Origin of the sequence: Mesorhizobium sp. M7A.F.Ca.MR.245.00.0.0 (assembly GCF_003997415.1) — a bacterium.
Lineage (GTDB): Bacteria > Pseudomonadota > Alphaproteobacteria > Rhizobiales > Rhizobiaceae > Mesorhizobium.
Genome location: NZ_RZTE01000014.1, coordinates 1 through 57,671, shown reverse-complemented (window position 1 = coordinate 57,671; position 57,671 = coordinate 1). Strand labels below are relative to the sequence as shown.

43 protein-coding genes, 8 pseudogenes and 1 riboswitch (1 of these 52 running past the window's edge) are annotated in these 57,671 nt (G+C 59.3%); of the genes and pseudogenes, 24 read left to right on the top strand and 27 right to left on the bottom strand.

Annotation, left to right across the window (positions count from 1 at the left end; translation table 11 throughout):
* A protein-coding gene (locus EOB80_RS16445; RefSeq protein ID WP_127328601.1) for an NADPH-dependent F420 reductase crosses the window boundary here: on the top strand, positions 1 to 440 show its 3' portion. 160 nt of this gene lie to the left of the window's left edge; the window shows 440 of its 600 coding nt (coding positions 161-600); its start codon lies off the left edge, out of view; the stop codon is at positions 438 to 440.
* A gap of 5 nt (positions 441 to 445) precedes the next feature.
* Here the strand turns inward: EOB80_RS16445 and EOB80_RS16440 are convergent, their stop codons facing one another.
* Both EOB80_RS16440 and EOB80_RS16435 read right to left on the bottom strand, forming a co-directional pair.
* Positions 446 to 823: a hypothetical protein gene (locus EOB80_RS16440; protein ID WP_164762630.1), complete on the bottom strand. Its 378-nt coding sequence runs from the start codon at positions 821 to 823 to the stop codon at positions 446 to 448.
* A gap of 337 nt (positions 824 to 1,160) precedes the next feature.
* Positions 1,161 to 3,242: a sensor histidine kinase gene (locus EOB80_RS16435; RefSeq protein WP_127328600.1), complete on the bottom strand. Its 2,082-nt coding sequence runs from the start codon at positions 3,240 to 3,242 to the stop codon at positions 1,161 to 1,163.
* 11 nt (positions 3,243 to 3,253) lie between these two features.
* On the opposite strand from EOB80_RS16435, the gene EOB80_RS16430 reads away from it, so the two are divergent.
* The 6 genes from EOB80_RS16430 (at position 3,254) to EOB80_RS16405 (ending at position 8,867) form a co-directional block, all read left to right on the top strand.
* A complete protein-coding gene (locus EOB80_RS16430) occupies positions 3,254 to 3,967 on the top strand; it encodes a response regulator transcription factor (RefSeq protein ID WP_127328599.1) in 714 nt (237 codons plus the stop codon).
* 282 nt (positions 3,968 to 4,249) lie between these two features.
* The gene (locus EOB80_RS34800; protein ID WP_127328598.1) at positions 4,250 to 5,749 is read left to right on the top strand and encodes a collagen-like protein; all 1,500 of its coding nucleotides are present in this window, start codon (positions 4,250 to 4,252) and stop codon (positions 5,747 to 5,749) included.
* A 41-nt stretch (positions 5,750 to 5,790) separates the two neighbouring features.
* Positions 5,791 to 6,636: a DUF6065 family protein gene (locus EOB80_RS16420; protein WP_348629524.1), complete on the top strand. Its 846-nt coding sequence runs from the start codon at positions 5,791 to 5,793 to the stop codon at positions 6,634 to 6,636.
* Positions 6,637 to 6,835: 199 nt separating this feature from the next.
* On the top strand, positions 6,836 to 7,351 hold the full coding sequence (locus EOB80_RS16415) for a L,D-transpeptidase (RefSeq protein ID WP_245466364.1): 516 nt from the start codon (positions 6,836 to 6,838) through the stop codon (positions 7,349 to 7,351).
* A gap of 407 nt (positions 7,352 to 7,758) precedes the next feature.
* Complete coding sequence (locus EOB80_RS16410; protein WP_127328596.1) at positions 7,759 to 8,193, top strand: hypothetical protein; 435 nt, start codon at positions 7,759 to 7,761, stop codon at positions 8,191 to 8,193.
* A 71-nt stretch (positions 8,194 to 8,264) separates the two neighbouring features.
* Positions 8,265 to 8,867, top strand: coding sequence for a DUF3011 domain-containing protein (locus EOB80_RS16405; protein WP_127328595.1), 603 nt, complete (start codon positions 8,265 to 8,267; stop codon positions 8,865 to 8,867).
* 751 nt (positions 8,868 to 9,618) lie between these two features.
* On the opposite strand, the gene EOB80_RS35325 is transcribed toward EOB80_RS16405, so the two are convergent.
* The 3 genes from EOB80_RS35325 to EOB80_RS16400 all read right to left on the bottom strand — a co-directional run bounded on the left by EOB80_RS35325 (position 9,619) and on the right by EOB80_RS16400 (position 13,413).
* Complete coding sequence (locus EOB80_RS35325; RefSeq protein WP_245463530.1) at positions 9,619 to 10,080, bottom strand: hypothetical protein; 462 nt, start codon at positions 10,078 to 10,080, stop codon at positions 9,619 to 9,621.
* Positions 10,049 to 10,429: a shikimate kinase gene (locus EOB80_RS35320; RefSeq protein ID WP_245463526.1), complete on the bottom strand. Its 381-nt coding sequence runs from the start codon at positions 10,427 to 10,429 to the stop codon at positions 10,049 to 10,051. The genes EOB80_RS35325 and EOB80_RS35320 overlap by 32 nt, the downstream gene beginning before the upstream one ends.
* A gap of 512 nt (positions 10,430 to 10,941) precedes the next feature.
* Positions 10,942 to 13,413, bottom strand: a complete 2,472-nt coding sequence (locus tag EOB80_RS16400; RefSeq protein WP_245463527.1) for a hypothetical protein — start codon at positions 13,411 to 13,413, stop codon at positions 10,942 to 10,944.
* 422 nt (positions 13,414 to 13,835) lie between these two features.
* Between EOB80_RS16400 and EOB80_RS16395 the strand changes: the two are divergent.
* Positions 13,836 to 15,503, top strand: a pseudogene (locus EOB80_RS16395) (diguanylate cyclase); the annotation flags it as partial.
* A complete protein-coding gene (locus EOB80_RS16390) occupies positions 15,480 to 16,418 on the top strand; it encodes an EAL domain-containing protein (RefSeq protein ID WP_164761586.1) in 939 nt (312 codons plus the stop codon). The pseudogene EOB80_RS16395 and the gene EOB80_RS16390, both read left to right, overlap by 24 nt.
* 314 nt (positions 16,419 to 16,732) lie before the next feature.
* On the opposite strand, the pseudogene EOB80_RS34535 reads toward EOB80_RS16390, so the two are convergent.
* A pseudogene (locus tag EOB80_RS34535) lies at positions 16,733 to 17,246 on the bottom strand (transposase); the annotation flags it as partial.
* A gap of 122 nt (positions 17,247 to 17,368) precedes the next feature.
* Here EOB80_RS34535 and EOB80_RS16380 point away from each other — a divergent pair.
* Both EOB80_RS16380 and EOB80_RS16375 read left to right on the top strand, forming a co-directional pair.
* Positions 17,369 to 17,581: a hypothetical protein gene (locus EOB80_RS16380; RefSeq protein ID WP_126057615.1), complete on the top strand. Its 213-nt coding sequence runs from the start codon at positions 17,369 to 17,371 to the stop codon at positions 17,579 to 17,581.
* Positions 17,481 to 17,763, top strand: a pseudogene (locus EOB80_RS16375) (transposase); the annotation flags it as partial. The gene EOB80_RS16380 and the pseudogene EOB80_RS16375, both read left to right, overlap by 101 nt.
* 298 nt (positions 17,764 to 18,061) lie before the next feature.
* Here the strand turns inward: EOB80_RS16375 and EOB80_RS16370 are convergent.
* A complete protein-coding gene (locus EOB80_RS16370; RefSeq protein WP_127318696.1) occupies positions 18,062 to 19,132 on the bottom strand; it encodes a PAS domain-containing sensor histidine kinase in 1,071 nt (356 codons plus the stop codon).
* A 391-nt stretch (positions 19,133 to 19,523) separates the two neighbouring features.
* On the opposite strand from EOB80_RS16370, the pseudogene EOB80_RS16365 reads away from it, so the two are divergent.
* From EOB80_RS16365 to EOB80_RS16355, 3 genes and pseudogenes are all read left to right on the top strand, one after another.
* Positions 19,524 to 19,961 (top strand): annotated as a pseudogene (locus EOB80_RS16365) (transposase); the annotation flags it as partial.
* A gap of 481 nt (positions 19,962 to 20,442) precedes the next feature.
* Entirely contained in the window at positions 20,443 to 20,676 is a 234-nt protein-coding gene (locus EOB80_RS16360; protein WP_127318694.1) for a hypothetical protein, read from the top strand.
* Between the two features lie 43 nt (positions 20,677 to 20,719).
* The gene (locus EOB80_RS16355) at positions 20,720 to 20,974 is read left to right on the top strand and encodes a hypothetical protein (RefSeq protein WP_127318692.1); all 255 of its coding nucleotides are present in this window, start codon (positions 20,720 to 20,722) and stop codon (positions 20,972 to 20,974) included.
* Positions 20,975 to 21,029: 55 nt separating this feature from the next.
* On the opposite strand, the gene EOB80_RS35315 is transcribed toward EOB80_RS16355, so the two are convergent.
* From EOB80_RS35315 to EOB80_RS16290, 12 genes are all read right to left on the bottom strand, one after another.
* On the bottom strand, positions 21,030 to 21,296 hold the full coding sequence (locus EOB80_RS35315) for an Hsp20/alpha crystallin family protein (protein ID WP_245463532.1): 267 nt from the start codon (positions 21,294 to 21,296) through the stop codon (positions 21,030 to 21,032).
* Positions 21,297 to 21,554: 258 nt separating this feature from the next.
* Positions 21,555 to 21,959, bottom strand: coding sequence for an Hsp20/alpha crystallin family protein (locus EOB80_RS16345; RefSeq protein WP_127318690.1), 405 nt, complete (start codon positions 21,957 to 21,959; stop codon positions 21,555 to 21,557).
* A 12-nt stretch (positions 21,960 to 21,971) separates the two neighbouring features.
* A complete protein-coding gene (locus EOB80_RS16340) occupies positions 21,972 to 22,604 on the bottom strand; it encodes an Hsp20/alpha crystallin family protein (protein WP_126057616.1) in 633 nt (210 codons plus the stop codon).
* Positions 22,605 to 23,168: 564 nt separating this feature from the next.
* A complete protein-coding gene (locus EOB80_RS16335; protein WP_245463528.1) occupies positions 23,169 to 23,363 on the bottom strand; it encodes a DUF982 domain-containing protein in 195 nt (64 codons plus the stop codon).
* Positions 23,364 to 23,990: 627 nt separating this feature from the next.
* A complete protein-coding gene (locus EOB80_RS16325; RefSeq protein WP_126057617.1) occupies positions 23,991 to 24,806 on the bottom strand; it encodes a hydroxymethylpyrimidine/phosphomethylpyrimidine kinase in 816 nt (271 codons plus the stop codon).
* Positions 24,797 to 25,402 carry a thiamine phosphate synthase gene (locus EOB80_RS16320; RefSeq protein WP_126057618.1) on the bottom strand — a complete coding sequence of 202 codons (606 nt, stop codon included), beginning with the start codon at positions 25,400 to 25,402 and terminating at the stop codon, positions 24,797 to 24,799. The genes EOB80_RS16325 and EOB80_RS16320 overlap by 10 nt, the downstream gene beginning before the upstream one ends.
* The gene (locus EOB80_RS16315; protein WP_127318688.1) at positions 25,399 to 26,172 is read right to left on the bottom strand and encodes a thiazole synthase; all 774 of its coding nucleotides are present in this window, start codon (positions 26,170 to 26,172) and stop codon (positions 25,399 to 25,401) included. Before EOB80_RS16315 ends, EOB80_RS16320 begins: the two co-directional genes overlap by 4 nt.
* Before the next feature lies 1 nt (position 26,173).
* A complete protein-coding gene (thiS, locus tag EOB80_RS16310) occupies positions 26,174 to 26,371 on the bottom strand; it encodes a sulfur carrier protein ThiS (protein ID WP_127318686.1) in 198 nt (65 codons plus the stop codon).
* Positions 26,340 to 27,341: a glycine oxidase ThiO gene (thiO, locus tag EOB80_RS16305; RefSeq protein WP_127318684.1), complete on the bottom strand. Its 1,002-nt coding sequence runs from the start codon at positions 27,339 to 27,341 to the stop codon at positions 26,340 to 26,342. Before thiO ends, thiS begins: the two co-directional genes overlap by 32 nt.
* Positions 27,338 to 29,173, bottom strand: a complete 1,836-nt coding sequence (thiC, locus tag EOB80_RS16300; RefSeq protein ID WP_127318682.1) for a phosphomethylpyrimidine synthase ThiC — start codon at positions 29,171 to 29,173, stop codon at positions 27,338 to 27,340. Before thiC ends, thiO begins: the two co-directional genes overlap by 4 nt.
* A 103-nt stretch (positions 29,174 to 29,276) precedes the next feature.
* A riboswitch (TPP riboswitch) is annotated at positions 29,277 to 29,393 on the bottom strand.
* Positions 29,394 to 29,514: 121 nt separating this feature from the next.
* Positions 29,515 to 29,742, bottom strand: a complete 228-nt coding sequence (locus EOB80_RS16295; RefSeq protein WP_245454713.1) for a hypothetical protein — start codon at positions 29,740 to 29,742, stop codon at positions 29,515 to 29,517.
* Between the two features lie 662 nt (positions 29,743 to 30,404).
* The gene (locus EOB80_RS16290) at positions 30,405 to 30,704 is read right to left on the bottom strand and encodes a hypothetical protein (RefSeq protein ID WP_245463529.1); all 300 of its coding nucleotides are present in this window, start codon (positions 30,702 to 30,704) and stop codon (positions 30,405 to 30,407) included.
* 1,059 nt (positions 30,705 to 31,763) lie between these two features.
* Between EOB80_RS16290 and EOB80_RS35310 the strand changes: the two are divergent.
* The 3 genes and pseudogenes from EOB80_RS35310 (at position 31,764) to EOB80_RS16275 (ending at position 33,852) form a co-directional block, all read left to right on the top strand.
* Positions 31,764 to 32,286: pseudogene (locus EOB80_RS35310) on the top strand (SMC-Scp complex subunit ScpB).
* Positions 32,287 to 32,819: 533 nt separating this feature from the next.
* Complete coding sequence (locus EOB80_RS16280; protein WP_126057624.1) at positions 32,820 to 33,470, top strand: DUF433 domain-containing protein; 651 nt, start codon at positions 32,820 to 32,822, stop codon at positions 33,468 to 33,470.
* 4 nt (positions 33,471 to 33,474) lie between these two features.
* Positions 33,475 to 33,852 (top strand): DUF5615 family PIN-like protein, encoded by a 378-nt coding sequence (locus EOB80_RS16275; protein WP_126057625.1) that lies wholly within the window; start codon positions 33,475 to 33,477, stop codon positions 33,850 to 33,852.
* A gap of 21 nt (positions 33,853 to 33,873) precedes the next feature.
* Here EOB80_RS16275 and EOB80_RS16270 read toward each other — a convergent pair whose 3' ends face one another.
* The 3 genes from EOB80_RS16270 to EOB80_RS16260 are packed head-to-tail and all read right to left on the bottom strand — an operon-like array spanning position 33,874 to position 43,605.
* Positions 33,874 to 36,507: an ATP-binding protein gene (locus tag EOB80_RS16270; RefSeq protein WP_126063810.1), complete on the bottom strand. Its 2,634-nt coding sequence runs from the start codon at positions 36,505 to 36,507 to the stop codon at positions 33,874 to 33,876.
* Positions 36,504 to 37,628, bottom strand: coding sequence for a DNA repair exonuclease (locus tag EOB80_RS16265; RefSeq protein WP_126057626.1), 1,125 nt, complete (start codon positions 37,626 to 37,628; stop codon positions 36,504 to 36,506). Before EOB80_RS16265 ends, EOB80_RS16270 begins: the two co-directional genes overlap by 4 nt.
* A 13-nt stretch (positions 37,629 to 37,641) precedes the next feature.
* Positions 37,642 to 43,605, bottom strand: a complete 5,964-nt coding sequence (locus EOB80_RS16260; RefSeq protein ID WP_127328593.1) for a DUF3320 domain-containing protein — start codon at positions 43,603 to 43,605, stop codon at positions 37,642 to 37,644.
* Between the two features lie 671 nt (positions 43,606 to 44,276).
* Between EOB80_RS16260 and EOB80_RS16255 the strand changes: the two genes are divergently transcribed.
* Positions 44,277 to 46,961 carry an AAA family ATPase gene (locus tag EOB80_RS16255; RefSeq protein ID WP_126063811.1) on the top strand — a complete coding sequence of 895 codons (2,685 nt, stop codon included), beginning with the start codon at positions 44,277 to 44,279 and terminating at the stop codon, positions 46,959 to 46,961.
* Between the two features lie 21 nt (positions 46,962 to 46,982).
* Here the strand turns inward: EOB80_RS16255 and EOB80_RS16250 are convergent, their stop codons facing one another.
* Positions 46,983 to 47,312: a hypothetical protein gene (locus tag EOB80_RS16250; protein ID WP_186815491.1), complete on the bottom strand. Its 330-nt coding sequence runs from the start codon at positions 47,310 to 47,312 to the stop codon at positions 46,983 to 46,985.
* 59 nt (positions 47,313 to 47,371) lie between these two features.
* Between EOB80_RS16250 and EOB80_RS16245 the strand changes: the two genes are divergently transcribed.
* The 3 genes from EOB80_RS16245 to EOB80_RS16230 all read left to right on the top strand — a co-directional run bounded on the left by EOB80_RS16245 (position 47,372) and on the right by EOB80_RS16230 (position 51,903).
* Positions 47,372 to 48,577: a metallophosphoesterase gene (locus EOB80_RS16245; RefSeq protein WP_127319045.1), complete on the top strand. Its 1,206-nt coding sequence runs from the start codon at positions 47,372 to 47,374 to the stop codon at positions 48,575 to 48,577.
* Between the two features lie 207 nt (positions 48,578 to 48,784).
* Positions 48,785 to 50,851 carry a hypothetical protein gene (locus tag EOB80_RS16235; RefSeq protein WP_126057629.1) on the top strand — a complete coding sequence of 689 codons (2,067 nt, stop codon included), beginning with the start codon at positions 48,785 to 48,787 and terminating at the stop codon, positions 50,849 to 50,851.
* A complete protein-coding gene (locus tag EOB80_RS16230) occupies positions 50,848 to 51,903 on the top strand; it encodes a hypothetical protein (RefSeq protein WP_126057630.1) in 1,056 nt (351 codons plus the stop codon). The genes EOB80_RS16235 and EOB80_RS16230 overlap by 4 nt, the downstream gene beginning before the upstream one ends.
* Before the next feature lie 606 nt (positions 51,904 to 52,509).
* Here the strand turns inward: EOB80_RS16230 and EOB80_RS16225 are convergent.
* Both EOB80_RS16225 and EOB80_RS16220 read right to left on the bottom strand, forming a co-directional pair.
* Positions 52,510 to 53,568 (bottom strand): class I SAM-dependent methyltransferase, encoded by a 1,059-nt coding sequence (locus EOB80_RS16225; RefSeq protein ID WP_024504268.1) that lies wholly within the window; start codon positions 53,566 to 53,568, stop codon positions 52,510 to 52,512.
* Positions 53,569 to 53,625: 57 nt separating this feature from the next.
* Positions 53,626 to 53,846: pseudogene (locus EOB80_RS16220) on the bottom strand (insulinase family protein); the annotation flags it as partial.
* Between the two features lie 1,054 nt (positions 53,847 to 54,900).
* Here EOB80_RS16220 and EOB80_RS35305 point away from each other — a divergent pair.
* Positions 54,901 to 55,266, top strand: a complete 366-nt coding sequence (locus tag EOB80_RS35305) for an extracellular solute-binding protein (RefSeq protein WP_245454714.1) — start codon at positions 54,901 to 54,903, stop codon at positions 55,264 to 55,266.
* Positions 55,267 to 55,664: 398 nt separating this feature from the next.
* A pseudogene (locus EOB80_RS34795) lies at positions 55,665 to 55,883 on the top strand (helix-turn-helix domain-containing protein); the annotation flags it as partial.
* On the opposite strand, the gene EOB80_RS16205 reads toward EOB80_RS34795, so the two are convergent.
* Positions 55,880 to 56,617: a hypothetical protein gene (locus EOB80_RS16205; RefSeq protein WP_127322442.1), complete on the bottom strand. Its 738-nt coding sequence runs from the start codon at positions 56,615 to 56,617 to the stop codon at positions 55,880 to 55,882. The pseudogene EOB80_RS34795 and the gene EOB80_RS16205 overlap by 4 nt on opposite strands.
* Positions 56,618 to 57,049: 432 nt before the next feature.
* On the opposite strand from EOB80_RS16205, the pseudogene EOB80_RS35300 reads away from it, so the two are divergent.
* Positions 57,050 to 57,244, top strand: a pseudogene (locus tag EOB80_RS35300) (DUF459 domain-containing protein); the annotation flags it as partial.
* A 69-nt stretch (positions 57,245 to 57,313) separates the two neighbouring features.
* Here EOB80_RS35300 and EOB80_RS16195 read toward each other — a convergent pair.
* Positions 57,314 to 57,671: FAD-dependent oxidoreductase (locus EOB80_RS16195; protein ID WP_164762629.1), on the bottom strand; the 358-nt coding region annotated here is incomplete at its 5' end.

Sequence of the window (57,671 nt, the reverse complement as noted above, 5' to 3'; positions counted from 1 at the left end):
CGGACGCGGTCAAGGCGGACATCATCTTTTTGGCTGTCCGCTTTGAATCGCACCCAGATGTCGCGAAGGCGCTGTCAAGCTGGGAAGGCAAGACGATCATCGACGCGACGAACGTGTTTCCAGTCCCCGAAGAACTGGACGGTCTGCCGTCCTCCGCCTTCGTCGCAAAGGCGTTCACCGGCGCCAAGCTCGTCAAAGGCTTCAATCACCTGATTGCGGCCACCCTGGCTGCCGATCCGATCGTCGAGGGCGGCCACCGGGTCGTCTTTCTGTCTGGTGACGACGAGGACGCGATTGCTCCCGTGGCGGCCTTAGCCAAACAACTCGGGTTCGCACCGGTCAAGCTGGGGAAGCTCAACGAGGGCGGCGCACTGGTGCACGCACGCGGCCGCACTTGGGGCCAGCTGATCTTCCAGGATCTGTTCAAGAAGGAGCAATAACGGATTTACCGTGCGCTGTCAGAGTGGCCGGTGTTCGACGCCGGCCACATCGTCAGCCGAGCGCGCAAAGTGACGCGCTTGAAAGCGGCTAACATCTGCCTGGGATCCTTCGGCCGACAGGTGCCTGCCACCCATGAATCGTAGTTGCAATAGCTGATGTCCCAGCCGGCATCGCGTCTTTTGGAAGTTACCTCACGACCGCCCGCGCGGATGGGTCCGAAGCCACCCCAACTGCCATCCGAGCCCTTGTAATTTCCCATGACGCGATAATTGCAGTTGTTTACGACGAAGTTGCCGTCCATCGACACGCATGCCGATGCGACAGTGGAAAGACCGAAGAAGGCCGTGCCGGCGACTGTGATGGCGAGAGAGGCTTTGCGCATAGTGGTCTCCTAACTGGCTGGGCGAACCAACCATTACGAGATCTTGGGCCGGGCCTCTTCCCCCATTTGGGCTAAACCGGCTGGCAAATTCACAGCGGCTGGCTGCGCTTGCGGACAGCCATGTGCGGAGATGCCGAATGGACCCGCCCCTCGCCCAAGCTTTACGGCCTCCGCGAAGGCCAGAGTGTCCTGGGTCGGGCGGCTCTTCCGCCGCCTCTCTACCAGATCCGCAAGGTTTACCGGAGGTTAACGGTAAACAATGAGCGGCCGCAACTGTGTCTCTTTCCGGCCATTTCTTCAGTCCTGGTTCGGCCCAAAAGCCATACGTCAGGGAGGGTCACTTTTCAGGGGCAGGCCAGTTCCCCTCGACGGGCAGTGAGAGGCGGAATGTCGACCCGTTGATGTCGCTGGCGGCCAGTATGAGACCGCCGCCGTGCTGCCGGGCGATCTCGCGTGAAATGTAGAGCCCTAAACCGGAGCCGTTTACCAATTGGCCCGCGGCGCGATAGTACCTCATGAATATGAACTCGTGGTCGTCGGGCGCTACGCCAGAGCCCTGATCCACCACGTGTACAAACGCCACGCCCTGCTCAGTCGACAGCCGGATCGTCACAGAGCTGGTCACCGATGAGTATTTCAGGGCGTTCTGGATCAGATTTTGTATTACAATCTCCAGCAGGTTGCGGTCACCTTTCACAATCACTTCGTCGCCGTGAGTGAAGCTAACACGTCCGGCCGCAGCATCATCCAACCCCGCTTCGGCGGCGTGCAAAACCTCATTCAGGTCGAACATCTTGATCGTGGGAAGAGTTTTCTGCCCACCATTGAGCCGGTCGAAGGCTAGGACGTTTTCAATCAGCGATGACATCCTTTTGACGGTCTGGCGGATCCTTGTGGTGCGCAATTTGATATTGTCGGCGCTTTCACCCGCAGAAGATGACAGATTGTCGGCGGCGGCAGAGATGACGGCCAAGGGGCCGCGAAACTCATGCGATACCAAGGCCACAAAGTCCCGCTGCTGAGCCAAAGCATCGTTGGCGGTGTCCAGAGCCTGCCTGAGCTTGAGTTCAAGCAGGTGACGTCGATCCACTTCCACCTTGAGCGAGGCGTTTCTTTCCCCAAGCTCAGCGGTCCTTTCGCGCACCTTGATAGTCAGCTCCTGCTCGGCCAACCGCGACACTGCGATGACGCGGTCCTTCTCCTCGCTCAAGCTGCGCTCGGCAAGCCGCGTTCTCTTCGCGACGGCTGCGCTGAGCAACGCCAGGTGAATCACGGTCCCGCCGGCCAAGAATCTGGACAAAGAGCCGTCCAGCTGGAACGGGTTGGCCCCAGTATACATCATCTGCATCACCAGCAGGACAGAGATTACGCCCAAAAATGCAATCGCCGACAGCAGATATTGATACCGTCGCCGCACAATGAGCAGATAGAGCACCAGCAGCGAAATGAAGATGAGAGACAGCTGCTGCAGTCGCGATACGAAAAACCCGACGTCGCCGTAGCGTCCCGCAATCGCAAAAGCCAAGGCGATACCATTGAGCAGTACAACGCCCTGGGAGACGCGCCACGCCCAGATCAGATGGCGGTGAAATTCAAATAGTCTAGCCAAAAATAACATCATGACTATACTGTATAAACAAACGATAATGCCCCACACTAGATGTACGGTTTTCGGCTCCATAGACCTCAGAACTTCAGATGCATATCCCATGTGGAAGAGACTTATTAGCCCAGATTCTATAATAACCGCTATGTATAGAAGATATAGAGAATCCCTGAGCCATACGGCATATAGAAAATTGGTGAATATCATGACGAAAATCGCGCCAACCACCATGCCCATGATCCAATCGTCGGATCGGCGATACTCTTCATAGCCTTGACTCTGCCAAAGGTTCAGCGAAGTGGTGATCGAGGTCGACGATTGGAGTCGGATGTAATAATCGGTTCGGGTGGACGGCACGGAGATTGGGAAGACGGCCGGATATGCGTCGGCGTCTGCTCCATCCCCTAGGTTGAGTCGGCCGGGGGGCAAGACCGAATAGCCTCCCGCCCCGTCAGAGACATACAGCGTGATGTGTTCGATCAAGGGCCGTTCTACCTGCAGCAGCCATTGCCTTGGAGCCGTTGAGGCAGACAGGGAGAACCGGGCCCAGATTGCGCCCTTTTGATAGCCCTGCGTGAGCATCGAAGGGATGGGTTCGAACTGGATGTTGGAGCGCTTGGAAACGATATCATTGAACGTGAGCGCGCCGGTGGGATCATGAAAGATTGCGAGGTGACCGCTGAGTGAAACCGGAGCCTTGAGGCCGTCCGTCGGTTTCAGCGGAAGCGCCCATAACGTTTGCGGCACAATACACACAAACAATATAGACAATGCGGCAAATAAATGAAATCGAATGGTATCAGATTGCTGCATGGGGTCCGTAGATGATCGGAGAAGGCTACAAGCAGGGCGATGTCGTGATCTCCCCCCTTGTTTATCTTGTCGATGACGACAGGGATTTCCGCGAGGAGATGGTCTTCGGACTATCCAGATTGGGCCTGAACGTACATGGATTCCACAACGCTGCCGCCCTCTACCGAGCCTGTGCCGCCAAGCCGGCTGAAATCGTCATTCTCGACATTGGCCTGGAGGGCGAAGACGGCCTTTCCATAGCTACCCATTTGCGGGCCTTGCAATCGGTCGGGATCGTCATGGCGACGGCCCGGAGTTCCATCGACGACCGGCTCAATGGTCTTGAAGCGGGCGCTGACGCTTACCTCGTCAAACCCATTGATGTTCGGGAGCTTGCTGCCACGGTGATGGCGCTCAATGAACGTCTCAACAGGCGCCGCGCCCCTTCGTCGTCTCCGGCCCCACGATGGGCCTTGGAGGAAGGCGGCTGGGTGCTTACCGACGGCATGGGCCATCGCCTTCGCTTGACCACCTCGGAACGGCACTTTTTGGAACGCTTGTTCAGTGAGCGTGGCAAGACCGTCGATCGCCGTTCGGTCGTCGAAGCCATGGGCGCAGACATCTATGACTTCAACTATGCCCACCTGGACACCATCGTGAGCCGGCTGCGTCGAAGAGCCAAGAAATCCGACATGCTTCTCCCCTTGCACGCAATTCGAGGGTCAGGCTTCGCCTTCACCGATTAGAATGATCGTGCGGACCCTGTCCAGAGAGAAGATTGCCGATCTCATCAATTTGGGAGAGGACAGGGAGGAATTCGAGGAGCATCCTCAAACGACTGACAGTAAGTGTAATGATATGACAGTTACTGCGATTGTGAGGAATCACGAGATTAATTACTTCAAGGAAAGGATTGGATAAATCCGCATTCGTTAGATAGTTCGCATTCTATGCGCAATCGAACAGGAATGTGTCGTGCGCGTGGCGAGGTAGATAACGAGGGCGGCGGTGCGCAGAAGGGGTGCGGGATGCGGCAGCATAAGAGAGTTTTATTTGCCAGTTGTTCTATTCTAACGTTCGCATCCATCTATGTCGGGATTACCCCCGCGCTAGCGGGGGCGCCAAGCAACGAACAACTCTATCAGATGATTTTGGACCTGCAGCGAAATCAGAAGCAGATGGCGCGCAAACTTGAGGCCGCCTACGCCGAGACTGCCCAGGTTAAAGGAGAACTGGCCACCCTGAGGGGTTCGGTGGCCCAGAGTCGCGAGATGGCTGCGCTATCCTCGGTTGAGAGGCGCATGTACCTGTCAAGTCCGCAATCCGACACTCGTGCCGTTGCTGCGCCCAACGTGCGTGTCGGATTCGGCGCGGGAACCAATGGTCACGACCCGTATGCCTTTACCGACGGTTCCGTGGCGCTCCCGCTCGGTGAAAAATACGGCTTCCAGGTCGATGCGATTGGTGGCGTGACGCCAAACAGTAACTTCACAGGTGCCGCCGCGCATCTGTTCCGTCGTGATCCGAAAGTTGGGGCGCTGGGTCTGTATGGAAGCTACCTTCACGGCGGAGGTGGTTACGATGATGGTGGAGTTCTTGAAAACGGCTATGTCGAAGGCAAGCTCGGCGTTGAAGGCCAGTACTATCTGGGCCGGGTCACGCTTGAGGGACTTGCCGGTATAGAATGGAACTCACTTGAAGAGGACGTCAGCCCGTTCGCCGAAGGCAGGGTCGGGTACTATCCTACGGATAACTTCAAGGTTAATGGCGGCCTGCGTCATCGCGACGCCTTTGGTGGTAGAACGCAACTTGTTGGCGGCGCCGAGTACCTGACCGAGTTCGGAAGCGGGATAGCGACTTCTATCTACAGTGATTTCAGCTTCGATCTGACGAACAGCGACGTCTCCTCAAGCGGCGATTTTTCTGCGATGGCCGGTTTGAGATTCCACTTCGGCACCAATGGCGATCGAAGCGCCCCGAAGACAGTTTTCTGCAAGGATCCGGACCAGAATTTCGAGTGCGCGGTCACGGATGGTCAGAACGATTATTATGCCGACAAGCCAGGTCGTTCCTTGATTCAGCGTGATCGTGGCGACTTCCTTCCATCGCACATCGTAAAAGACGTTGGCAACTTGCCGACGCCTTCCACCAATGTTTGGGGACAGCCGGGGGCGCCTGGCGCACCCGGCGAGGCAGGTACGCCTGGAGTGCCCGGCGCGGGGGGGCCTGCTGGACCCGCTGGGCCTGTCGGACTGCCCGGATCGGACGGGACACCTGGAGCGCCCGGCGATACCGGCGCGTCTGGACCTCCCGGCGCGCCCGGCGCGGAGGGACCTGGCGGACCTGCTGGGCCTGTCGGACTGCCCGGAAAGGATGGGCTACCTGGAGCGCCCGGCGATGCCGGCGCGTCTGGACCTCCCGGCGCGCCCGGCGCGGAGGGACCCACTGGGCCTGCCGGACCTGCTGGACCTGCCGGACCGGAGGGGCCTGTGGGACCGGAGGGACCTACCGGACCGGCAGGTCCATAGTACCCCCTTCTGTCCTGGTCATGCCGCTACGGTTTGGCGGCATGATCAGCAACTTAGAATCGAATCGTTTGAGGATAGCGGAGAGTATGACCGGCCCGCGTCTTGACTGTATGATCCAGGCTCCGAACCCGCCTGAGCTTGTCGCCGCGGAGGGGACGCGAGATTGGATGGATGCGACCGACCAGCATTTCGCCTACCGCTGCACGCCGCTTTCAATCGCCAATGCCAGCGGATGGGAATTGTTGAACCCCATAAATGTGACTGTTACTTGGAACGGATACAACACCACAAAAGACATCGCCTTCCATGTAAACGAACCGAACGTCACGCACCGATTCATCAGCTCGACCTTCGGGCACGGCATAGTAACCTTTCATCCGGGTTACGTGTTTCGCACCGAGCCGGGCTGGATGGTGTGGGCTCGCGGCTCCCCCAACCGGATGAAGGACGGAATCGCGCCCCTGGACGGCTTGGTGGAAACCAACTGGCTGCCGTTCAGTTTCACCATGAATTGGCGCTTCACCCGCCCTGGGTCTGTCACTTTTGCCAAGGGCGAGCCTTTCTGTTTCATCACCATGATGCCAAGTGTCGCTATCGAGCAGGTGCAGCCGGTCATTCGTCCGATGGAGGACGATCCTGAGTTCCATAAAGAACATAAGGTTTGGAATAGCGAACGTCGACGGTTTTCGGCCGGGCTGCAGATGAACGACGAGCTTACCAAGGAGATGAAGTGGCAGAAGCACTATCTGCAGGGTGTTTCGCCGACGGGGAAATCGGTCGCGGATGACACTCACCGAGTAAAGCGAACTCTGAAGCGGCCGATCCACATCGACCAGTTGCGGGCCCAGGAAAAAAATTCGCCAGTAGATGAAGCTAGCCAAGAGTAAGCGGCCTGTGCGCATTCCTCCAGTTGGATCGCTAGCATTTGGCCGTTCGATTAACGGGTCGGTTTCGAGCAGAGACGAAAGACCGGAATGCATCCGCCAGTTCGTGCGGTCGGGCTTTGTATTGGCGCTGGCGGCGCTCCTTGTCGGTTGCCTGGCGGATGGAAAAGGTAGCCCGAATACGGCTACAGAGTTAGTTCGCGTGAAAGCCGCTTACGCGAGGGAGCCGCATGAGGTCTTCATCGTCGATCGCAGCAAGTTTGACCAACGCTTTCTGCCTGTCGATGTGACGCCCCCGGAACGCTTGCCTGCCGGTACGGTGTTGATCGATACACGGCAGAGGTTCCTCTATCTATACCGCCTCAATGGGACGGCGCGGCGCTATGGTATCGCCGTCGGGGCTAGCGGTTACAGTTGGTCGGGCATTGCCAGCGTAGGGCGCAAAGCGGAGTGGCCCGCATGGCATCCGACTGACGACATGCGTAACCAGTCGCCCGACCTGCCGCGCATGATCAGGCCCGGCACGCACAATCCGCTCGGCGCGCGAGCTCTCTATCTGTACAAGAACGGCGTGGATACGCTTTATCGTATCCACGGCACCTCAGAGCCCTGGACCATAGGAACTGAAGCGTCCTCAGGGTGCATTCGCATGCTCAACGAGGATGTGATCGAACTCTACAGTCTGGTGCCGAAGGGAGCAAAGGTCATCGTGAAGTGAAGCGAACAGGCACAGGCCAACGCTTGCTGTCGGATGCCGTTGGACCATACCCACGCCGGTGGCACAGGTGACGGCAGATTTCTACTTCTATCCATATTGCGTCATAGAGGGAGAATTTAAGACATAGGCGTCGCTGCTCGTATCGATAGCACTCGCGAATAAGGTTTTGGATACCTTAACCGTCATCTCTGTCCGTCATAATCGACGTTTAGGTATTCTTTTTTACACCTTTTGCGTGTACTTAAATAAAAAAATTCAATGGACGCGTCTATATGTCAGTTCACGTCAGTGACGGCATGCCGTTCGTCTTCCCGTTCGCCGTCGGCATCAGTCAGGGCGCGAACGTCCGAAGGACAAATCCAGGCTGATGGGTTGGCAATTGAACGCACCGAGTGAAAGGACCTATGATGAGGCACTCTCTATTCATGCTGGTTTCCGCCGCGCTATTGAGTACCGCCGTTGCGGGTCCAGCGGCAGCGCAGACCGCCGCTGAAACAAACCAGGCCCTTGACGCGCTGTTCGGCAGTCACACAACCTATCAGCAGTTCTTCGACAAGCTGCAGAAGGCTGTCAGTGCCGGTGACAAGCAGACCGTCGCGTCGATGATCGATTATCCCTTCCGCGCCCGGATCGGCGGCAAGGCGATCAAGATAAACGACGCCGCGCATTTCGTGATGGATTACGACAAGATCGTTACCGCCAAGGTCAAACAGACCGTCCTCAAGCAGACCTATCCGACGCTGTTCGCCAATTGGCAAGGCGTCTCAATCGGTGATGGCGAGGTCTGGTTCTCCGGCGTCGGAGACGGCAACACCATCAAGATCACCGCGATCAACGACTGACACCTGGCGGAAGAAATTCCATTTTCGATGATACCGACGCAACCGATCGTTGACCACTCCGGAGGGTTCACATGCTACGTTACCTGTTCATTGCTTTGCTCGCGCTCGGCTCATCGTGGATGATCTCTGATGCCCGCGCGCAATCGACCGTCGAATGCCAATCGAGGCACTATCAGTATGGCGAATGCTGGGCGGGCCCGCTGAGCAAGCCGCAACTCATTCATCAGACTTCCGGAAGTCCTTGTATTTTGAACCGGACCTGGGGCTACAATCCACGCAGCAAATATATTTGGGTCGCGCAAGGCTGCTCCGGAATTTTCGCCGATGTCGGCGGCTACCACCATGGACGTGGCGACAGCTTTGATCCCAATGCCCGCATGTATGACCATCGCGGTCATGACGTCGGCGCGGTGGTTGGCGGAGCTATTCTCGGCGCTCTGATCGAGGGGATGGCGGACGATCATCACAATCGACGGCACACGACGAGTAACTACCGCTCCGATAGCAGCTACAATGGTTGTCATGGCATCGGATGCAAAGTCGACAATCCGGACCAGGCAATCGATACCCGACCGCAATTTGACAGGCAGGGAGAGCCAAACTTTGATGTGCATGGCAACTACCAAGGATGCCATGGTGCAGGCTGCCTTGTCGACAATCCTGACGCGGAGTGAATTGAAGGACGAAGGAAGCCGGTCACGATTGTCAAAGCGGAGCTCTTAAATCTTTCCCGCAGCATCAATCTTGATCTTCATCCTGGCATCACCACGGCAGACTTCGTTCACCTGCTCCTTGGTTTCTCCTCGAAGCGGTGGAGGCAGCCGAACATGTTCTCTATCTCCTCCTCCATCGTGGCGGCGGCTGAGACGATAAAATCGAGGTTCTTATGCCGTCGATACATGGGGGCTTGTGCGGAAGCCTCTTTGTACCAAGAATGTACCAAAAGAGAGCCGCTATCCAGAAAATTCGTTTCGAATCAGTCTGTTACGGGAAATTGATGGCGGAGAGGGAGGGATTCGGTTTCACGCCTATCCTGCTGAAAATGCTAATCTTTTCGCGCTTTTTGTTACGCAGTTTGTTACACTGCTACAACTGCGATTTACAATCGCTCTTTTGAGCTCGCCTGCCCAATCCATCTTATCTGTCGAAACCGACGCAATGGCGCGGCGGTGGATTGGGTCACTCTGTCATAGTATCCGCGCTTCATTAAGTTGACGATGCCGTTTAGACTCGGAGCTGATCCTTTCCGGTCGATCACCAGGATTTGGCGCGCGACCCGGCACCGGCGGTTCGTCTTTGTACGTTTGTGTCATCCAGGCCGGATCAACTCGGCCATCAGGCTTCTCACGACTTATGCATGCGTTTCCCACTTTTATTAGCATTCGGTGCGAACCCGCACCCTGCACCAAACCTGCGACGCCTAAGCTATCGTCCTCGACTTGAGCGTTCCCTGCTTCTCGTGGAAGACGCTAAATTCGCTCGTGCGTTATTGCCGGCCAGCAAAGGCTGCGGGTCGGCGGTGAGGGTGTCGAGGAGCGGCGGCCGTTCCCTTTCACTCAATAGTGCCGCCGGCGCCTGGATGGTTTCCACGACGCCGCCCCCGCAATCGTAGCCGTTGTGATGATCATCGTGCATGCGCTGAGCTGTTGGGGACATGCTGGTGGCGGTGCCGGAAGCACCGGAGACATGTGATATCTCGGCAGCGGGCAGAGCGGCTTCTCTGTCGCTGCACAGGAAAGCGTAGAGTTCCTTCACGCAAATGCGGGCGTCCTTCTTGTCTTTTTGAAAGGGCGGGACGAGGGGCAACCTGATATCGGCCTTTTGGTAGAACGGACTGCGCTCTTCGTACAGCTGGTCAACCTTCTGCTCGATGTCGGCGCCTTGCAGCAGCGGCCGGCTGGTGTCCCTCTCGAGGCGCCTGCGGAGCTCTTTCAGCTCGGGTGTCGAGCCAGATCGACCTCGCCTTATTAAGAATCAGGGCTTGATTGGACTCCTTGCCAAAGCAGCCGCCGCCGGTTGCGATGACGATGGGGCCTCTCTCCAGCTGCTTGGCGAGCTCTTTGGTCTCCAGGTCCCTGAAGTGCGCCTCGCCACGGCCAGGGTCGGCGAACATCTCCATCAGATTGCCGTGATCGGCGACGATATGCTTATCGATGTCGACAAACTCCACCCCCAACTCCTTGGCAAGCTGGGCGCCGATGGTCGACTTGCCGCTCGCCGGCATGCCGACGAGCACGACCGGCCGCGTACCGAGGGCCGCGAGGATCTCGCCGGCTTGCGGCGAGCGAGCGACCGCAATCTGTTGTCTTGCGACGATGGGCGACCTGGAGGTCCCTGCCGCCCTCGACCTGCTTTCTCCTGACGAGTCCCAGTGTAATATCTCCCAGCACCACGGGGAATGGGGACTAGCTCGCATTCGCTCTGCGCGCGGTGCGCGAGCTCGGCCCGATAACTGGCCGGCGTAGGGAACTCGACCTCGAAGCGATAGTTCTGCGCGGTTCTGAACGCCGTGTGAACGCCGCGTAACCGCGGCCTGTCCATCCTGATGACCCAGTTGGTGGTCTCGACCTCGCTGCAGTCCCGCTCCTCGAAGGCCAGTGCCGCCTTCCTGAAGGCGCGCGTAAAAGCCTCGTCCGGGAATCGAAGACATGGCGCACGGCATTGGTGACCAGTTGGGCCTCCGGCGCCGTGCTCACGCTCTGGCCGGTCAACTCGTCGGCTATCCAGACCTGCCCGCCCGACCGTTGGTCAAGATGCGGCACCTTCACCTCGATGCCGTCCTGCCGCAAAAGCTCGGCAACCGCATGCACAATTTTTGGTAATCGCGCTTTCTTGCGCTTCGGCGGGGGCGGCTTCGAGCCTGGCCCGCTCAAGGGCCTGTTCGCTGCTCAGCGTTATCGTGCTGGCGCGGTCGTCTTCGGCCGAGATTGCTAAGGCGCTGAGCAGAATGCGCTTTTCGACGGCGAGTCTGATCGAGGCCTCCATGACCGATGCCGCCAGCGTGGGGTTGTCCTTCAGATCCGCCAGGCTGCCATCGACGTCGAACCGGCCCTGGTGGAGCTTTGCCGCCTGCGCCTTGACATATGGCGCCGACTTGAAGCCCGGCCTCTGCTCCAAGAGCCGCTGCAATTCGGTGGTTTTTTGCATGAACACCCGCGCACCGGTATCGGACTTGTAGGCGTCAGTGCCGACCTTGATGCCGACGCTCAACAGATTGATGGCGCTTTCATGCAGCTTGACTTCCGACTGCTCATGAGCCGGCTCGCTATTGAGCTGCAGGTTCCAGTCCTGGAGCTCGGCCACTAACAACGCGGCCAGTTCGCAGGCCACCGGATGCCTGGCGGCCTTGCTGTCTTCCCTCGCCCTGGCGATGAGCTCATGGAGGGCCTGGCCATCCGGCCGATCTTCCTGCAACAGTGCGCGGATGTCGGCCTTGAGCTCATTATGAATGCCCTCGTAGGTGCCGAAGATGGCACGCTCGGCAAACCAGCGTTGCGCCTCCAGCGGCTGCGCCAGCACGTTGCGCTGCAGGCAGCTGTAGGTCTCCAGCACCAGCCCGGTGGCCGACAGGATCTGCTTGGACCGGGTGAACTGGTAGCCGCTTTTCTCAATGGCCGGCGTGTGCGACTTCGGCGGCTTCATCGAGGCGATGCCGCGCGCCTGCAGCTGCGCGTCGAACTGGCGCACATGCTCGTAAAGGCGAGGCTGGTCGCCAATGATGACGACGGTGTCGCCATCAAAATCGCCGTCGAGCATTTTTTGTTCGACGCTCGGAACCGCAACCAAAGAGCCGGGCGCGAACACCTCCGTCGCCTGCAGGATGCCGACGCACTCGAGCGCGGTGTCGGCCTTGACCCGGTCCTTTTCCTCCAGCCAGTACGAATGGCACTTTACGTCCTCGGCAGACATCACGACCCCGCGCTCGGCGAAGTCCGCCGGCCACATTTCGTCGGGCACAACGATCAAGATGCCTTTGGCAAAGAAGGTCGGATCGTCGGCGGCAAGCCCAGCCCCCGACCTGTGCGCGACGTTGAAGCTATATTGGAAGGCCACGCACCGATCCAGGAACGCCGCGGTCCGGTCGCCATCGCGCGCCGACCTGACCCGGTCGGCGGCGAACGGGCGCAGGTTGGGCTTGTCATAGGGGGAGCGTCCGACAAGCACGCCAGCGTCACGGGTCAAGGTCTTGCTCTTGCCCGTCGGCACATGCAGGCATTCGTCGCTGGACGGCACGGCGATAGCGCTCGAACCCTCGATATGCCCGCCCGTGACCGTCCGGAACAGCTCCTCGGCGGTGAGGCTTTGATGGGTTTCGAGCCAAGCCTGAGCCTTCTCGCGGGTCTCCTGTGCTACCTCGACGCTACGCGGATAATGTTGCAGCGCCGAGGGCGGTACCGCCGATTGCCTTTTATCGGCATAGGCAGGCATCCGCTCGGGAGCGTCGTGGCGAGCCCGGGCAATGGACGGCATGCGCTCGGCCAGTGAGGCCCTAATGAAGCCGCAGCCGTCATGCGGCCGCAAGGCGATCTCGCCGTCTCGCCCCTCGAACCGGAAGGGATGCACTGCGCCTGCGGGATGGTCGGGCAGAAGGGACAGCTTGAAGCACCCTTCCAGCGCATAATCATGGGGGCCAATGTCGGGGATGCCCGGCGGCGCGGCAAATCCGCGGCGCTGGGTATAGTAATAGGCTTCCTTGAACGGCGCCCAGGCCCGCGACAGCTGCTCAAAGGCCGTACCCGGAGCCGTCTCGGCATAGGGGATCGCCAAAAGCTTGCCGCTTGGGGCCTCTGCGGCCGTGAAAGGCAGGTGAGAGGCAAGCTGGTTCAGGCTCTTTTGCGGCGGCTTCAGTTTGCTGCCGCCGAACAGGTCCATGCGGTAGGGCACGCCCTCCACGGTGAACGTGCGTGTCAGCATGGCTCCAGTCGGAGTTCCCTTTAGCTGCACCGCCACCACCTTCACCGCGCCCGAGGTCAAGCGGTGGAAAATGGAATAGCGCAACTCGGCTTCGCTGGCCAGCGGCCGGCCTTGCATGTCGACCACCGGCAGCCGCATCAGTCCGGCATCGCCTTGCGGCGGTCTCGGCTCGTGGTCCATGGCCTGAAGGACCCGATGGACATCGAAGCTGGAGGCTGCATGCTGGGCCTGGATCATCGATGCGTTCTGCGCCATGAAGGTGTCGAGCGCTTCGAGCGGCTCCTTCGCCTCGATCTCGGCGATCACGCTCGAGTTCGCGCACCGCCTCGGCGCGCGCCGCGGCGCTCCTTCCTCGGCTGATGAACACTGCCGATCATAGATTCGACTGCCAGCCTCAAAGCCCCATCGTCGTGCATAATATGGGCTGGCCTCGCTACATTCGAAGGGGATCGAAGGCCGATCCCACGGTGCGGTGAGAGAAGCTGCAAGCGGCTTCCAAGACTAGGTGCGAGCACCTCGATCTTTTTGTAGGCCCGTCATCGGATCATATGGAAATCGGTGAGCTTCATCCGCCGGCCTTTTACAACGTGGTTTGGTCGATCCTCTAGGGGATTACGCAGTCTTAAGCCAGCATTAATACCTTAGACGCGACACTAGGAATACTTTTACTATTCGCTAAAGCTCGATGCTATTTGACGAGGACTGGTCTTGCGTTTGCAGTTTTCTAGATGAGAGGGCTAAAGGACATTAGCGTCGGGACCAAGCTCTCGTTGGGCTTTGGGCTGGCGCTGCTGTGCGTCGTGGCCGTGGGAGTATTTGGGGTCGCGCAACTGCGATCACTCAACAAGGTCACGAGCGAGATCACCAGCGTTTGGTTGCCCCAGGTCCAGATCGTCGGCGAGATGAAGCGCAACCTCGCGGAACACCAGCTCTATGCGACGTTGCGCGTGCGCACTGCCGAGGCTGCGCAGATAGCCGGCATTGAGAAGGAGATGGCGAGGGAAAGCGACGAAATACTGCAAGGTCGGCGCGCCTATCGCCGGAGTGCCGGATCGCTGGCCGAGCAGCAGCTGTTCGACCAGTTCGTCAACCTATGGACGGCCTACGAAGATTCCCTGACATCGATTTTCCCGCTCCTCGAAACAGGAGGGCGAACAATGGCTGTCAAGGAGTTCGAGACGGTATCGCTCCCGACCGTTGCCGCCGCCTCGCAGCGATTGGACGATCTGCTGGCCCTCACCAATGAGCGCAGCACGGCCGCCGCGACGATGGCGGATAGCACCTATACCGTCGCGCAAAGATTGACTTGGCTGGCAGTTCTCTTTGCCGCCGGGTGTCTTGGTGGGCTTGTCGCCTGGATACGCCACAATGTCAGCAAGCCGATCCTCGCCGTGACCGAGGCGATGCGTTGCTTGGCGCAGGGCGAGCGCCGCTCGAGCCTCATTGCGCTGAAAAGAGATCGTCGGGACGAGGTAGGAGTGCTGTTCTCGGCCTTTGCCGGCTACCGAGCCAGTCTGGAGCGCAGCGATGCCCTGGCCCGCGAAGCCGAGCTGGAGCGTCAGCAACTGGCTGCGGCTGCCGCCAATATGCCCGTGGGGCTTTGCATGTTCGATGCGGAGAGGCGGCTGGTTCTGTGCAACCAAAGCTACGCCGATCTCTACCATGTGCCAGAGGTTCTGACTCGTCCCGGCACGCCATGGGTCGATTTGATGCGGTTCCGGATCGCGGCGGGCCTCTATGTCGGCCAAGACCCGGAAAAGTATCTGCAGCAGCTGACGGCGACTATCGATCGTGCCGAGCGCGTGGTGAGCCTAGTGGAACTCAGGGACGGGCGCACTATCGACCTCATTCATCAGCCGCTGCCGGGCGGCGGGTGGCTTGCCACGCACCATGACGTGACCGACTTGCGGCGCAGCGAGGCCAAAATTTCCCACATGGCGCGCCACGACGGACTTACCGAGCTTCCAAACCGCATATTGTTTCGCGAACGCGCCGAGGAGGCTTTGGTCGAGATGCGGCGTGATGGTAGCAAGATTGCTTTCCTCTGCCTCGATCTCGATCACTTCAAAGCGGTCAACGACACGCTGGGGCACCCGGCTGGCGACGCCTTGCTGAGGGAGGTTGCCGCTAGACTGAAACAGGTCGTCCGTGAAGGCGACACCGTGGCCAGGCTCGGTGGCGATGAATTCGTGATCATTCAAACCGCGGTTGATCAGCCGGTCGAATCTACAGCCCTTGCCTAACGAGTCATTGATGGGCTGAGCGCACTTTATGTTGTCGATGGCCATGGCGTGATGATCAGCGCCAGCGTCGGCATCTCGATTGCGCCGAACGATGGCTGGGACGCCGACCAACTTCTCAAGACCGGCGACATGGCGCTCTACCGGGCAAAGGCGGAAGGACGCAGAACCTATAGGTTCTTCGAACCGGAAATGGATGCGCGCATGCAAGCGCGGCGGTTTCTCGAACTCGACCTGCGCGAAGCGGTGGTGCGGCAGCAGTTCGAAATCTACTACCAACCGCTCCTCAATCTCGACCGCGGCGAGGTCAGCTGCTTCGAGGCGCTGCTGCGCTGGCATCACCCGACGCGCGGCATCGTATCCCCGGGAGAATTCATCCCGCTGGCCGAGGACATCGGCCTCATCGTCCCGATCGGTGAATGGGTTATCAAGCAAGCCTGTCTCGACGCGGCAAGCTGGCCCGGTAGCATCAAGGTCGCCGTCAATCTGTCGCCGGCGCAATTTCGCAACGCGCGCTTGCTCTCCACCATCGTCGAGGCATTGGATATCTCGGGACTGCCCCCCAGCCGGCTTGAGCTTGAGATCACCGAGACAGTGCTGCTGGCCAACAGCCAGGCGACTCTCTCGATGCTGCAACATATCCACATGCTCGGCGTTCATATCGCGATGGACGACTTCGGAACCGGATATTCGAGCTTGAGCTATCTGCGCTCGTTCCCATTCGACAAGATCAAGATCGATCAATCCTTCATCACGGACGCCGGAGATATCGACAGTTCCGTCGCCATCATTCGAGCGGTCACGAGCCTCGGCAACAGCCTCGGGATGCAGACCACCGCCGAGGGCGTCGAGACCGTGGAGCAGCTGGAACGGGTCCGAAGAGAAGGCTGCACCGAGGCGCAGGGCTTCCTGCTCAGCCGCCCGCTGCCCGCGCGGGACATCCCCGCGATGCTGGAGCGGACCCGCGCCGTGGTGGCGGGCGAGATCATTGAGACCGAACCCGAAACGTCAGGCGAGCGAGACACGGACAAGCCGGGCAGGCGTCGCAGTAGGGCGTCTGTCCCCGCCTAACCGGGATGCAAGCGAAAAACAGTGCCAACGAACATGAGTTTGCCGGCCTAGTTCAGGCCGCCACTCGGATCATGTCGATAGCGGGTGTGTAGGTCGGCGCGGCTCGAAATTAGGTGTGCTGAGCGCCGGTCAAAGTGGGATTAGCTTGTCATATCGATTATGGGATCCAGGTTGAACCCGACTTGCAGGACTCTGCTCGTAACCGAGCAGATCAACCTCACATTCGGTCGCTGCTCTTCACGGCTGCACCAACATCCCGCCTACGGCCGCTGGGCTCGGGCGACGAGACCATTCTGAGTGAGCGGCGTTTTATATACCCGTTCGGTCGTCAGTACCTTGCGTTCACGACAGATACGCCGGCGATCCTCCTGCTCCGGTGTTGGCTCTTTGACCATTGCACATATGCGCGGTTCGCCTCGCTTGAAGGCAAGGAGAGACGAGCGTTTCACCATCGATCTTATCGGTTTTGGCTCGGCGACTGCGACGAGACACTGCGATAGAAGCGGGATCAACGACGTAGCTCTCGATCCCCGCCTTGCTCAGAACCCGATGGATCCAGGAGCCATCGAGCCCGGCTTCCTGGATAGCGACGACGGGGAAGTCTGGCCCCATGCGTGCTCTTGCCTTCTCTCGCACGCTATCGAAGCGACGGAACAAGGCGGATAAATCACCACTGGGGACACTGTGTTTCGACAACTTCTCGCCGCCACCTGGCGACAACGACGAGATCAGCCAGGTTGAACGGCTGAGCTCCAGCGATACGAAGATTGCGCCCAGACCAGTCCGGATAGCAGTCAGAGTTTCGGATCGGTCGGCCACTACATGCATGGTGTTCCTCCGCGGGGTGTTTGTTAGCAGCGTCACTCTGCCAGAGCACGCGCCGCTATCCATCCGTCGCCATGGGATCTGGTGATTGTTCATGTCGCCGATTCCCGCGAAGGAACGCCACCATGACCAAGATTGAAAGTAAGACCGCCAGCGCTGCCGTCAAAGACATTCTGCTTTCAGACCCGGACGGACTTCACGAAATGATCCGTGCGGTGATGCAGGAGGTGCTCGAGGCCGAGATGGACGACGGTGGAGGAGACCATCGAGCGCACGCTGACCTTCTTTTGCCTGCCGCGCCAGCATCACAAGCATCTCAAGAGCACCAACATGCTTGAACGGCTCAATGAGGAAATCCGCCGGCGCACCTATGTCGTGCGCATCTTCCCCAACGCCGAAAGCTGCCTGCGCCTCGTCAGGGCGCCGGCTGTCGAAACCAACGAAAACTGGATGGAGGCCCTACATCAACATTGACGACCTGCGCGAGCACAAGAAGCTCGCTCTACGCCAAGCCGCATGACCAGCATCGTGGCCGCCCCATTTTGCAGAACTTGACGCACACAACCGCCACTTCGAGTTTACCGACCGCACCGAGTCATCCACGCAAAGACCTGCGCAGCGTCAGCTTCAGAGCTTGGTCCCACCGGCTGAACGCCAAAAAAGCGGATCTTGGCCATCGGAAGCGCCCTCAACCGACTGAGAGGTTTCGGCTTATGCGATGCGACTGGCAGTCCTGCGCTCCGGGGACAAGGCCGTGGCGGCAGAAGATCCCCTGGACATCAGGCGATGTCCGGAAGGCAGCATCGTAGTAACGGTTTTTACGCCGCTCGCGGCACGCGCGAGGTGAACGTCGCCCGGGTGACCGACACGCTGGTGCCGTCAATATCGCTGATAATCTCCACCCTGGCCTCCAGTTGTTTCACCAGTGCTTCGACGATGGCTGTTCCAAGTCCGGTAGCCGGTACGTCGTTGGCGATCTTGCCGACGCCATTGTCCGAAACCGTCAGTTTCCAGTCACTGCCCGCGGTCTCGTAGCTCACCTGGATGCGAGCGCCGGTTCTCTTCTTGGGGAAAGCATATTTGATGGCGTTGAGCACGAGTTCGGTGACAATTAGTCCCAGACTGACTGCCCTTTGCGAATCTATCCTGCCGCCTTCGGCCATCACGGTGACCGTGATCGGCTGGGCTTCGCCGACCATCGACGAGGCGAGGCTGCTGCACAATTTCGGTAGGTAAGAGCCGACATCGATCTCGTCGACGCCGGCGGAGGTGTGGAGATGGCGTTGCACCTCGGCCACGGACAGAACGCGCTGATGGGCGTCCTTGAGATGCTGGCGCGTCTCTTCCGACGTCACCGAGCGTGCCTTCAGCAACAGGATCGAGGCAATGATCTGCAGGCTGTTGGCAACCCGATGCTCCATCTCGCGCAGCAGGACGTCTTTCTGCCGAAGCAGGTCTTCGGTGCGACCGAGCAGTTCTTCCTTCTCCCGCTCGATGATACGACGGGCCGTTATGTCATTGAAGGCGAGAAGGATGGTGATGGCCGAACTATGGTCGTAAAGCACCTTGCGGGCATTGAGCAGCATGGTGCGACGGCCGATCCGCGGGAAATCATGTTCGACCTCGAAATCGTCCATGGCGGTCTTCTCGGGAATGATCGTCTCCAGCAGCAGGCGAAGTGCCGGAATATCCCACTGACCGTCGCCGAGCGCGTAAAGCAGCGAGCCTTGGGTCTGCCCTGGGTCGACTTCGAATGTGTAGTAGAAGGAGCGGCTGGCCGCCAGCACGCGAAACTGCTCGTCGAGCACGAGAAACGGCTCGGTGATCGTATTGACGATCGCCTGCGCCAGCGTCTGCGCGTCTTCGATATTCACGACGGGTTGAAACATGGGCAAAAAGCCGGACGAGCGGCGTTTTGCCTCTCCAAGCATGGACCTTATACCCTTGCCCGACCATTGTCGCGAATTGAATTCGCCGGCCACGGTAGCTTCGTGCCCTCTCGTCGCTGTTTTTGACCGCAAAGTTTGCTGTTTTTCTGTGTCATGGCGACCTAGCTTTTATTGGTGGCATCTCGCGGTAAGCTCTTTGGGTGCGTCCAGACCATCGTCCATCAAGCTGCGTGCCGCACTCCCGTCCGAACGGGGGGAACTCCGGACGACTTTTACAAGCAAGCCTGAATCGAGCGCTTTCCGGTGGCAGGGAGGCGCCGCATTTCAGCATCACCAAGCCGTTTATCTCCTCCACTGCGACCACCACCAGGCAACGCACGTCGTCTTTGATCTGGCGGCAACGATGGTGACGGATCCCGAGGCACAGTTTGCGGTGCTGGAGCCGTGTCTGGCGCGACTGCACCGCGTCGGCCACGAGGCCGGATCGCTGTCGCCCTGGCTGCAATCCAGAACTCGAGAAACTTGGATTGCCACGGACGCGGGGTTTTCAAGCAGGGGCTGTGGCGGACAATCTGCTGTCAACCGAACTGATGGATGCAACGCTGTCGGCGCGCGCGGCACTGTGGAGACAGTATTGCCGGCTGCACGATTGCGTCGTCAAAACGGTGGCGCGCAGCGAACCATGCCGGCGCTTCATGGCCATCCCGGCGTCGGCTCGGTAACGGCGGTTTTCGTTCATGACGCGATCGACGATCCCACGCGCTTCCGCCGCTCGCGAGACGTCGCGGCCTACTTCGGGCTACCCTCGCGGCGCTGGCAGTCCGGCACTTAGATCGATGTTCAGGGCGCATCTCGGACATTCGCACTCGGCGACGCGGAGCGGCTCTAGCGGCTCTTCGCCGAGATCGGCTTTCGGGACATTCAGACTGGCACTGAAGAGCACAGCTTCGTGCTGCCGTCCTTCGACGCCTACTATGGCCCCTTTGAACGTGGCGGCGGTTCGACCGGTCAGGCGTTAGCCTCGTTACCGGGGGCTGCTCGGCGCGCTTTTCGGCAGGAGATACGCCGACGCGCATTTTTACGAAAGCAGATGGAGAGGCAATAGAGCCGCTCAAGGTTTTGATCGTCGAGGATGAGATAGTTCTCGCGATGGATCTGGAGTCACACCTGACCACGCTCGGTGACGAAGTGGTCGGGACAGCTTCTGACGCCAAGCAGACTCTTGCTCTGGGCAGGCCGCCATTCCCGATCTCGCGCTCGTCGATCTCAACCTGCATAACGGCCTCACCGGACCGCAAATTGCATCGGCATTGGCCCATGAATTTGCCGCTCTGGTTGTTTTCGTGACCGGCACTCCTGAGCAGATCCCAGGCGCGCTGGGTGCGATCACCAAACCGTGGGATCCAACGACCCTTGAGCAACTCATCACCTTTGTGCGCGCCTGTATGAGCACTCCGCGAACTCCGGCAGGTGCACCTCCAAAGATGATGATTGCGCCGTCGCTGCGCGATAACGTGATGTGGTGTTGGCAGCCTCGTTTTTGATGATATTCAGCGGGCAAAGTGACGGCGTTTCGCTTGAAGTTTAATGGCTGGCAAAGCCCTGGCTGAGGAGGAGATCGCACTTTACGACGCCATCGAACGCGCGATCGCCAATGTTCGCGCGGCTCTGGCCGAAATCGACCGCGCATGGGCTCGCGTCAACATCGAGTGCCCCAGTCCGACCGCGAGAGCCTTGGCCGCGCTGGATACGGCGGACGAGATGCTGCTCGTTGCGCGAGAAGATTTGGCGCGCGCCCGAACCGCGCTCACTGTATATACGCGGCATAAATTGGCGCAGTAACATGAGACGCGGCGGTAAATTGTCCGCCGCGTCTGATGATATTCGTGTGGCGTTTTTAGTTCGCTTTCACTTCGATCTTCTTCACCCGTGACAGTGCTTCCTGGGTCTTTGGCAGCGTCACGGTAAGGATGCCGTGCCTGAATTCGGCGTTGACCTTTTCCGTGTCGACGCCGAACGGCAGAGGGATCGACCGATAGAACGAACCACGCGCACGCTCCGACAGGTGATAGCCCTTCGACTTCTCTTCTCGTTCGCTCTTCTTCTCACCCTTGATGGTGATCGCATTGTCCGTCACAGAGACGTCAACATCCTTCCGATCGATGCCGGGAAGCTCGACCGATACCTCGAGCGCGCTGTCGGTTTCAGCGATATCAACTGGAGGTCCGCTGACATCCAGGCGTCCGAATGCGCCGAACGGTTGATCGAACCGTTTCCAGAAATCCTCGAAGATCGGTTCACGTCACGCTGCAGCGAAAGGACGGGGTTATCCTCCTCGCGTTTCGCGACTTCGTTTCCCCTGTTATTGCCCCAGGGGATCAGGTCTCTGATCTGCATCGTCAACCTCCTCATATCTCCAAGGCTAAGCCATCTTGAGTGGAATCTTGCGGGCCTTAGCCGGCGCCGCCTTTGGCAACACAAGACGCAGGACGCCGTCCTTCTGCGACGCCTCGATGCCGTCGCGATCTATGTCCTCGGACAAGGTGAAGACACGCTCGTAGTCGCCCGCGTCATATTCCGCGTAGACTTGGCGATAGTTCTGGTGCTGCTGATTGGCCGCGTAGCCACGGATCGCCAGCGTTCGCTTCTCGAGCGTGATATCGACCCCGTCGGAAGCGACGCCGGGCATATCAACGAGAAGGACGACATTGTCCTGAGTCTCGTAGATATCGGCGCGCGGCACGAACACCGGACGCGAACGGGTACGCTCGCTACCGTCGAGCGTACTTGGCACCTGGCGCTCGGTTGTCTTCAGTTCCTGAGCCATGCTTGCCTCCCTCTATCCCTTGATCTGGATCTTCTTCGGCCGATCCGCCTCCGGCCGGTGCAACTCGACTTCGAGCAGCCCGTTGGCGAAACGCGCCTCGACCCGTTCCGGGTCGACGCGGAATGGCAATTGCACTGTCCGGGAGAAGGTCCCATAGGCGCGCTCACGGCGGTGCCAGACGGATTTCTCGTCCTCCGTTCGAGGCTCGCGCGTTCCCTTCAATGTCAGAATGTTCTCGCGCACCGTGAGGCCGATTTCGTCAGGTGATATCCCCGGCAGTTCCGCGGCCACCGCCACGCTGTCCTCGCCAGTCCAAAGATTGATCGGCGGAAACTCCTGAGCGGCGCTGGCGGTCAGCCCGGCCAAACGCTGGTTTACTTCCTGTTGCATGCGCCGCATTTCCACAAACGGATCGAACCCGATGCGGCCGAAATCCGACAAAAGCATGTACATCCTCCTATGATTCACGACCTTGCATGATTGCCACGCGCGACACGTGCGTGCGCACCGGAAGCGGAATCGATCGATGGCAACAGGAGGGGCGATCAGCACAGAGACCGAGCGGCCCGATCGCGCAACCTCGCAGAATGCGAGAAAGAGGGGTTCGGGCAGACGCCGGAACACATCCTCCTTGCGAAGCGACATGAACCGAACTCGATCCACCGTAGGGCCGGACCGTCATTCCCGTGCCAGGACCCGATAGCGGCATCCGGCTTTATCGAATTAGGTGGCCCCAAATGGCCTTTCAAGAGGTGATCTTTGACATTCCACCAGTCACCTCTTCGGCAACAGCGGGGTCCCTTCGAATCCGTAGCCACGTTGCCTCTAGTCGCTGATTTGGCTTCCCTTTGCGCAACTGTCGGGATCGACGAAGCGTCCCGAATTGCACCGCGGTTCGATCAACTGATCGCAGGCGACGCGCCGCATCGTCATGGTAGCTGACGAATGAATCGGCATGACACGTCGCAGTGACCGAGACATCAAGCCAGCACCTATGTCGGCTTGCCGCAAGTCAAAAGAATCCAGCCCTGCGTGCCGCGTTCGCTGACCTTCGCCAGTGACGCCATTTGCATTTCGGCCGGACAGATGGGCACAGACATGTGCAATTCCCGCATCGCCCATTATTGGAACTCACAAGGCGGCGTTCTTTCCGTCTTGGCGAGCAGCGGGCCAACGCGTTACCGGCGGTGATCTTCCTGCAGCTTTAAATCAGTCGCCACCAACGACGAAATCAGATTTGGCCAGCACGCCCGGCAATCCTGGCAAATCCCACAATGCTTGCCGCGCCTGCTCGGGTGTCATCTGTCCGGCGATCGCTGCGTTGCTGCTTCTCACCGCGCAACTGAATACCGGTCCCCGACGCGCTTTTGGCCACTGATTCAGGAATACGAGCGCTTCGCGCACTGTGTTGATGTCGTGACGACGTCGTTGGTCTTAACCTGGACCGGCGATAGGAAAGCCAGACCGGTTATTCTTACCTCCCTGCGATCGCACGCTGGATCTTTCATTCGGTGGTTGGTTGCGTGACAGGTTTCGAACGTTAGGTCTTGTTTTCTCTGGAAGATCGGGCTGTACGACATAATCCAAATGTTGCGACGCAGCGAAGGCTTCTGCTGGTTCCCGAGTTGAAAAAGCCAGTTGCACCTGGATGAGTGTGTCGCCGCCACCCAATAGCCCATCAGATGTTCAATGGCAGGCGGCGTCCGACGCTCGAACAGCAAGCGCCACGGCCGGCGGGTAGCCGATGCCACAGCTTTGGAGCTGCCCCGGATACTATTATAAGACCGATTGACGCGGGGCTCGACGCGTTTGCGGCAAATAAGCTCGAGTGTGGACAGAGATGTGACGTTCTATTGAGTCGCTGACCCAATCGGTAGCGACCTGGTGATCCACGCAACCAATTCCGGTCGTTTCTGTCACTAAGAACTCGATATTCGCTATTTGCACCTCGAAAGTCGCATAATTGGCAGTGAGAAACTCAACGCGTTGTGAGGATGGCATAGAGAAGCAGTAGCCCCTTCTCTAGTCTCGCTACGGGAAAAATTCTGGAAAATGGGTCTGCTTGGCTGGACGCAGAACGCTGTGGTTATTCAGCCGGCATTTCTGAAGCCTCTCCAAGACAAACAGCTTGCCTTCGCGCACGCTGTCTTCGAGCGGCTTCGGCTTCGCCAGATGCGCCGCAATCGCGCTGGCCAGCATGCAACCTGTCCCGCGCATCGATGTGGCAAGGCGCGGTGCATCGAAGCGGATGGGTTCGTGCCCGGAGCGTAACAGAATATCGGTCGACCGGGTTCCCGACGCATGCCCACCCTTGATCAGCAGGGCTTGAGGGCCGGCGGCCAGCAGTCTTTTTCCTTGTTGGAGCGCTCCGTCCTCATCCACTGCCAGTTCGGAGCCACTAAGGAGCGCCAGTTCAGGGAGGTTGGGCGTGACAATGCAGCAAAGCGGCATAAGATCGCGCTTCATGGCAGCGATAGCGCCTGCTTGCAGAAGTGCGCGGCCTGAGGTGGAGGCCAGCACAGGGTCGAGTACTGCGGGGACATGCGGAAATTTGCGCAGCACTGCGGCAACGGCAACAATGATCTTGGCAGTCGCCAGCATGCCGATCTTGATTGTGGCCACGTCGTTGGCCTGCAGCGCGGCGCACATCTGATTGGCCACCAGGCTAGGTGGCGAATAATAGATTTCGATCACGGCGTCATGCGTTTGCACCGTTAGCGCTGTGACGGCGAGACAGGTGCGCACGCCAATGGCAGAGATCGTCTCGATATCGCGTGCAATTCCAGCACCGCCACTGGAGTCCGATCCACCGACGACAAGCACATGTGGTTCTCGCCTCAGCGCCATTGGTCCGTCTTCTCGATCCATTCTCGCGTGCGCGCCTCGGGGTCGTCGTTGAGCGTGATGTCGGTCACCACCGCCGCGCTGTCCGCGCCAGCCGCAAAGACACCGTCGAGCCGCTCAGGGTTGAGGCCACCAATGGCGACCAATTGAAACGGCGCGACCTGGCGCTTCCATTCGCTGATCCGTTCGACCCCTTGCGGCGCCCATTTCATCTTCTTCAGGATGGTCGGATAGATGGGTCCAAGCGCTATGTAGTCAGGCTCGGCGGCCATCGCCGTTTCCAGCTCCTGATGATCATGTGTGCTCAGTCCGAGCCTTACGCCGGCTGCCCGTATCGCCAAGAGGTCAGCGGTCTGCAAATCCTCCTGGCCGAGATGTATGAAGTCGCAGCCTTCCTCGATTGCCAGGCGCCAGTGGTCGTTGACGATGAGTTGGCACTGGTATCGAGCACACAAGGCCTTCGCGGTGCGGATCTCCGCGCGCAACCCAGCCTCATCCACGGTCTTGATGCGCAGTTGCAGAAGCCGGACTCCGAGTGGGACCAGCCGTTCGATCCAGGCAGCGCTGTCGACGATCAGGTAGAAGGGATCGAGCTTCATGAAAAAACTGCCCTGCCGATCATCGGTGTCGATGGCACGGCGACTTCGCGCGGTTCGAGCATTCCCGAGCTGAACGCCTCACGACCGGCGTCGACCGCCTTACCGAAAGCACGCGCCATGCCGACCGGATATGCCGCCTTGGCGACCGCTGTGTTCAGGAGCACGGCGTCAAAGCCGAGTTCCATGACGGTGGCCGCGTGCGACGGCCGTCCGAGCCCCGCATCCACAATCAGCGGGACGCCAGGGAAATATCCGCGCATCGAGCGCAGCGCCGTCATGTTGACCGGTCCCAAGGCGGAACCGATCGGTGCGCACCACGGCATCAGGACCTTGCAGCCCGTTTCCAGCAGCCGCTCGGCGACAACGAGATCGTCGGTGGTATAGGGGAATACCGCAAAGCCGTCCTCGCACAGGATGCGGGCGGCTTCAACCAGACCGAACACATCCGGCTGTAGCGTGTCGTGATTGCCGATCACTTCGAGCTTGATCCAGTTGGTGCCGAAGACCTCGCGCGCCATTTTCGCGGTGGTGACGGCTTCCTTGACGGAGAGGCAGCCGGCGGTATTGGGCAGGATTCTGGCGCCCAGCGAGCGGATCAACGACCAGAATTGTTCGCCGGCCCTACCGCCCGCCATCTCACGCCGCAACGAGACGGTCACCACCGACGTGCCCGACGCCTTGACCGCGTCGGCAAGGATGGCCGGCGAAGGATACTGAGCCGTGCCGAGAAGCAGGCGCGACGAAAGCTCGGTTCCATAAAGCTCCAACATGCTAGCCGCCCTGCATGGGCGAGAGGATTTCGATCCGGTCGCCGTCGCTCAACTGGAACTCCGCGCGGTTGGCTTTGTGCACGAGGTCGCCGTTGACGGCGGTGGCGAGCCAATCGCCCTCATAGTCGAGCGCGGCAAGCAACTCGGCCAGCATGGTGGCGGCAATCTCACGCGCCTCGCCGTTGACCATCAGTTTCATGAGCATGCTCCTTGGTTCTGTCTTGACTGAAAACCAGGTCGGCAGCCTGGCGCGCCATGGCGGGGGCGAGGAGAAAACCGTGACGATAAAGACCGTTGATCGCGATGATCTCACCGTCTGTTTCGACGCGTGGCAAATTGTCGGGAAATGCCGGACGGACACCCACACCGGTTTCAACGATCTCGGCCTCACCAAAGGCCGGATGGAGGGCATGGGCGGCGCCCAGCAGCTCCATCATGGAACGCGCCGTCACCGGTCCGGCGCTCTGGCTTTCAATCATCGTCGCTCCGATCATGAAACGGTGATCGGTGCGCGGCACGGCATAAAGCGGAAAGCGTGGATGAAGCAAACGGACCGGCCGCGACAGCGAGACATCAGGCGTGCGAAGGATCAGCATTTCGCCGCGAACACCGCGCAGCCTGTCATCGGCCGCTGCCATTCCCATGCAGTCTATCTGACGGGCGAAACCCGAAACAGGCCGGGCGTCGCAGCCGAAGTGGAATTTGACACCCATGGTCGCAAGCTTGTCATGAAGTGCCGCCATCGCCTGGCGTGGGTCGAGGTGAGCCTCGTCGGGGAAGAGCAATCCACGCCGGAAGCGGCCGGCGAGGTCGGGTTCCAGGAGCGCAATTTCGTTTTCATCGACGCGCCGATGCCCTGACGTGCGACTGGCGAACCGGTCAAGCTCACCGGCATCACGCGGCGCGGCCACGACCAATGTCCCGGCCCGTGTCACCTGACCCGACAGCACCGCATCCCACCAGTCGGCAGCGTCGCGTCCGAGATCCAGCACCGGCTGCTCCGCGCTTTCGCGCTCGCTCCATGGCGCCAGCATGCCGCCGGCGAACCACGACGCGTTGCCGCCAAGGCCATGCCGCATCTCGGCGACTGTAACCGTCGCGCCGCGGGCGGCGAGTTCGAAAGCGACGGTGAGGCCGGCAACGCCGGCCCCTTTGACGAGCACCCTCATGATGGTTTGGGAGCCTCTGGCACGACCGGTACGCCAGTCTCGTCAGCTGGCATGTAGAGATCGCCGCCCTCGCGGTATTTCGCCGCCATTGCCGCCATGCCCTCTTTCTGTGCCTCGGCACGAATGTCGTGGGAGATGCGCATCGAGCAGAATTTCGGCCCGCACATCGAGCAGAAATGTGCCAGCTTGTGCGCCTCCTTGGGCAAGGTCTGGTCGTGGAAGGAGCGCGCGGTTTCGGGGTCGAGCGACAGGTTGAACTGGTCTTCCCAGCGGAACTCGAAGCGAGCGCGGGAAAGGGCATCATCCCTGAGTTTAGCAGCCGGATGACCCTTCGCCAGGTCGGCGGCATGGGCGGCTATCTTGTAGGTGATCACGCCAATCTTGACATCGTTGCGATCGGGAAGGCCGAGATGTTCCTTCGGCGTGACGTAGCAGAGCATGGCGGTGCCGAACCAGCCGATCATCGCCGCCCCAATGCCTGAGGTGATATGGTCGTAACCCGGCGCGATGTCGGTCGTCAGCGGTCCAAGCGTATAGAACGGTGCCTCGCCGCAGACAGCGAGCTGCTTGTCCATGTTCTCCTTGATCTTATGCATAGGCACGTGACCGGGGCCTTCGATCATCACCTGGCAATCCTTGGCCCAGGCGATTTTCGTCAGCTCGCCCAGCGTTTCCAGCTCGGCGAATTGCGCCGCGTCATTGGCGTCGGCGATCGAGCCGGGACGAAGGCCGTCGCCGAGCGAGAAGGAGACATCATAGGCGCGGCAGATGTCGCATATCTCCGCGAAATGCTCGTAGAGGAAGCTCTCCCGGTGATGGTGCAGGCACCATTTGGCCATGATCGAGCCGCCGCGCGAGACGATGCCCGTGACCCGGTCGACGGTCAGCGGTATGTAGTGCAGCCGCACGCCGGCGTGGATGGTGAAATAGTCGACGCCTTGCTCGGCCTGCTCGATCAGCGTGTCGCGGTAGACCTCCCAGTTCAGATCCTCGGCGATGCCGTTGACCTTTTCCAGCGCCTGATAGAGCGGCACCGTACCGATCGGCACCGGCGCATTGCGCACGATCCAGTCGCGGATGTTGTGGATGTTGCGGCCGGTCGACAGGTCCATCACCGTGTCCGCGCCCCAGCGGATCGCCCAGACCATTTTTTCGACCTCTTCGGCCATCGATGATGTGACAGCCGAGTTGCCGATGTTGGCGTTGATCTTGACCAGAAAATTGCGACCGATGATCATCGGCTCGCTCTCGGGATGATTGATGTTGGCGGGAATGATTGCGCGTCCGCGCGCCACCTCGTCGCGCACGAATTCGGGTGTGACGAAATCTGGGATCGCCGCGCCGAAGGCTTCGCCGTCGCGTTGCAGCTTGCCGCGCATCACCTCGCGGCCGAGATTCTCGCGGATGGCTACGAACTCCATTTCTGGCGTGATGATGCCGGCGCGCGCATAGGCAAGTTGGGTCACCGCCTTGCCCTGCTTGGCCTTGAGCGGCCGATTGCGTATCGGAAATTCCGGTGTCAGGCGCTCGCCGGTGGCGAATCCATTGTCTTCCGGCCGGACGTGGCGGCCGTCATAGGCTTCGACATCGCAACGCGCCGTGACCCATTCGTGGCGAAGCCGGGCAAGGCCTTTTTCGATGCTGGTTTGGACTGATGGATCGGTGTAGGGGCCGGACGGATCGTAGACGGTGACGGGCGGTTCGCCGGCCGTCGGATGGACGGAAATCTCGCGCATCGGCACCCTGATCTGCGGGTAGAGGACGCCGGGCTTGTGGATTTTCCGCGAGGCGGGCAGTGGTCCCGTCGACACGGCGGGGGTGAGGGCATTCATCGTGAGGCTCCTTTGCTCATGCATTGGAGACCCAGTTCTGTGCCGGAAGGATGAAAAGACGCTTCTGTAGACCTGCTGCAGCAGGACCTCGGGCGTAAACTCCCGCAAAGCGCTTGCACCGTCCCTACGCCAGTATGAACTGGATCAGGTTCAACGGGTCACTGCGCCGCGAAAGCCAGCAGTATCTCAGCCCCTTACCGGGACTCCCCTGGTGAATGCCTCAAGTTGAATGGGCCGGTGCTGCTTTGTCAAGCGCCTTCGGGCGCCTTCGGGCGCCTTCGGCCGGTGGCGACGTCCGGCGGCCGGCCGAGCGGAGAGCTCGCGCATGCATCGGGGACAAGTCACGCCCCGTAGACCAGGGCTGGAATGGCCAAAGTCTCATTCGCTTCGTGAAGGATGGAAAAACTGTATCGGCCATGTGCGTCGAGATCGACCGAGTAGCTCAGGCGGTCACGGATGTGGTTATCCTGGTCGAAGGCGACGATTTGCGGCTTCAGCGAGGTGATTTGCACCACGTCCAGGTAGATGGAGTTGCAGATATGATCTGGTCGTCGGGCTGGCAGGTGCAAGCGGCCGCTCTATTCAGGATGCGGCATCGGCGGCGTTCCCGATACCAATGATATCTTGCGGGCAACTTATGCAATCACCGGCTTCGTAAAACCCGACGGCGGCGGCCGTGTCCTGGCGCTGAGGATGTGCCGCTGTTCCAGCAGAGAAATCGCGTGGGCGCGGAGTTTTCGCTCTGCGAGGAAGAGTTGACGCAATCGTTTAGCTTGCTTGCAGTTCGTAGAGACCCGCCTTTGAAAGCAACTAAGCTATTGCATTGATATGTTGGTGCGCGATCGATCGCTACATAGCCGGCCGCCATTATCCGAGTATTGATCCGCCGGTGTTCGTGTTGCCGTATATGGCAATCCCTGCGAGATCGTCGCGGCCGGATCGGCCGCACCCTCTAGTCATAAAAGGGGAAGCGACCGAGAATTCCGCTGCCGAAAACTTCTCTGGCTTGGCTATGCATGCGGTAGATGAGATCGCCGCCTACCGCGACCTGGTCGAGGAAGGCATCGACGCCCAGTTCGGACAGCCTGGTTATCGCAATGCGTTAGCGGCTCAGACTTGCGGTCTCGAGAGCGGCCTTTGGGGGTCACCTCTTTTTTGTTTCAGAGGTTGGAAGACGGCTGCTCGTTACCCAATAGAAATGGCGACTACGGAACGCGATCGATCGCGGCCATCAGGAAACACCTGTCTTCGGCTCAACCTCGACATGGCGTCCGATCGACCGCAGATATACAGCTATCTCGTCCATGAGATGATCGCGTTCGCCGTAGATCTCAGCAATCCTGCGCAGCTGTGGCTCGACGGACCTCCGTTGCGCCGGCGTCAAATCAGCATCGCCAAAGACATATCCCAAGTTGCCAATCGCGCAAATGTTGCAGCCGGCCTCCACAACTGCTTGCACGAATGCCGGAATGTCTTTTTCTTGCATAGTCTTCATGTCGAACTCTCGTGAATGGCGTGCTTGCGCGCCCATGCTGCCTTTTCAGCGTGTCCTCTGGGCGGCGCAAGCCTTGAGCGTAATTGTGCCGGGCAACCTCGACTATCCCGTCTGCCACGCTCTTTAGAGTCGGTGGGGTCTGGTGATTGCAGGCTGGGCCACTCAAAAGCCTGCAAGAAGAAAGTCATGGCGACCATTGCTCAAGATCGCGAGGGTGCGTGCAAGACCTTCCGTTGGCAGTCATGCACGCTCACCCAGCAACTGGGTATTGAGCAACTGGGTCTCACGTCGCGGGTCTCGTGTGCTTCACAGCCGAAAATAAGGTACCACCGTGGCTATTCTCAAGTGCAGGCTACCTCTTCAGGACACGGCGGAGTGCCTTCCGACGCACCCCTGGTGCAACGTGCGACCTAACGAGACACATCTCGTTCGCGTTCCCTCGACCTTTCTTCGTATTGCTGCTTGCCCTGCGATTTCAGGCCCTCTGCTAGCTTCTCGGCCGCTCTTTGGCCTGCAATGTCACTATTCAAGATCATATCCGACATCCCTGGATGGTCATAACCGTAATGCGCATGCAGTTTCCCTCACGAGCAGCGCCTATCCGTCGATTAGTTCGTCTTCCGGAACCCGAAGCCCTTTTTATCCGGCGTACCTATCCACCATTCAACCGGTATACCTTTCCCAACTTTGGCGGACCATTTACCTCAGGCATGATCATCTCGCGTGACATTTTTTTTTGGCGCCATCATCGCACGTGGCATTTTCTAAAAACCAAGACGTGTCAATTTGTAAAATCAAGGATGCGGCCGCGCCCGTTGCGAGGATTTGCAGGTAGCTCTTCAGCCCCAACACGATGTGTGAGGCGGCGGTGGAAAAGGCAACCGACGGCGTCGACGCGTCCTTTGATGATCGCAAGCGATATGCTTCGTCGCGAGCCCAGATTGCGGTCTCGGGCACAAGGCGAGATCACAGTTCTGCGATCTGTGGTAACGCGAGCCCGCAAAGCGCCGCTGCGGCCACCGCTTTTGGAATCTGGACGAGATTCGTCGTCGTCTGAGATCAGTTGATCGAGCAGTTCGCGCGCGCGGGACGCGCTTGCGGTGCAGTCTCTCCCGCGAGCTCGCCCGTGACCTTCTCATCGACGACATCCGAGAGCTGCGCGGACGGCCCTATGACCTCGTCGCTGTCGCCGGCGGCTGGAAGCACCTGACACGGCCGGCCTATGCCGATGCCATCCGCGCCTGCGGAAGCAGCGGGCGTGCCGTGGACCTGACGTGGTCGGACGTGCTGATGCTGATGTGCATCGGCACTTCCAGCCGATTACCCGCGCCGAATTGTCGTCGGTTTTCGGGAAGTAATCAGTCGCGACCTGATCGGCCATCTGCGGCACCGGCCTGATCGCGTCGAACCCGCGCAGTCCGACGCCCGGCGCTCCCTACACCTATGTGACGACAAAAGCGTCCTGCTCGAGTTCGGCCTCGACACGCTTCGCGATCTCCCGGACTGCGAGGCGCTCGAGGATGCCGGGCTGCTGAGCAGAGATGAGCTGCTTGCTGGTGAAATTATGCCAGAGTTGGCTAGTGGCCATGAGGATGCGGGTTTGGATACGGAGGAATAGCTTGGCGCTGCAGACGCTGTGGCCACCGGGCTTGCGAGTGCTTCCAGCTTTCCATAGCGAATCTAGCGCGCCCAAGGGCGTCCGAAATTTGTAGGCAAATTTCGGACATGGACACGGTCAGCGACGTCAAGCAGGCAGCGGTATGCGGCCTCTGCACCGCTGTCGCCCAAAAATTCGTGGCCATGGGCAAGCCCCACTTGAGACCCCCAGAGAGAACGCTCGTGAGCGATGGAAACGGTTTTGGTCCAAAGCTTGATACAGATGGCCTGCAGATGGGTGTAGGGTTTCAAAGCGCTCGAAGACGCGCCTTCGCAGAGTTAAAAGTCCGCGACGAACTCGTGTGTCGTTTGTCGCCAACTGCAAATTCGATAGTTAGCGCAATTATACTGCGCCGAGTCTGCCATCTCGAGCCCCAAGGGTTTGTGAGGCCTCTCGGCTCACCACCGCCTTTGCTAACCGCCGTGATTCCAAAGACGCGTGCCTTTACGGAGGGGGTCAAACGGCCTATATTATTCTTTATAAGGAGAAGAATAATGGGCACACTTGCTCGCATCTACACCCCCGCAGAGGCAGCCGCCGTCAGCGGGATAGGAATCAAGGCCGTGCACAATGCGATCGACAAACGCATTGTCGATACTGTGCCAAGCACTGCTCGGCGCATCGGTGGGGTCGTCCGACGGGCATTGACCGGCGAGGATTTGCTGCGGCTCAAGCTTTGGTATGGCGTGGGTGCGACATTGCCCGCTGATCGTCGCTACCGCCTGTTCGAGGAAATCAAAGCTGCCCCAAGGGCCAAGACCGTAAGGGCCGACGACCTGCTGATCGTCGACGTCGCCGAGGCACGTAAACAGCTCAAAGCGCGCATCGTGGATCTTGATGAAGCGGAGGCCGCCATCGGCCGCGTTAAAGGGGTGATGGGCGGAGAGCCTGTCTTCAAAGGAACCCGCATCCCTGTTCGTATGATCACGACGATGCTAGCGCAGGGCGCAGATGAAGCGGAGGTTCTGGAGGGATATCCGAAGCTAACGCCGCGCGTGATTGAGCTCGCCAGAATGTGGGTCGCCGCGCACCCGGTTCGTGGGCGGCCTAAGAAGCTGGTCGAGCAGGGCGTGAAAATAAAGTCGTCGAAGCGCGTGGTTTTGAAGGGCGACCCAGGTCCGTCGGCCAGGTCGAGACGCGTGTGACCTCGTGAGGTTTCTGATCGATGAGTGCCTGCACACGTCTCTGGTTGCGGTAGCCCAAGAACGCGGACATGAAGCAAACCACGTCAACTGGCTTGGGCTAAGCGGCGAAACCGACTGGGACCTCATGCCGCTCATTATCGATGAGGATTTCACCTTCGTCACCAACAATGCTAAGGACTTCAGGAAGCTCTATGCCAAAGAACCGGTTCACGCCGGCCTGATTATCGTCGTCCCTCAGGTCGGGCCTGAAAAACAGAGAGAGCTCTTCGATGCTCTCCTCGAGGATCTTGGCCCAGAGGAATTCCTGATTAATGAAGTTATCGAAATCGAGATCGAAAACGGCATTGCAATCGTAACACGATACGATCTGCCGTCGCCCTAGCTGAGGCTGCGCGATCTCCGCTTATGACCGACCCGGTTGCCAGTCGCTCATCTGCAAAATGTTACCGCCGAGTTTTGCAAACGCGCGTTGGCGGCAGGAGAAAACGAGAATCTGCTGATCGTGTGATTGACGATGCAAAGCGTCGAACATGCGCTCGATGCGGTCGTCATCGGAATAAACCAAAGCGTCATCCAGGATAACCGGTGTGGGTCGGCCGTCGCGGGCAAGCAAACGGGCGAAGGCCAGACGTGTCAGAACCGAAAGCTGTTCTCGCATGCCGCCACTCAACCTATCGACATCCTCATCCTGACCATTGCGGCGAACGGTCTGTGGCAACAGTGTGTTCTCGTCGAACACTATGGAGATGTCATCGAATAGCAATCCAAGCAGCGGTCGCAGCTCGGACATGACCGGCTTCAGATAAAGATCGCGTGCCGTCGAGCGCGCAGCGACCAGCGTCGTGCGCAGCCGGTCGAGGACGGCTTTTTCGAATTCGAAGCGTCTCGCTCGCTCTCCAGCGATTTCCAATTTTTCTGTGGCCTCGCGCAAAGCTTCTTCCACCGCGTCGTCGGACCGAGTGCGAATATGGCCATTGAGATCGGCCAGGGTTACACGCAACTGACTTGCTTCCTGTGTGGCGGCATCCTGAACCGAACGGGCGCGGCGCAGAACGGCTTCAGCGCTGGTGAGATCGCGAGCGCCGTCGCGCAGGGGAGCAGCGCGCATTTCGGCCGCTTCGCGCAGCTTTTGTCGTGCGGTGGCCTCGGTGAGCAGCAAGCGCCCCTTTTCCTCGCGCGCTGCATCGGGTCCCAATATGACCTCGAGGCTGGTCAGTTCCGCCTGGATGGTGACATAAGCCGTCTCCGCAGCCATGACAGCCTCGTCGGCATGGCTGCGCAAAGGCAAGGCCTCGCGCACGCTGTTGCGTGTTGTCGCCACACGCTGCTCGGCTGCGGCATGATGTTGCCGGATCTGTTCTGGATCGACTTTGAGTTCGAGGTCCCCGGCCCCGAGGGCACTCAGACGAGCAAGCTCCTCGTGTAATTGCTGTATCCCCTTGGGCGCGAGATCGGCAAGTCGCTGACGCGCCAAGCCCAGTTCGGTAGCTTTGTCGCGCGCTTCCACTAGGCGCTGGCGTGCCGTCCTGAGGCTATCGACACCGAGGGACGCAAGCAGGCTGCGGTGCTTCGCTTCGGCGTCTTCGATGGTCCGGTCGGCCTGCTGCGGCCGATTCGATCGCAGGGTCAAGGCTCCGATGCCGGCAATATCCAGGCGTACGGTGCCAGCAAAGCTTTGGTCTTCTGCATGGGGCAAGGGCTTGGCATCGATGGTCACCAAATCGGCGGCGCCGTCCCGGTATTCCATGCATAGCGTCGGCAAGGTTGCCAGGTGAGCTGCACGAAGGCTGGCGATCTCGATTTCGAGCGCCTGGAGTTGCTCGACAGCTTGTTCCGGCACCGCCAGCATCGCCAGTGCTGCCTCTCCATCTTCGATCTGGGTTCTGGCGACTTCGGCTTGTTTCAACCGGTTGTCCGAGCCGGCCAGTTGTTCGGCAGCGTCACGCGCCAAAAGAGTCGCATCCAGCCGCGCGAGCAATTCGCGTGCTTCGCGCTCTTCCAGTTCGGCTGCTTGAACTTCGCCCATCGCTTGTTCGTTTTCGGCAATGGCAGAAGCGCGCCGATCGAGAACCTCACTGCGGCGAAGCTGCGCAATCGTCGACTGCTGGCGCAAATCCGTGGCTCGTTTGAGCGCGGTCCGAAAACTATCGAGGGCCTGCTGCGCCGCGTCGTGGTGAATTGCGGCAAGGGCAGCTTCCGCCTCGGCGGCTTTCAAGGCTTCGCTGTGCGATTTGGCGGCCTCGACTGCGGCTTCCGCGGCCGAGATGGCTTCCCGCCGAGTGGCGCCTTCTTCGGGGTTTTCAAGCTCAGACAGACGCGCCAACGCCATGCGCCGCTTGTCGAGCGAATCGCGCAGACCGGTGACTTCGGCGCTGAGACGCTGCTCGTCTTTCACCAGCTTGTCACGCTCGTCGAGCGCTGCCGCATAGAGACCGCCGCTCTTGGGACGCAGCGTTGACGTAACCAGGCTATAGAGTTCTTCTTCACATGCCGCGGCGATTTCGGCCATGCGTCGCCCGCCGGTCAGGGCTTCAACTTCCCCCTGAACCGAGGACAGTAGGCTTTCGCGCACGCGTTTTTCGCCGTCCTCCTCGCTTTTGCTGCGCCTTTCGATGCCGGTGACCCCTTGGCGAACCCAGAGCAATCCTGCCGGTCCTGCGCTTCCGCCATGGATTAGTTTGCCGATAAAGGCTTCGGCCTCATCGGCTTGAGCCAACAGTCGCCCGCCGTCGAGGTCAATAACGCTGGCCAGCCTGCCGCCATAAAACTGCTTGGCAAGTCGATAGCGTCCTTCTGAAGTGGTGATGTCGGCCTCCACCACCGGATTGCCCCCACTATAAGGCCGCAACAGTCGCACGCCTTCGGGTGTGCCCGTGTGAGGCTGGAAAAAGAGTGCGTGCAGCGCTTCGAAGAAGGTTGATTTGCCGAACTCATTGACCGCGCAAAGCACGTTGACGCCGTCGCCGATGTTTTCGATGGCGACGCCTTGCCCGGCGAACCGTTTGACGTTGTGGAGCCGAAGGGCCGTAAGTTTCATGATCCCATCGCCTCGCAATAGCTGAACAACCGAACCAGTGCTTCTCGCGATATGTCGCGTTCGACAGCCGACCGGGTTTCGTCGCTGCTTTCATCCAACAGTGCCTGCGCTGCCTCGCGAAGGGCACCAGAGCGGTCGATCCGATCCAAATCGCCACTTTCGCAGTCGGTCGCGAGCCCGTCCCCGTCCAGTTCCAGATAGGCGAAGTCGGGCGCGGCTACCGCGATCGCCGCTTGAAGGATCGTTCGCCCACTTAACCGCACCCGGCCAGACGCGGCAATTCGCAGCAAAGTCTGACGCCGCAGATGAGCCGGTGGAAGCAACGCTTCAAATGCCGCGGCGCTGTCGTCGCCAGACAGCAGATGCAGGGGAGCGGTTTTCCAGGAAAAGCTAGCTGTTTCAACGGCCACGATCTCGGGCACGGCGCCAGGCCCGGCAATGGAAACGACAAGGGCCTGACCGGGTGTATCATGCTTGAAACGGTCAGGTTCGGGCGCACCGCTATAACGGCTGCGCTCATTGATGGTGACGGGTCCGTGCCAGTCGCCAAGTGCCAGATAATCGAGGCCGGCCTTGGTCGCGCGATCTGGTGCAATGACATCGGACGCTGCTGAATCTTCGGAAAAGTTCTGAATAGCGCCATGAGCAAGGCCGAGCCGGATGGCGCCTTGCGGCGTCGCGGCGCTGTTCATCCACTCGGTAAGGTCGCGACCGGGTCTGCGGGTGGTGCAAGGTGCAGGCAGCAGCGCCACGTCCGCGCCAATGGTCAGGGTTTCGGGCCGCGTCGCCAGCAGGACATTGTCCGGCACAACGCTGTCCGCTGCACTCCACAATTGATCAGCCAACAGGGAATCATGGTTGCCAGGCAGCAATATCCAGCGCAGAGGCGCGCTCTGGCTCATCTCGGCCATGGCCTGCCGCAACATCGCTGGAGTGGGCGTTTCGGTATCGAACGTATCGCCGGCCAGAAGTATGGTGGATGCACCATGGACGCGTGCCTGCTCTGCCAGCCGGCTGATCGCGCCATGGCGCGCTTCACGGAGCCGCCCGCGCAGATCCTCTGGCATGTTGCCGAACCGCTTGCCGATATGAAGATCGGAGCTGTGGATGAATCGAAACATGGAGTCTCCGAGACTATGTCGATGCCAGGTTGCGCTGGGCGCGATCGATGGCTTCATCCAGCCGGGAGCGTGAAATCGCCGCAAGTCGCTCGACACCGAGCAGACGTGCAAGGTCGAGAGCGGGGTCGGACTGTTCCAGAATGTCCTCGTTCGCAACGACGACAGCGGCCAGCTCGGCGATTGGAATGTCGGCAATGGACCGGCGGGCATCGGCATCGAACGGCATGCGATAATCAAGCAGGTCGACCACCGTCCCTCTCGTCCATAGGAAGCTGCCGCTGGATTCTTCAGTTCTATCGAACTCGCGCAGATGCAGGTCGATCCGCTCCCGAATCTTGTTGCCCGTTCTGAGCCAGCCATGCGCCCGTGCGATGCGCTGCGCAAGGACGTCTTCTCGCAGAGGTCCTTCCTGCTCGATCACCGCGTCGACCATGGACCGCAGCGTGCCTCGGTAGACGAAGTCATAAAACTGATCCGGGCTGGTGGAAAATCCGGTTAGATCAGTCAGGCGATAACGGCCGCCCGTCGGTACGGTATCATGCGTCGAATGCGCGGCCGCAGGCAAAATTCCTGCAGATGCCGATGGGCGCTCTCCCGTCGCGAGGGGAGCGGCGACAAGTTCTGGCTCTGATTTTATCGACGGATGTTCCGGTTCGCCGGCCGATGCTAGGTCTTCGGCTGGCAATGGGTCCATGGGGTCGACCTTATGTCCCATGTCCCAATGGATCGCGGCTTCACTTTCCTGTTGTTCAGCCTGTTTGCGACGGCTTTCCTCGAGCAGCGCGGCCAGGCTGGCATGAAGCCTCTCGGTGCAACCTTCGAGATCAAACCACCAATCGGTTGACCATACCCGGACAATGTTCCACCCGAGGCCGCGCAGGACCTGCTCGCGGACCTTGTCTCGATCTCGCGCCGTGGCAGAACTGTGATAGGTCGCGCCGTCGCATTCGACCCCAGCCAGATAGGCGCCGGCGAGATCGGGATGCCGGATCCCTATATCCACTCGAAAGCCCGAAATGCCGACTTGAGGAACGATGGTCCATCCGCGCTTCTCAAGCTCGGCAGCGACGGCCTCCTCGAAAGGGGATTCCAGGGCTCCGACCGATCCGCGTTCCTGCGCTGGCAATGCCACAGCGCCGCGTTCGGCAAAATCGAGAAAGGCTTTGAGATGCTGTACGCCGATCGCTTTGGTTCGGTTGGGGTCGATCTGGTCGGCGGCAAAACCTGAAAATACGATCAGTTCCTGCCGCGCACGCGTCACCGCGACATTCAGCCGGCGTTCGCCGCCGTCCCGATTCAGCGCGCCGAAATCCATGCTGCGCTTGCCGGCATTATCTTGCGAAAAGGTGATCGAAAACAGGATTATGTCACGCTCGTCCCCTTGGACATTTTCCAGATTCTTGACGATGGCGGGCTCAATACGCTCGTCGGCAAAGAACCATTCAAGCTCCGGCTCTGTCTGGCGTGCCTTGTCGAAAAGGTCGAGGATGAGCGACTGCTGTTGCGCGTTGAAAGTGATGACTCCGAGCGTGGGTCGGTCCTTTTCCGGTAGGGCCAGCCAACGCAGCATCCTGCTGACCGCCTCGTCGGTTACCGCTTGGGCTTCGATTCGATTGGTGCGGCTTTTGCCACGGTCATAGATGCCGGTCGTGATTTTTCGCAGCTGAACTGCCCGATCTTCCACCGTTGGCGAAGGGAATGTGATGAGCCGGTTCTGATAGTAGTGATGGTTGGAAAAGGCGATCAGCGACTCATTGCGGCTACGATAATGCCAGCGCAGGTCACGTACCGGGATGCCGGCCGCTTTGGCTTCGTCGAGAATGCTCTCAAGATCCTTTTCGTGTTCGACGACTTCCTCGTCCTCCTCGTTGCGGCCAAAGAAATTGGTGGGCGGCAACTGCTTGGGATCGCCTACGATTATGGTTTGATGGGCTCGCGCGATGGCACCGACGGCGTCCCAGGTGGTGATCTGCGATGCTTCGTCGAAAATCACCACGTCGAACAGGGCTTGGTCGGGCGGTAGATATTGAGCGATTGAAAGAGGGGACATCAGCATGCACGGCGCGAGCTTGGCAAAGCTCGTCGGCATCGCGCCAATCATCTCGCGGATTGACCGGCTGGGCCGCTGCAATTCCATCTGATGGCGCAACAGGCCCAACTCGGAATTGCGCGGGACGCCTTGCACAGCCGGCAAACCATGAGCGATGGCACTGATGACGCGAAGGCTTGCTTGAGCGCGGACAAGATCGTCGATTTCCCGGAAATCTTCGATGGCGTGCTCGTGCTGGAAGCGACGGAAATTCCGCAGCACCGGATCGGCATCCAGCGTGGCCGGCAGCCACCAGCGTACATAGGCCAGGCGGAACGCGGATTGAGCTTCAGCTGGTCGCACTAGACCCGCCTCGATATCGTCGACCAACGCTCCCAGATTGTGACTGACAGCCCTGCGACGAATGCCGCACCACGAAGTCCAGTCCCGGAGAAGATGACGGGCGTCGAGCAAGTCTCCCATCGCAGTCGTCAATTCGGTCAGCGGGTTATCATGTTCTGCCCAAGAAGGCGTCTTTCCAGCAGGGATCGCAAATTGGGTCTTGGCAGCCTCGAATGCTGCAGAAGCCGCAAGGAAGCGGGCTGCCCCATAGCGCATCGTGCTATCTGCTGCACCGCTTCGCAGGCTCGGGGCGGTTGCTTGCAGGAGCGCTTTGAAATCCTCCGTGCCGAGGCCGGGCAGGCGTAGCGTCTGTCGAAGCCTTTCGGCCATCGAGAGTATCTGATCGATACGGTGGGTGTCGGTATCAAGTGCGGCAAATCCGATCGGCTTCCCAGATAGGATGTTGGCTTCGACAGTGGCCCGGCGGTCCTGCATCAGGCGCAACAGCAGCAAGTCGTGCTGAGGATCGGCTACCCCCTCTGTGACATAGCCTTGAAGCAGCTTCTGGACTTTGCGTTTGCCCAACTGACTGTTTGGCCAGAATGCAGAAGCGGCCTGCTGCCATTGCTGCTCTATGTCCTCCACCCGTATGCGCGCAACGGCAGCCTCGTCATAGCGGGCCGACAGGTCCTTGCGAGACTTGCGATAGTCTCCGATTGCCTCATTGAGAGTGGCGAGGGCTCCCCGCAACTGGGCGAAATCTCGATCAAAGACAATGCTGACGTCATAGCCGGCACTGTCCTGGAGTGCCGCTGCTAGTTTTCGCAGCGCTTCGAGCTCCGCTTTTGACGCGTCGCCTTTGGCGCGCAGGCCGATGCTCACCAGGAAGGCGTCGAGTGCGGTCGCTAGAACCTCGGACGCATTCTTGAGGGTCTTTGCCCCTTCGAGCAAATTGTCCTGCCAGCCTGACGTCCACTCGGTGACATCTATAAGACGCAAGACCGACCGCATCTCCACCGACTGAAATGCGAGACCTGTTTCGGCGGCAATATGCTCCAGCGCCAGCCGGTTTGCCTCGTCATGGGAATCGCGCGATGGCCAGGACAATCTCGGAGCGTGCTGCCGCTTGTTCTTGAGAGCGATGCCGAGCGCCAGATAAGGCGTCAGACCATTGACATGGTGCCGATGCAGCGCTTCGACATAGGCATTCAGTTCGTCGCGACGGACGCGAAGCCGCTCGTTGATCGCAATCCACTCCGCTGCGTCCACGCGCACGCCGCTTTCCCAGCTGATCCTGAGCTGGGTGAGAAAGTTGCGTCGGTCCGCCTTGCTGGAATGGAGTTCGAGACAATGCGCGCCCAGGCCATGTTCGCGCAGGCGGCGATACACCACATCGAGCGCCGCCGTCTTCTCGGCCACAAACAGCACGGTTTTGCCAACTGAAAGACAGTTGGCAATCATGTTGGCAATGGTCTGGCTCTTGCCAGTGCCGGGAGGACCGATGATGACAAAATCGCGACCCTCAGCGGCGGCAAGACTTGCGGCGGTCTGTGAGGAGTCGGCCGGCAGCAGCAAAACCATGTCGGACGGGGCATAGTGCCGGTCGAGTTCGCGCTCGTCGCGGAATGATGCGCCATTGCCCTCGAAAGCTATCTCCGGCGTGTCGATCAGATGGCGCACGACACGGTTTTCGCGCAGCGCATCGGTACGCTCGACCAGATCCTTCCACATGAGAAACTTGGCGAAGGAAAAGGTCGACAGCGCCGTCTCGTCCACCACCTCCATGCCGGGGACGTCGCGCACTGCCTGGCGCATAAGACCGAGCAGCCTCGGCACATCAACGCCGCTTTCGTCCTCGGGCAGCTCACCGGAAAACTGTGGCAGTTTGAGCTCGAAGTCGCGTTCGAGAAACTGCAACAAGGTTGCGTTGAATCGCGGTTCATCTTCATGGAAGCGCAAGGTAAAATGCGATGTTGCGCTGCGGCGCTCGATTTTGACCGGTACGAGCAGCAATGGCGCGCGATAGCTGCGCTCGTCCTCGGCCTTCTTCTTCCAGCGCAGGAAGCCGACCGCCAGGAAGAGCGTATTCGCGCCGCCCTCGGCAAAATCGTTGCGCACTTGCCGGTAAAGATCGATCAGCCGGGATTCCAATTGACGCCCATCGAGCGTCGACGGGAGCTCGTCGCGCAGAAGCGCTTCCGCGGCAAAGCCACGCTGGAGGTCACGTCCGTGCACCTCGCGATAGAGGACAGCATCCCGCTCGCCCAGTGGATTCTGTTCGGGGAGCGAAATCAGCCGGATCGAAGCGCCTGCCATCAGACGGTCCTCGAGGTAGCCGACGTCAGTACAAAGAAACGGAATTGTCTTCTTGGAGTCCGGAAAATTGAGCAGGCGGTTCCGCAGTGTCAAATCGAGGAGCTTTTTCTGCCAGCGGTCGATCCGTCCGGCCGCTGTCGTCGGCTTTACCTCGACGATCTCGACCGGCAGGGCTACCACGGCCGGTGCGGCTGGCAACGGCAACGCGATTTCGGTTGCCACCTCTGCATCCACGCTGCGGCGCGTCGGTTCGTGCGAAGCAAGCGGTGTGATGCCGCCGCTGCGCGAGCGGCGTATATCGATGGCTGCGACAAAGGTGGCTACCTGCGTTTCGTCGAGCCGCTGTTCGATTGCGTGTTGGGCAGCCTCCAACGTCATCGCCGGCCGATGCGTCACGCCTGTCGTCTCAAACACGATGAGTTCGCGCGATGCCAGCGCCTTGCGGACCTCCATGGCATCGGGTTCAATGGCGTTGGCGAGCGTCCTTTGTGTCATCCAGACGCCGACGGCCGCGTGTCCCTGAAACATCAAAACGACGGGATGCAAGCCCGTCGCCTCCAGGGCGGACGCGAATAACAGACTGGTATCGAGACAGGTTGCCAGCTTTTCTGCCGTAATAATTGAGGGACGTCGAATTTTTTGGCCGCGGCTTTCGAAGCTCGCAGGTGGCTCTGCATAATGCAGCGATAGGCCAGCAATGGCCGAATAAATTGCGGCCGCCAGCATGAATGCGCGTTGCGGATTGCCGCTTTGATAGCCATCGAGGCTGGAAGGATGACCATGCGCTGCGAGCAGCTCCGCTGCGGAACGCAGCAGTCCTGCGATCGCCGGGTCGTTCGGCATGACGAATGCGGCGAGCAATTGCGCCATATCGACGACGCCACCCCATTCGTCGCGGGCAAGCAGGCGCACCGCAACGCGCTGCTCGGCCAGCACTGCGCCTCCTGAGGTTAGGCGCAACGTTATCTCCCCGCGCTCAGCCTCGTTGAGACCGGCCAGATAGCCGGCGTCGAGATCGATTTTTCGATCGCTTAAGGGAAGCCGGTCGCCAGCAACGATCCGATCAATTGTCCAGCTTTTGGCGCGCAAAAAAGGGGGGTTCGATGTCAGCTCGAGAGTGCATTTTTCGAAACCCTGCTGGGTCGGGTTGTTGAGCGCGATAGACCGGATCACCGGAATAGCATTTTGGAAGGACGCATATGTAAAGCTGGCGGCGATGTCCGCCACGACTTCTATTACGGGCGCGGCTGATATACCGGCAGCATCGCCAGTCTCCGAACTCGTTTCCATACCCCATCCCCTATTTTCATTTACGATAGAACTTTGCCGCCAGAATTTGAAAGTAAATTCTCGGTATGGTCGCCGCTTATGTCCAGCAGCATAGATTTCTAAAAGTGTTACCGCCCAGATAACGGTCGAAATGGAGACAGGCGATAATCGGTCGTCACGATTGGAGGGGATCCAAAAGTCGCGGAAATCGGAGCGCCGGCGCACGCTGCTGAAACCCAAGACGGGCAGGACGTCATCCGCAAATGTGTGGCGGTCCGGGCGCCATGGACCAAGCGTTGCGCGCCTATCGCGAGCGCTGTCGTGGCGCCTATCGCGGACTCGGACCCAGCCCGACAGTGACGGCGAACCTCGATCGGCCTATCGGTGAGGCGGTCGAATTCCGCCCATAGACTATCGAAAGGCACGCACTTCCAGCTCTATCTCCTCGTACGCGTTGCCGGCTACCTAAATTCGTGCGCGCGGTCCAATGCCTTTGATTGCTGATGTCGTTGTGGAGACGTTTGATCGCTGAAGCATTTGTTTGCTGACCTAGCGGCGCGGGGGGAGGTCATTTATTTGGTACATCTCCAGCACTCTATGTGCGATCGCGAGGAAAATTTGTCCAGACAAGCGAATTCATCGAATCTGGACAGATCAATAAGTATAATGATGGTAAGATTCGGGGGGCAGGAATGGCCGAGGTTGGACTTTTGGAATGGGCGGATAAGCAGCCCGACTGGATTAGGGATGCCTTAAGAAGACACGCCGCGCGGCCGGGCTTCAACCTCGAGCAGGAGGATAAGGCCGGTGTAACAGCTCGGGTCCGCCACGTCGGTGGATTTACCGCTGATCTGCCCGAATGCTCTCCGCTCTCGGCGGAGCATTTGAGGGCCAACAGTTCGAACGAGCCGCGCGCGGTGCTTTGCTCACTCGGCCCCGTCAAGCATTTGAACCGCCTCGCCGAAGAGCAGCAACTGCGTTTCGCCACCGATGGCATCACCATTATCTACGGCGACAATGGAAGCGGAAAGAGCGGCTATTGCCGGATCGCGAAGAAGCTTTGCCGTAGTCTGACGGCGGATGATCTTCTTGGCAACGTGTTCGAGATCGGCACCAAACCGCCAGCCGAAGTGCTTGTCCGGTTTCTCGAAGAGGGTGCTACGGAACCGACCCCCATAACCTGGAAGGACGGAACGCTGCCCCCCGCGTCAATTGCACGGATCTCCGTTTTCGACTCCGCGAACGCTCGCCTCTACGTCGATAAGCAAAACCGTATCGGTTTTCTGCCCGCAGCCATCGCGCTTCTCGAAAGCCATGGACGTCACCGCACCGAGCTCGAAGCCGACTTCCGGGAAGAAATCAAAGCGATCGAAAAGAACCTAAAGACACCATTGCCGAGTGGGTACACAGCTGCCGGCGCGGTCGTAAAGCTGCTGGCTCGTCTCGAAATCAAGTCAAAGGACGTGATGCCTTCCGCAGCCGAAATCAAAAACCTCGCTGCCCTCTCAGAGCAGGACATGGCTGATCTCGCTGGCCTCGAACAGGCTCTGGCAAGCGACCCTTCAACGATGGCGACAAAGCGTCGGCGTGCCAAGGCGGCCTTGGAAAAACTGCTGACTGCATCTGAACAGATCGACGCGGCTCTCTCAGCGGCGGCCCTCGAGATTTATCGCAATCTATATGCAACAGCCGATTCTACAGCGCAGGCTGCACAACTTGCCGCCTCAGGAGCGTTCGCGACTATGCCGTTGAGCGGCGTTGGGCTTTCTCCCTGGCGGTATATGTTCGACCATGCACGAGCCTATTTAGCGAGCGTCACTGGCATCGATCATCAGCACTTGCCAGATCAGGAAGGCGATCGTTGCATGCTCTGCCAGGAGCCGATGACGGCGGACGCCGCGGGGCGGATCCAATCCTTCAATGACTTCGTAACGGGCGCCGCAAATAAGGCGGCGCAAGTCGCATCTATTGCCCATGAAGAGGCCCTGCGCCAAATCAAAGGACTCACCATTGCGACCGGGGAGGCGGTTGAGGCGGCTCTCGGAGAGTTTGGCGATCTGTCCGCCGCACGCAAGGCGATGGTGGCCCTGATCTCGGCATATTATGTCGAGGCAGGTAAAAGGCGTGATGCAATTGTCGTTGCGGCTGCGCTGTCCGAGTACGCTGCGTTCCCGCAACTTGCGGCGCCAGTTGCATCGAAACTCCGAACGGAGGCGGAGGCGCTAGAGGCCGAAGCGCTGACGGACGACAAGGCAGCGGCCGACGACGGGAACCGCGCTACCGATCGAGCTCGTCGCGATACACTCAAGGATCGGAAAAAACTGGGCGACGATCTCACCATCGTTCTCGCGCGCTTGGCGAATCTCGAAGAGCGGCGCAAGCTTCTCTCATGCTGCGATGCTGTCGAAACAGGCTCGGTGTCACGGCAGATGACGTCGCTTCGACGAAGCCTCGTCATGCAGGATCTCGAAAAGCGCGTCGTCGCCGAGATTGAGACTCTGGCGTTAACGCACATCCCGTTCGCAGTTAATGATCGTAGTCAAGATGGGCAGAGCTATTTCGAGGTCGGGCTCAACGCGGCAAAAGCGATCTCAAACAGCAAGGTCTTAAGCGAAGGAGAGCAGCGCGCGCTTGCCCTGGCCTGTTTCTTAGCCGAGGTCGGAGGAGACACATCGCGTCAAGGCATGATCATCGACGACCCCGTGTCATCTCTCGACCATGTTCGGATCAGGCGGGTCGCGGCAAGGCTCGTAAAAGAAGCGGCCACAGGACGTCAGATTATTATTTTCACCCATAATCTTCTGTTCTTCAACGAGGTGGTTGACGCAGCTGCGCAGGCCAATCCGCCGATTCCCCTTGTTCGAAACTACATCAACAAGTCCGAATCTGCCGGTTTTGGCTTGATTAGCGAAACTGACGAGCCGTGGATCGCACAGTCTGTCACGAAGCGCATCGAGACTCTCAAGACGCGCCTGAAGAGCTTCGACGGCGCCACTGATTTCACCACCGATGCTTGGCGAAGGTCAGCGAAGGATTTCTACAGCGATCTTCGGGAAACCTGGGAGAGGCTCGTTGAAGAAATCCTGCTCGGTAAAGTCGTCGAGCGATTTAACAGCGATGTCAAGACACAGAGCCTGAAGGGTGTGGTGGTCGAGGACGAAGACCACAAGCGAATCTATTGGGCCATGAAGCGAGTTTCGGAGCGTTCTGGACATGACATGGCGTCCGCCAAGGCCATTCCAGTTCCAACACCAAACGATATGAAGAGCGATCTTGATGGAATTGACCAATATCGTATCGACACCACCAAACGAAAAAAGGATGCCGAAAAGCGCCGGATTGAATTCGAACAGCCTCCCAAGGCGACTGTACTCTAGCCTAATGACTATTGTCGTGTATTACTGGCCCTCACTGGCTTCATCCTGCTGCGCATGCCGGTGTCCGCCTGCCGCGGGCGAAGCCGACGTGACGAGGAAGTATCGCGAGGGCGCCAAGCCATCAATGGCTGTGCGCTCGCTCTTCATCTTGGATTTCAGCGCCGAGAAGCCTGACCGCTGGTAGTGCTTCGCCTGCACAATGTCGCCGCCGGCAAGGGCATGTCGACCATCCATCGCGTCGTCCGGTCCCTCGGGAAAGGCCTCGAAACGCTTGTCGATCTCGCGACCTACGAGGTCGCGGGCCAAATCCTCAAACTCGTTATGGGACAAACTCGAGAAATCATAAGCCATGCGCCCAGATTGAGTGCCCATTTGGTGGGCAGACAAGCAACCGGGGGCACAATTGCGTCGTGCCTCTCCATTACCAACAAAAAGATAAACGCGCTTTCCAGGCGATGCGGTCGGATGATCGTTTCGCGCTTGGCAAAAGCGAACGGATTAGTCTATGGCTCTCGGCGGGGGGGCGAGTTATGCGACGGGTGCGAATCCTTCAAGTAGGCGATATTCACTATCCGGATTGGCATCCTTCCTCTAGCAACATCGATGCCAAGGATAGCAAGTTCGCTCCGAAAATAACGCAGAAGCTACGCGCGTCTTCGCTGCGTGCCGTCTTGACGAAGCTTCGGCGGCTGACGACTTCGAAGCCCTTGGATTCGATCGCCTTCATGGGGGATTTCACGAGCCGTGGCGACAAGACTTTCATTGCTTCGGCATTCCAGCATTTCACGTTGCTCTGCCGCGCACAGGGGCGCAGTTCAAAGGCGCTTCCGTTGATATTCGTACCGGGAAATCACGATGTGAACCGTGATGACGCGCGCGAACTTGGACCGACTGAGAAATTCAGCGAAATGGCGAGTTTAGCCGCCCGCTTGGGTTGGCAGACCGTTCCCGTGGACCAACCCGTGCACTTCAGACTTCCGACAGGATCCGCAGGCGCAAACTTCATCCTCGTCAACACAGCGATAGGCAGTTGGGAGCTTCAGAACCTTCCCGCGTTCCTTCGTGATCGTCTCGAGGCACTCGGTCCTTCTACAGAACCTGTAGATCTCGGCTCGCCGGACACCTCGGGACATTCGCCCGCGACACCTCCCAGCGATCCAGACAAGGAGGCGTCCGACGACGAGTATTACGGTCAGATGGACACGCCATACATCTCGCGTGAGATGCTTGCAGGCCTACAGGAATTGCTCCAGCAGCCCGACATGCGTTACGGCATCATGATCGGCCATCACAATCTGCTGCCACAAAAGACTCCGCGCATTACGCCATACGCGGAGATGCTCAACAGCGGATTTGTCAGAACTCAGCTGCTGCAGGGCAACAAGCCTATCGTCTACCTGCATGGACACATACATGCCGATCCGGTCGAGATCGTCAACGATCCAAGGTTTCCGGACGGCAAATTGATCTGCATCTCAGCACCAGGGAGAGCTCGTCGGCATCCGACTTATACCCTACCGCACCAATGTCGCCGACGGGACGGTCATGGAAGGCGAACATTGCTTCATCTCGACTATGTCCAACGGCAAGGCCTTTCTGAACAACGACACGTTTGACCTGATGCGCCGACTGCGCGACCATGCCACCAGGCGCGGGAATGGGTTACTCTTCTGGGACGAGATCACTGAGATTGCCGCCTCCGCCGAGCTCGGGCTAGATTTGGAAGACTCTCTTCTGATGCTCCAAGCGGCGCGCTTCGTCGAGATAGACGGCCTCACGAAGGCAAACTCGGCTTGGCGCATTAAGGTAAGGGACGAATAGAGATGGAGAATCCGTTCGGCCCCAACAGGATCGAGTACGAAAGTCGCCCGATACTGTGGTTCAGTCAGAAGTCGGCCTTGATTTCTGCCGCCGCCAAGCCGGTCTTCGTCGCAGGGACGAGAGGCAGCGGCAAGACCAGTATTCTTCGCTCGCTTTCCACAGTTCATATCCTCGAAGACAAAAGTCTCGCGGACCAAGTCGGCAAGCTCGGCTGGTATGGCGTCTTCTTCCAGCTCAATGAGACATTTTCGCCCCTAATCGACAACGCGGTTCTGAACCTCATTCCGGAGCGGATACGCTTCGACACGGCCGCCGTGATCCCGCGGCAATTCGTAATCTTCTCTCACTATCTGGAGCTGAAGATAGTCGAACGCCTGCTCGAGAGCATCAGCCAGCTCAGACGCGACAGCCACTTGAAATACCGGGCCTCTGAAGATAGGGACGTCGCCTTGGCACTGCATCGCGAAGTGCTGCACTTCATACCCCAACCTGCCCGTCTCGACTTCTTCAGCATAGATGAGCTGCGGGGTGGGATAACCCGGTACGTCGACGAATGCTTCAACGCGTTCTTCTTTGCCGCCGATGAGGGAGCGACCGGCTTCAGAGCGACAGACCCTGGCGCGATCATTAACAAGGTCGCGACCGCGATCACCCCACTTTTAAATGGCCCATCTTTCGCCGGTGACAGGGCGCCCTTCTTCAAGATCCTGATTGACGACTGTGAGGCACTGACACCGCTCCAACAGCAGTTCCTGAACACCTTGGTGAGGAAGACGCGCGGCAATGTGAAATGGGTCCTCGCCTACATCGGCGGCCTTTACGACACGATCCGGACGATCATACCCGGCCAGTCGCTCTCGAATGCTGACCGGGACGTCGAGAATCTTGATTCAGTCGATCCGAGGGAGTTCGCCACGCTGTGCGAGAACGTGTCGTCGCTTCGGCTCTACTATGCGCTTCCTGACCATCTGCGGAGTGATCTCAAGCGCAACGATGCGCTCAGCGCGTTTTCGCTCAAAAACCGGCTGGGGCGGCTTTCCGTCAATGACATCATCGAGCGGGTTATCATATCGGGTCATTCCGAGGGCAGAGAAGAGCTTGTGGCACTCGCTGATGCAGCACGTGAATTCCTCTCCGTGAATTTGAGGACGGCGGATCAGCAGCAATTCCTTCTTGATCGAAAAGCGCGCCCTTATGCCGAAGGGCTGGCGCTCGCGCTCATGAACCCGGAAATCAAGCGCCGGCCCATGAGCAAGGCGGATGCTTCAAATCTGAAGAGGTCGATCGCCCGGAAACAGGGATGGGCTTTTCTGAAAGCGTGCCAGATGCTGCGTCTGCATGACTACCCGTACGTAGGGCACCAGATCATCACATCATTGAGCGACGTCTGTATACGCGATTTCCTTGATATAATGGGAGAGATCTTCCGCCGCAGTGTTCCGAGTTCCAGTGATCCACGAAAACTGGTGGAATTCATCAACTCGGATTTACAGATTCATCTCGAACAGCAGAGACAGGCTGTGAACGCCGCCTCTCAACGGAAGCTTGATGGACTTCAGGCGCTTTCACATCCGTACGAAGAAGAGAGCGTGCGCATGGTGCGGGCGTTGGGTTACCTGACCGCTCGCCTCCAGACAGAGTTTGCCGAAGAAAATGCTCTAGGAACGACAGAGAGAGGCATTTTCAGGGTTGATCTAAAGGAAATGCGCTCGCTGGTGAACCGACTGGAGCAACCCAGCGGAAAACTGGACGAGGTCCTGCGTCGGGCGGAAAGGGATGGGTTTATCCGGGAGGTCTCCGCCGCCGGCAACTTTGAGGTGGACCGCGCCGACCCCGCATCGAAGGAGATGCTGATCAGATTGCATCGGCGATTTGCACCTTACTTCGGGTTCTCCTATCGCGGCCCGTACGAAATCAACACAATCCCTGCGGCGCAGATGGTCGACCTGCTTTTTACCAGGCATCGGCTCCCAGAAGACTGGGCCGACTCGGTGTTTAAGGAGCTCGTCGCGCGGCCCGCACTCAAGACCGAATTCCAGCACTCGCTTTTCGAGAGCGATCTCGAATGACCGCTTCAACTGTCGAGTATCGAGTCTTCGGCCATCTGGCCGTCACTGAGAAGGCGAGAGATGCAGGTACCTGCGAAACGATGGAGGCAGATATCGCGATCGTCGCGCTTGGATGGGAAACGCGTTTCGCCGCGTTCGAAAACCATCTTGACCTGAAGGTCGGCAAAATCGTGGTTCTGGACTTTGCTCTGAAGGAAGCGAACGTCCCAGCCGTCGAAGAAAACCGGCGAAAGCTCATCGCTATGGGTACCCGATGGGGCGTCGAAGTGACTGCGATCACCCTCGAGCCTTCCATCGAGTATCAGAAGAACATCAATCTCCTCGATCACCTGCTCACTCAGATGGCCGCTTCATGTGGCTCATACGAAGGAAGCCTGCGGAAGGTTTTCGTCGAGTGCTCGACGATGCCGCGAATCTACATCCAATGGCTGATTGCGGTGGCATTCAAGAAAATGTCGATTCAGTCTCTCGAATTCGGGTACGCCGAAGGTATCTACGGGAACGCGATCGGCAAAGAGGATTTTTCCAGCGGCTTGGACCGATACGTCACCGTCCCTCATCTTCAAGGCAGCGGAGGAATGGGCGAAGAGAAAGTCCTGCTCGTGGGGATCGGAGGAGATGCCGACGTATTCTACGGATTGATCGATATCGTCAGTCCGGAACGGATCTCGCTCCTCGTCCCAAGAAGCGAGAAGAATGCGCATATCGATGCTTTGCTCGATCAACAGGTGGCCAAGGTACGTGAAACCCACCGGCTCGAAGATGGCGAAGTTCGCGACATCCAGGCTTTCGGGCTGATGGCCCACCTCGATGCTTTCGAGACGTATCTCGACGGGTTCGGCTCGCGTGCGGTGGTGAACGTTTTTGTCAGCGGCCCGAAGGTTCAGGCCATCGCTGCTGCCGTGCTCGCCTGCTCCGACAGCCGCGTCCATCTCAAGGCACGAATTCCCACCTCCTATGCCCATCGTGAAGTCTCAGCGAATGGGCGGTATCATATCTATAGGCTGATTGACCTGACATCCCCTGCCTGCAGCCTTCCCGGGACGTTCTGACACGATCTTGCATTCGAGTAGCATCATGGTCCCAGTAGCCGTTCCGCCAAGCCTTCAGCGCATGTTCGTGTCGCCCGATCCGGTCGATGGGGGACTAATTCCCACTTAGAAGCTGCTCTACATCAGATCAGGGGAAATGCAGACTGGCAGAATTCCATAATTAGCGACTCAAAACATATACTCAGGCGAGACTGTTTAGCATAGAAATAGTGAGCGCTCTCCAATATGTTAGGCTCTGTCGCAGTAGCGCAACAAGCTCAGTCTTTGGATGGGTGGTATGAGGATGAGACGACTGAATGTGTACAGGCTCAGTCATTTTATCGAGGCTCTCGTTTTTGTCGTAAGCGCGTTCGGTGCGACGTGGCTTACCAGCTTTGTGAACGCGCCATGGTGGGCATATGTGATTATAGCGGCCATCACTATGGGCATGTTCGTAGCCGTGCGTCGGGTCCTTTCTGAGCCGCAACGTATGGGACTCTTGGCACACAACTCGGCAGCGACCTCTGCGTGAACCCAGGCGCCTTGAAAATGTCCCCGATGCGTCCGGATTTTTGGCGGTGATCTTCAATCAAATGCGATGAGCTGCAATTTCTGGCGACGGCCACGCTAAGGGCGGGCCTCCAGCACCATGTTGAACGGTGTCTCCGCGGCGCGACGCAATCGCTTGAAGCCGCCGCCGGTCACAACCTTGCGCAGCCTCGCCTCACCGGCCTGGGCTCCAAGCGCGAGCCCGACTTCCTGCGACACGGATGCGGGCGTGCACACGAAAGTGGAAGCGGCATAGTAAACGCGGCCGACGGGATTGAGGTTCGCCGCCAGATGATCATGCGCGAACGGCTCGACGATCATCCACGTGCCGTCCGGCTTGAGCGATCCGTGGACATGGGTGGCGGCGCCCGTCGGGTCGCCCATGTCGTGAAGGCAATCGAAGAATGTGACGAGGTCATACGTTCCGGGATAGCTCTTGGCGGCCGCCACGTCGAACCGCGTGTTAACGCCGACGCCGGCTACCTCGGCCGCCTTGCGGGCGCGCTCAATCGAGGGGGCATGATAGTCGAAGCCGACGAAGCGCGAATTGGGGAAGGCCTGTGCCATGAGCACGGTCGATGCACCATGACCGCATCCAACATCCGCGACGTCCACGCCGCGTTCGAGCTTCTCGACGACGCCCTCCAAGGCCGGCAGCCAGGAGTCGATCAGATTGGCATTGTAGCCTGGACGGAAGAACCGTTCCGTACCGCGAAACAGACACGCGCTATGATCGTGCCACCCGACGCCCTTGCCGGACTGGAATGCCTGCCTCACCTTTTCTTCATCGAGCCACAGCGCGGACAGGAACTCGAATGCGCCTGCCATGAAGGCCGGGCTGTCTTCATCAGCGAACACCAGCTCTTGCTCGGCGTTGAGATAGAATTTGTCGCTCGCTTCATCGTAGTCGACGTAACCCGCCGCCGCCTGCCCGGAAAGCCATTCCCTTACGAGGCGTTCCTGGGTGCCGGTGCGTGTCGAAAGTTCGGCGGCCGTCATCTTGCCGCCTTCGCGCAATGCCTTGAACAGGCCGAGTCTGTCCCCCAGCAGGACTCCCGCGCCCGTTGCGATCGCACCGAGATCGCCGACCATTTTCCCCAAGAATGCGTCCAACTTTTCCTGATTCGCTTCAGACATCTGAATCTCCCTTTGGGTTCAATCTCTCCAGGCGACGGAGCCGTGCTCGTCATGAGGCGCCTTGAGCATCAGATGCTCGAAGACATGCAGATATCCCCGGCGGCTCATCCGCGCTGCCGATCCTGCACCAGACCATATCGGTGACGAGCGGCGCGGTGGTCGGGAATGACAGCCACCTCCATGCCGTTGAAAAGCAGGAAATCCGTCACTTTGCCCTCGTCGGTAACCGGCGGAGCCGGAGTGGTCGTCACCAGGGCAAGCCCTGTTGCAGCAGGTATCCTTGGGCAGCCTGTCAGAACATCGATGACTCCGGTTGTGGTGCCGGGGCGGGCGATCAGGGGCCAAGTGATTGTTCCGCGGCGGCTGTATGTTGTGGTAAGGTGATCATGCGAACTCTTGTTGGTCGGTCACGTGTTTTGCGGATGACCCGCATGTACTGTGCCAAATGAGAAAACCATTCAAACGCAATCCAGTAGATCTGACTGTATCCGACATTGTCGGAATTTGGACATCGCCGAACGCGAAGCGCTCGGGGCTTGTGACGATACTTGAGCGTGCTGCTTCGGAGGAGGGATGCGCCTCGAACCGGCCGCGAGGCCTTTTTCTGGCAACGGATATTCCGGCCGGGTTAGGCCGCGAGGAAAGCGACGGTGAATAAGAGGTAGAGGACCAACCGTTTTGAGCGGGTAGTTGCCGTGTTGCGCCCCCAGGCAAAGGCCAGCACCACGGAGCAGTATTTCTGGTGGCGATACTACATCGCCTTTAAGTGCCGGTTACCCGTTTTTACCCAGTTGGCCTGGTGCATTCAGAGCGAGGTCGTTGGAAACCGCTTATTGTGGCTATGAGCAAACTCGGGATGGAGGAGTGGACCCAAAAATTGGCAAAATGCCCCAGGGAGGATTACATGGGTCGCTCATTCCCCGTACTCGTTACAGGTGCGCGTCGCTACGCAAACAGCTTGCTTTTGACTTGGCGTTTCTTGCCGTTTCGGCATCGCTCACTAATTCGGCCGCTGCCGACACCGTGAACTGGCGTCAATTCGAAGGGACCAGCATAACTTGGGCCTACGACATCCACCCCTATGCGGATGCTCTCGCTGCGCAACTTTCCGGAGTTCGAGAAGCTGACCCGGCATCAAGGTCACGCCGGAACTCTACCCAGACGATTCTTACTGGAACAAGATGACGATCCAACTGACGACGAAGTCGCCAGCATGGGATGTGTTCGGCACTGGCATTCAGCCCGCGTAGGACCTCGCTCCGAGTGGCGCCTGCTGGACAAATACCTGAGTGATCCGAAGCTTACCGATGCTGGATACGACTACATTCGGACATGATCAAGAAGTGCGCGGCTCCTTCCTTCGCCAATGATAACTGGAACCAGGTCGTGGACGGCATCTCGTCCGGCCGCACCGCGATGACGATCGACTCAAAAATGTTCGGCTTCTGGAACGATGTTGCGGGGAAGCCGGCATCCGGCAAGATCGCCTTCGCTCCGCCGCTGCACGCACCGAGCGCCACGAGCTTGGATTCTGACATCTGGATCTGGGCTCTCGCCATGAACGCGGCTTCCGAAAAGAAGGGCACGGCCTGGCTGTTCATCCCGTGGGCCACCTCCAAGCAGGTGGCGCTCAAGGGTGCCCTTGCTGGCCAGCTCGTCAATCCGCCGCGCACGTCGACCTGGCAGGACGATACCTAGACTAAGTACGCTTCGCAGCCCGAGTTCAACAACTTCGTTGACAGCTTCAAAAAGATACAGGATCAAGCCGCGCTGGCTTTCACACCGCGTGTCGGCTTCGGCGAAGCCATGAACGCATGGGCCGTGGCGATGCAGAAGATGGCAAACGGCGATGACGTCGAGACGACGTTGAGGGCGCTTGCCGAAGAAATCCGCACTGGCCTCTGATCAAAAGGAACAGGGCAGTACTATTGCACTGCCCTGTTCCCGCCAACGGCGGAGATCACGCCGTGTCACCCCAAGCACTTAAACCCAGCGTGCCGATGGCAGGCGAAGGCCCTGGCGCGCGCGCCTCGTCCGGTTCGGCTTCGCTGGAGGGGCGTTCCATCGACTGTTTCAGCCTTGCAATCATCCAGGCGCTGGCCAAAAGCCAGATGGAGCGCCGGCTCAGGAACCGGCGCAAAAAACTCGAGCCTGCCGGCGCTGATCGAGCTGGTGCTGGCGCGGCCGCTGGTGTCGGCAGGCCTGGTCGCGGCCGAGCTGAAAATTAGCCAGCGCGCTGCGCTCGGGCTGGTGCCGAACTCGGCATCCGTGAGGTGACCGGCAGGGGGCGCTACCGGGCGTGGGACCCCGTTTAGCTGCGGCGGGCTTTGGCGAAAGCGACAGCACTGATGATTTTTGCTGTACGCTCATTCTCCCTCATCTGCGCGTTGACAGAAAACCAGCAGGCGAGGGTCACAGCACGCTGTGCTACCCGCGATTTCCGGAAAACCAATGAAAAACGACTTTGATCGATCGCGCGGGACGTATCATTCAACCATGTCGAGAACGGGCGTGACGGCACGTACACTATGGACCGAGAGAACTTTGTCTGGCGACTTTGCGCACGCCTGCAGAACTCTTCGGAAAACTTCCTTCTGTTGATCCAACGATCGTAATGAGCTGGAGTGGCATCGCCGCTCTCCTCGGTTCTTGCTCTCTCAGTTGAACTTGATGCTAGCCTGCACGAAAACGCCGTAGCGCTTTGCCTTCCAATCGTCGGCCTGCGGGGAACCACGACCGCCCATTGCCTCTTCGAAATGAGCGGTGCCGTTATTCGCCACGGCCGCAACATCGCCTCGAGCTGGACGCCATGCCCATCGCCGTCTTCGGGAATTAGCTTGATCTTGGGGCGCATGTGGTGCTGATCTTTGCCGTCGAGCCGCGTGAAGAGGAACGCCACGTCACCAGAAAGGCTGAGTCGCTCGGTGAGTTGCGTCTGCCCGGCCAAGCCGAGTCGCAGCGAATGCCAATCGTTGTCCTGGCTGATGAGGTTGAAGTAGGTGGGACGGTTGGCACACAGGTTCCCCAGTTGGTCGCCTGCTGCGTGCAACCGAAAGCGTCGTAGCTCTCGTGCCAGAAATTGTTGCCAACAAAAGCACCGATGCGGTAGCGCGGTGAATTCAAGAAATTATATCCAAGATCGGCGGTGAAATAGCTGACGCCGCCCCCGCGCTGATCACTGAATGTGTTTGAGTAGCCCCCCATTTCCGTAAGAAGTCCTCGTCATGAGAAAACCCTCCCTGATGCCGCCCGCACCGAGGAGGCCTTTACGAAAATGCCAGTCGGATTGTGGATCGCGTTGAAGAAGACTTCACTCGAATGCGCGTCTAGATCGTCATAGGTGAGCCGCGAGACCAGTGACGTACCTTTATGATTGTAAAGTTCCTTCGATGCTTTGCCGGTACTGGGCCAGTAGCGTAGTCCACCCTCGAAGGAAAAGACTGAGGCCGCCGACCCGGCTACCGACGCCGACTCGCAATCACCGGCATTCGACGGCGGTTCGGAACTTCTCGGTGCCGCAGCGCCGGCCAAGCCGGACGGGTCCGGTGAAAAATTCGTCGTCGAGGGCAAGGCGCCCGCTGCTTCGCCCGGCCGCGCCGACGATTTTTCTTGGCCGCCAAGGCGGCAGCCTGCGGCCGGGGCCACAACCGAAACGACCACGGCGATCAGTCCGTAAGCTGCCCGGGGCAGCGGAAGGGCGGAAAGCGCCTTCAGGTGGCCGCACAAGTAGGGTCTCGAGACGGACTCAGCGCGGCAGCACGCTCGATCCCATCAGCGCCTCATCGATGGCGCGCGCCGCCTGGCGGCCCTCGCGGATCGCCCAGACGACCAGCGACTGGCCGCGCCGCACGTCGCCCGCCGCATAGAGCTTTTCGACGCTGGTCCTGTAGTCCCGGTCATTGGCCTCGACATTCTTCGAGCGGCGGCTGTCAATGGCGATCTTCATCTGGCCGGCCAGTTCCGACACCGGCCCGCGAGCGGCTGGCCCGGCAAAGCCGATGGCGATGAACGCGAGATCGGCACGAATGACGAATTCGCTGCCGGCGATCGGCTTGCGCTTTTCGTCGACCTCGCAGCATTTGACCCCGGTCAGCTGGCCGTCT

Coding starts and splice junctions, on each gene's coding strand:
- EOB80_RS16440 (WP_164762630.1), bottom strand. CDS start 823: ATGCGCAAAGCCTCTCTCGCCATCACAGTCGCCGGCACGGCCTTCTTC.
- EOB80_RS16435 (WP_127328600.1), bottom strand. CDS start 3,242: ATGCAGCAATCTGATACCATTCGATTTCATTTATTTGCCGCATTGTCT.
- EOB80_RS16430 (WP_127328599.1), top strand. CDS start 3,254: ATGATCGGAGAAGGCTACAAGCAGGGCGATGTCGTGATCTCCCCCCTT.
- EOB80_RS34800 (WP_127328598.1), top strand. CDS start 4,250: ATGCGGCAGCATAAGAGAGTTTTATTTGCCAGTTGTTCTATTCTAACG.
- EOB80_RS16420 (WP_348629524.1), top strand. CDS start 5,791: ATGATCAGCAACTTAGAATCGAATCGTTTGAGGATAGCGGAGAGTATG.
- EOB80_RS16410 (WP_127328596.1), top strand. CDS start 7,759: ATGAGGCACTCTCTATTCATGCTGGTTTCCGCCGCGCTATTGAGTACC.
- EOB80_RS16405 (WP_127328595.1), top strand. CDS start 8,265: ATGCTACGTTACCTGTTCATTGCTTTGCTCGCGCTCGGCTCATCGTGG.
- EOB80_RS16390 (WP_164761586.1), top strand. CDS start 15,480: ATGGCGCTCTACCGGGCAAAGGCGGAAGGACGCAGAACCTATAGGTTC.
- EOB80_RS16380 (WP_126057615.1), top strand. CDS start 17,369: ATGACCAAGATTGAAAGTAAGACCGCCAGCGCTGCCGTCAAAGACATT.
- EOB80_RS16370 (WP_127318696.1), bottom strand. CDS start 19,132: ATGTTTCAACCCGTCGTGAATATCGAAGACGCGCAGACGCTGGCGCAG.
- EOB80_RS16355 (WP_127318692.1), top strand. CDS start 20,720: ATGGCTGGCAAAGCCCTGGCTGAGGAGGAGATCGCACTTTACGACGCC.
- EOB80_RS16345 (WP_127318690.1), bottom strand. CDS start 21,959: ATGGCTCAGGAACTGAAGACAACCGAGCGCCAGGTGCCAAGTACGCTC.
- EOB80_RS16340 (WP_126057616.1), bottom strand. CDS start 22,604: ATGTCGCTTCGCAAGGAGGATGTGTTCCGGCGTCTGCCCGAACCCCTC.
- EOB80_RS16325 (WP_126057617.1), bottom strand. CDS start 24,806: ATGGCGCTGAGGCGAGAACCACATGTGCTTGTCGTCGGTGGATCGGAC.
- EOB80_RS16320 (WP_126057618.1), bottom strand. CDS start 25,402: ATGAAGCTCGATCCCTTCTACCTGATCGTCGACAGCGCTGCCTGGATC.
- EOB80_RS16315 (WP_127318688.1), bottom strand. CDS start 26,172: ATGTTGGAGCTTTATGGAACCGAGCTTTCGTCGCGCCTGCTTCTCGGC.
- thiS (WP_127318686.1), bottom strand. CDS start 26,371: ATGAAACTGATGGTCAACGGCGAGGCGCGTGAGATTGCCGCCACCATG.
- thiO (WP_127318684.1), bottom strand. CDS start 27,341: ATGAGGGTGCTCGTCAAAGGGGCCGGCGTTGCCGGCCTCACCGTCGCT.
- thiC (WP_127318682.1), bottom strand. CDS start 29,173: ATGAATGCCCTCACCCCCGCCGTGTCGACGGGACCACTGCCCGCCTCG.
- EOB80_RS16290 (WP_245463529.1), bottom strand. CDS start 30,704: ATGGGCGCGCAAGCACGCCATTCACGAGAGTTCGACATGAAGACTATG.
- EOB80_RS16280 (WP_126057624.1), top strand. CDS start 32,820: ATGGGCACACTTGCTCGCATCTACACCCCCGCAGAGGCAGCCGCCGTC.
- EOB80_RS16270 (WP_126063810.1), bottom strand. CDS start 36,507: ATGAAACTTACGGCCCTTCGGCTCCACAACGTCAAACGGTTCGCCGGG.
- EOB80_RS16265 (WP_126057626.1), bottom strand. CDS start 37,628: ATGTTTCGATTCATCCACAGCTCCGATCTTCATATCGGCAAGCGGTTC.
- EOB80_RS16260 (WP_127328593.1), bottom strand. CDS start 43,605: ATGGAAACGAGTTCGGAGACTGGCGATGCTGCCGGTATATCAGCCGCG.
- EOB80_RS16255 (WP_126063811.1), top strand. CDS start 44,277: ATGGCCGAGGTTGGACTTTTGGAATGGGCGGATAAGCAGCCCGACTGG.
- EOB80_RS16250 (WP_186815491.1), bottom strand. CDS start 47,312: ATGGCTTATGATTTCTCGAGTTTGTCCCATAACGAGTTTGAGGATTTG.
- EOB80_RS16235 (WP_126057629.1), top strand. CDS start 48,785: ATGGAGAATCCGTTCGGCCCCAACAGGATCGAGTACGAAAGTCGCCCG.
- EOB80_RS16230 (WP_126057630.1), top strand. CDS start 50,848: ATGACCGCTTCAACTGTCGAGTATCGAGTCTTCGGCCATCTGGCCGTC.
- EOB80_RS16225 (WP_024504268.1), bottom strand. CDS start 53,568: ATGTCTGAAGCGAATCAGGAAAAGTTGGACGCATTCTTGGGGAAAATG.
- EOB80_RS35305 (WP_245454714.1), top strand. CDS start 54,901: ATGATCAAGAAGTGCGCGGCTCCTTCCTTCGCCAATGATAACTGGAAC.